Origin of the sequence: Nocardiopsis terrae, from assembly GCF_014651695.1 — a bacterium.
GTDB lineage: Bacteria > Actinomycetota > Actinomycetes > Streptosporangiales > Streptosporangiaceae > Nocardiopsis > Nocardiopsis terrae.
This window is the reverse complement of record NZ_BMXJ01000006.1, coordinates 475156-532224: the sequence shown is the minus strand read 5'-3', so window position 1 is coordinate 532224 and position 57069 is coordinate 475156. Positions and strand designations below refer to the sequence as shown.

Sequence of the window (57069 nt, the reverse complement as noted above, 5' to 3'; positions counted from 1 at the left end):
GTGACCGGCGCCAACGTGATGTACCTGGACACCCTCATCCGGTCGGGCCGGGGCACGGACCACTTCCCGGTGGCTCCGCCCTACGTGCCCGGAGGAGGCGTGTCGGGCAGGGTGGTCGAGGCCGGTCCGGAGACGGACCAGGCGTGGCTGGGCGCGGAGGTCGTCGGCGAGACGGGCCCGCCGGACGGGGACGGGGAGGCGTCAGTGCCGGTCAACGGCTACGCCGAGCGGGCGGTGCTGCGCCAGGAGTCACTCGTCAGGGTGCCCGAGGGCGTGGGCGCCCACGAGGCGCTCGCGCTGATGACCGACGGTGCCACCGCCCTGCTCCTGGAGCGGGCCGCACGGTTCACCCCGGACTCCTGGGTACTGGTGCTGGCCGCCACCGGCGGAGCGGGCAGCCTGACCGTCCAGCTGGCACGCCTCGCGGGGGCGCGGGTGATCGGCGCCGCCAGGGGCCCGGAGAAACTGGCCCTGGCCCGCGAGCTCGGCGCCGAGGAGGTCGTGGACTACTCCGAACCCGACTGGTTGGAGCGGGTCGGGAAGATCACCGGAGGCGGGGCGGACGTGGTGGTCGACGGTGCGGGCGGCGCCCTGGGCACCGCCGCGTTCGCCGCCACCGCCGACGGCGGCCGCTTCGTGAGCTACGGAACGCCCAGCGGTGAGTTCGCCGAGGTCGACGACGCGGAGGCCGGGCGCCGCGGGATCACCGCCCTGGGCCTGTTCGACCTCGAACCGGCGGACGGAACAGGCAAGCGGGACCTGACCAGGCTGGTCCTGGAGGAGGCCCGGGCCGGTCGGATCCGACCGCACGTGGGGCTGACCCTGCCGTTGGAGCGCGCCGCCGAGGCACACGGCGCGTTGGAGGGCCGCAGGGTCCTGGGCAAGGCGCTCCTGGTGCCCTGACCACGGCACCGCCCCCTGCACGCCTGGCCGGGCGACCAGGGGGCGGTCAGGTGTTGTCGGCGCGGACGGCCAGCCGGGCCCTCAGCGCGCCGGCTGCCGCGCGGGGGTCCTCCGCCTCGGTGATCGCGCGCACCACGACCACCCGGGTGGCACCGGCGCCCAGCACCTGGTCGATGTTGCCGAGGTCGATACCGCCGATCGCGAACCACGGCCGGTCGGTGCCCAGCGCCGCGGCCCGCTCCACCAGTTCCAGACCGGCGGCCGCACGCCCCGGTTTGGTGGGCGTCGCCCAGGTCGGGCCCACGCAGAAGTAGTCGCTCCCGGGCTCCTCCGCCGAGAGCTCGGCGGCCTCGGCGTCGTTGTTGGAGCGGCCGATGACCGGGTCGGCGCCGATGATGTCGCGGGCCATGGGCACCGGCAGGTCGCGCTGGCCCAGGTGCAGGACGTCGGCGCGCACCGCCCGGGCGATGTCGGCCCGGTCGTTGACGGCGAGCAGTGCCCCGTGGCGCTCGCACGCCTCCCGCAGGACCTCGAGCGCCGCCATTTCCTGACGCGCCTCCAGATCCTTGTCCCGGAGCTGGATGATGTCCACGCCCCCCGCCAGGGCGGCGTCCGCGAACTCCGCGAGATCGCCGCGCCCGGTCCGGGCGTCGGTGCACAGGTACAGAAGGGATGCGTCCAGGCGCTTGCGCAGGCTGGTTCCGTGGCTGGTCCTCACACCGACCACACTAGGCCCTGACGTCCCGGCGGCCCAAGGGTCGCGGCCGGGACGGCGTGCCCGACGGACCGCGCCCGGGACTAGAAGGCCATCCCCTGGGCCCGGCGGCGGACCTCGGTGCCCCGGTTCTCCCGCATGGCCTGGATCGGGGTGCCCGGGAGGCTCTCGTCCGGGGTGAACAACCAGCGCAGGGCCTCCTCGGTGGAGAAACCCGCGTCGGTGAGCAGCACGATGGTGCCCGGCAGTCCCTTGACGAGGTCCTCGCCGTCCAGGAAGGCGGCGGGGATGGAGAGCTCGCCACCACGGACCACGCCCATCAGGCGGTTCTCGCGGATGAGCGTCTTGATCCGGTTGGGGCTCACACCCAGCGGCACGGCCGCCTCACGCAGGGTCAGCCAGTCGCCGACGAGTTCGTCGATTTCACGGTCGCTTTGTGTCACCCCACCAATCTGCCACACCCGACCAGCTCCCGGGGACCATCCGTCCGGGCGGGGCGCCCCCCGCTCGGAGATCCCCGCCACTGCCGGAGCTGGACGCCCTGCCCTAGGATGGAGTCGAACAGACACGTCCCGCGGGAGCCGGGTGGACCCGGCTGAGAGGGAGGCTCACCGCCTCCGACCGCACGAACCTGATCCGGGTCATGCCGGCGAAGGGAGTGGAACACGGCGCCGTGCGTACCTTCGACGCTCCCCCTCACGAGACGATTCGTCCTACCAATACCGCGGTCGTGGTCGGCGGCGGCGTCATCGGCCGGGTCACCGCATGGCGGGTCGCCCAGCGCGGCCTGTCCGTCACCCTCGTCGAACCCGACCCCGTCACCGAGCCCTCCTCCGCCCGCGCCGCCTCGACCGTCGCCGCGGGCATGCTCACCCCCGCCACGGAGGCGGTGTTCGGCGAGGAGGAGCTGATGGAGTTCGGTGTCCGCTCGGCGGGCCTGTACACCGACTTCGTCACCGAACTCCAGGCGGCGAGCGGCGTGGACGTCGGCCACCGGCGCACGGGAACGCTCCTGGTCGCCTTCGACCGCGACGACCTCGCCGTCCTCACCCGCCTGCACGAGCTGCACAGGCACCTGGGCGTGCCGACCGAACGGCTGACCAGCCGCGGGTGCCGCCGTCTCGAACCCGTGCTCGCCCCGGGCGTGCGCGGCGGGGTGCTGGCCCCGGAGGACCACTCCGTGGACCCCCGCAGGCTGCTCCTGGCCCTGGCCCTGGCCGGTGAGCGGGAAGGCGTGCGCGAGGTCCGCGGACACGCCGAGGAGATCACCTCCCCCGGCCCCGGCGGCGCCCGTCTGGGCGTGCGCCTGGCCGACGGCTCCGTCCTGCCGGCCGACCAGGCCGTCCTGGCGGCGGGGTGCTGGGGCGACCGCGTCCGGGTGCCCGAACCCGTGGTGCCCCCGCTGCGCCCCGTCAAGGGACAACTGCTGCGCGCCCGGGTCCCCGCCGGCGAACCCCCTCTGGTCAACCGCACCGTGCGCGGCCTGGTCAGGGGATTCCCGGTCTACCTCGTGCCCAGGGACGGGGGCGAGGTCGTCGTGGGCGCGACCCAGGAGGAACTGGGCCACGACACCGCCCTCACCGTCGGCGGGCTCTGGCAGGTCCTGCGGGACGCGCGCGAACTCGTCCCCGGGGTGAGCGAACTGGAGGTCACCGAGACCTGTGTCGGGCTGCGCCCCGGCTCCCCCGACAACGAACCCCTCCTCGGCCCCACCCGGGTCCCCGGCCTGCACCTGGCCGCCGGACACTTCCGGCACGGGGTGCTGCTGGCCCCCGCGACCGGCGACGCCATGGCCGAGGCCCTCACCCGGGGCGCGCTGCCCGCGTACGCGCGCCGGTTCGCCGCCGACCGGTTCACCGCCGGTCAGGGGCCGCCCGGACCCGGCGGTGCCGACGACACGTTCCGGGAGTGCGCGGAGGGAACCGCGCGGGAACAGCAGGGAGAAGAGCAGTGGAACTGATCATCAACGGCCGGAGTCGCGAGAGCGCGGCCGACACGGTGGCGGCGGTCGTGCGCGACCTCACCTCGTCCGGGGACGGCGAGGTCCCCGGCGGGATCGCGGTGGCGGTCAACGACGAGGTGGTGCGGCGCTCCGCGTGGGCGGACACCGAGCTGTCCGCGGGAGACCGCGTGGACGTACTCACCGCCGTACAGGGAGGCTGAACCATGTCCGCAACGACCACGCCCCGGACGAGCCCCTCCGGGGCCGCTCCGTCCGGGCGGACCCCGGACCGCGCCCTCGGCGACCCCCTCGTCATCGCGGGCACCTCCTTCGGGTCGCGCCTGATCACCGGCACCGGCGGAGCCCCCTCACTGGAAGTCCTGGAGGAGGCCCTCCTGGCCTCGGGAACCGAGCTGACCACCGTGGCCATGCGCCGGATCGCCCCCGGCACCCAGGGGTCGGTGTGGGACGTGCTGAAGCGCAACGGGATCCGTCCCCTGCCCAACACCGCCGGGTGCTTCACCGCCGCCGACGCCGTGCGCACCGCCCGGCTCGGCCGCGAGGCCCTGGACACCGACTGGGTGAAGCTGGAGGTGATCGCCGACGAACACACCCTGCTCCCCGACCCCGTGGAACTGCTGGACGCCGCCGAGACGCTCGTCGACGACGGTTTCACGGTCCTGCCCTACACCAACGACGACCCCGTGCTGGCGCGCCGCCTGGAACAGCTGGGCTGCGCGGCCGTCATGCCGCTGGCCGCGCCGATCGGTTCGGGCCTGGGCATCCGCAACCCGCACAACCTGGAACTGATCGTCGAGCAGGCCGACGTCCCGGTGATCGTGGACGCGGGGATCGGAACCGCCAGCGACGCCGCCCTGGCGATGGAGCTGGGGTGCGACGCGGTGCTGTTGGCCACGGCCGTGACCCGCGCCCAGGACCCGGTACGCATGGCCACGGCGATGCGCGACGCCGTACGGGCGGGCCGCGGTGCCCGGCTGGCCGGGCGCATCCCGGTCCGCCGGCACGCCCGGGCGTCCAGCCCCGACGTGGTCTGAGCCCGAGCGGGGGCTCCCGCCGCGGCGGGAGCCGGGCGGTCCCGGCGCTCCCGGGCGGGTCGCGGGCCAGCGCGGCACCGCGGCGGGTTTGCCGACGTCCCTTACCGTGGGTGGGGTGTGCGGGCCGCTCGGCGGTACCCACACCGACAGACCACCCAGGCGCGAACGCCCCGCACCGACCCCGCGTCGGCCGCCACACCGGTGGGTACGGGGGCACCGCGACCGTGAACCGCGGGGCAAGACCTGGCGCCGGCTTCCGCTATCGTGTCGGTTCGACACCAGGTGTCGGGTACGCGCCACCGGCCGCGACCGCCCGCGCTCCCCGCAGCAAGGACACAACTCCGCCGTGGACATGAGGACTTCCGACCCGCTTGTAGGCGCGACGCTGGACCGTCGCTACTTCGTCGAGTCAAGGATCGCCGGTGGCGGTATGGCGACGGTCTACGTCGCTCACGACCTTCGCCTGGACCGACGGCTGGCCCTGAAGGTGATGCACCCCTCCCTGGCCCAGGACCCCTCCTTCGTCCAGCGCTTCATCAACGAGGCCCACTCGGTCGCCAAGCTCTCCCACCCCAACGTGGTGCAGGTCTTCGACCAGGGTGAGGACCAGGGACACGTGTTCCTGGCCATGGAGTACGTCCCCGGCCAGACCCTGCGCGACCTGCTCAAGGCGCGCGGCCGGCTGGCCCCCAGGGACGCCCTGAACGTGACGGCCTCGGCGCTGGCCGCGCTGGGGGCCGCCCACCAGGCGGGCATGGTGCACCGCGACGTCAAACCCGAGAACGTCCTGATCAGCCAGGACGGCCGGGTGAAGGTGGCCGACTTCGGTCTGGCCCGCGCCGTGGAGCAGTCCAACCAGGGGTTGACCCGCACCGGAACGCTGATGGGAACGGCCGCCTACCTGGCACCCGAGCAGATCGAGCGGGGCGTGGCCGACGCCCGCAGCGACGTCTACGCCGCGGGCATCATGCTCTACGAACTGCTCACCGGCGGCCAGCCGCACACCGGCGAGACCCCGATCGCGATCGCCTACCAGCACGTGAACGAGGACGTCCCCCGCCCCTCGCACTTCCTGCCCGGGCTGCCGCCCGAGGTGGACGCCCTGGTCACCAAGGCGACCGAGCGCGACCCCAGGTACCGGCCGAGCAACGCGGGCCAGTACCTGGCGAAGGTCCTGGAGGTCCTGGGGACCCTCCCCGAGGCCCCTGCGGAGTCCCCGGGGCGCATGGCCCCGGTGGCCGCCCCGGCGCCCGCGGCGGCCACCATGACCGCGCCCCAGCTGATCGCCGGGGGCGCCGGTCCGGGTACCGAGAACGCCACCATGGTCGTCGACATGGACGGCGTCGACCTGGGCGGCGATGACTACGACGACGATGACGACTACCCCGGCCGGGACCGTCCGCGGTCCTCGCGCAACCTCCTCATGGTGGTCGGCGCGGCCGCCCTGGCCCTGGTCGTGGGCGTGGCGGGTTGGTGGTTCCTGGTCGGCCAGTTCGAGCCCGTCCCCGACGTGGTGGGGATGAGCCCCGAGGCCGCCAGCGAACAGATCCGCGGGGCGGGCCTGGTCTTCGACCTGTCCGAGGAGAACGTCTACAGCGACGAGGTGGCGGCGGGAGAGGTCAGCGGCACCGACCCGGAGGTCGGCGAGCGGCTGTCCCCCGGCGACGAGGTGGCCGTGTTCCTGTCCAAGGGGCCCCAGTCGGTGACCATGCCCGAACTGGTGGGCGAGGACGTCGCCAACGCGCTCAAGGCGCTGGAGGACCTCGGCTTCGAGCCGGACAACATCGTCCAGGAGGAGCAGGACTCCCCGGACCACGAGCAGGGTGAGGTGATGGCGACCGTACCCGAGGCGGGGGCCGAGGCCGACCGGGAGGAGACGGTGACGGTCACCTTCTCCAGCGGCATCCCCGTTCCGGGCCTGGCCGGCGAGGAGCTGGAGGAGGCCGAGAGGATCCTGACCGAGCTGGGCCTGACGGTCGAGGTCGTCGAGGAGGCGAGCGAGAGCATCGACGAGGGCAAGGTGATCACGCAGGAGCCCGACACCGGCACCAGCGTCGGTCCCGGGGCCACCGTCACCCTGACCGTCTCCAGCGGACCGCCCGAGATCGAGATCCCGGACGTGACCGGCGAGTCCGTCAAGGACGCCCGCAAGGCACTGAAGGACGCCGGGTTCAAGGTGGAGGTCGAGCGCATCCTGGGCGGCCGGGAGGTCGCGCACCAGTCGCACACCGGTACCGCGCCCAAGGACACCACGATCACGATCACCGCCACCCCCGGCGGGATCGACCTGGGCGACTTCGACGAGGACGACGACGACGAGGACTGATCCGGCCCGCCCTGGTGCGGATTCGGGCGGCGGCGCTATCGTCTGCGGCATGAACGGCGACGATATCCGGGTACTGGTGGTGGACGACCACCCCATGTGGCGCGAGGCGGTGGCCCGCGACCTGACCGAGGCGGGCCTGCGGGTGGTGGGGACCGCGGGCGACGGGGCCAAGGCACTGCGTATCGCGCCCGCGGCCCGGCCCACCCTGGCCGTGGTGGACCTGCACCTGCCGGACACCGACGGGGTGGAGCTGACCGCGGCCCTGGTGGGGCTGCCCGAACCGCCCCGGGTGCTGGTCCTGTCCGCCAGCGGGGAGAGCGAGGACGTACTGTCCGCGGTCAAGGCCGGGGCCACCGGCTACCTGGTGAAGTCGGCCGGGCGCGAGGAGCTCCTCGACGCCGTCCGGCGGGTCCACACCGGCGAGGCCGTCTACACCCCGGGGCTGGCCGGCCTGGTGCTCGGTGAGTACCGGCGGCTTTCGGCCGGCGGCGACCGCTCCCCGGACGGGCCCGGGCGGGTGCCCGCCCTGACCCCGCGCGAGACCGAGGTGCTGAGGTTCGTCGCCAAGGGGCTGGCCTACAAGCAGATCGCCCGCCGCCTGGGCATCTCCCACCGCACGGTACAGAACCACGTACAGAACACCCTGACCAAGCTGCACCTGCACAACCGGGTGGAGCTGGTGCGCTACGCCATCGATCAGGGCCTGGACGAGTAACCTTCCCCGCAGCGCCCCAGGCACTTTCGGTCACGCTCCCAGCCCGCCCCCGGAGTTTCGGAGGGCGATTGCCGACCGGGGTTGGCCCGGGCTCCCCCCGCACACTATGGTCTAGACCATATGGCGCCACGCGCCGTGGACAACCACAACGTCGAGGAGAAGTCGCATGCGAGTCGGTGTGCTGACCGGTGGCGGAGACTGCCCGGGTCTGAACGCGGTCATCCGGGCCGTGGTCCGCAAGGGCATCAAGGACTACGGCTACGAGTTCATCGGCTTCCGGGACGGCTGGCGGGGGCCCCTGGAGGGCGACACCATGCCGCTGGACATCAGCGCCGTGCGCGGCATCCTTCCGCGCGGCGGAACGATCCTGGGTTCCTCCCGCACCAACCTGATGAAGATCGAGGGCGGTGTCGAGCGGGTCAAGGACAACATGGCCGGGCTCGGCGTGGACGCCCTGGTCGCCATCGGCGGTGAGGACACCCTGGGCGTGGCCCGCCAACTGCACGACCGCGGGGTCAACGTCGTGGGCGTGCCCAAGACCATCGACAACGACCTCAACGCGACGGACTACACGTTCGGGTTCGACACGGCCGTCAACATCTCCATGGAGGCGATCGACCGCCTGCACACCACCGCGGAGTCGCACCACCGCGCCCTCGTGGTGGAGGTCATGGGCCGCCACGCCGGCTGGATCGCCCTGCACTCGGGCATGGCCGCCGGGGCCAACGTCATCCTCATCCCCGAGCGCCCGTTCGACATGGACGAGGTCATCAAGCACGTCGAGAGCCGCTTCGAGACACAGTACGCCCCCATCCTCGTGGTCGCCGAGGGCGCCCACGCCAAGGAGGGGCAGCTGGAACTGGCCACCGGTGAGAAGGACGCCTTCGGCCACGTGCGCCTGGGCGGCATCGGTCAGACGCTGGCCGAGGAGATCGAGAAGCGCACCGGCAAGGAGGCCCGCTCGGTCGTGCTGGGCCACGTCCAGCGCGGCGGTACCCCCTCCGCCTTCGACCGGGTGCTCGCCACCCGCCTGGGCGTGAACGCCATCGAGGCCGTGCACGACAAGTCCTTCGGCAAGATGGTCGGGCTCCAGGGCACCGACATCGTGCGCGTGGACCTGGCCGAGGCCACCGACACCCTCAAGACCGTGCCCGCCGAGCGGTACGAGGAGGCCGAGGTCTTCTTCGGCTAGGGGTCGGCCCCCGCGCACCGGCACGCGGCCCCTCCCCGCCCGGGGAGGGGCCGCTCCGTGTCCGGGATCTCACCGGGCAGCGCACGGGGGCGGGAATGGACCGAGCGGTCCGGGGATTGTTCGATACTGGGAGGAGCCGGGTCCCCATCCGGCTCCGTCACCACGACTCCGCCCCGCCGGGGCGCGAAGCACCATCTTCCGGAGGTAGCACCATGTCCGCGTCGCTGGAGTCCGCGCCGCTCCCCGCAACCGAGGTCGGAGCCGACGCCGGGCTCGGCGAGCTCTGCGTGCTCATGAAGCTCGGCGAGATCGTTCTCAAGGGCTCCAACCGCAAGCTGTTCGAGCGCCGCCTGCACAACAACATCCGCTCCTCCGTCCGCGACCTGGGCGAGATCCGGCTCTCCCAGCGGGGCGCCGGCGTGATCATCGTGCGCAAGCCGGGCGCCTCCGACCTGGAGATCGCCGAGATCGCCGACCGGATGGCCAACGTCATGGGCGTGGTCTGGGTGCACCTGGTGCGCCGCGTGGCCAAGGACCTGGAGACCATCACCGACATCGCCGTGCGCTCGATGGCCGATCGGGAGGGCACCTTCGCGGTGCGCGCCCGCCGTCGCGACAAGCGCTTCGAGATGAACTCCGGTGAGCTCGCCGGGTTCCTCGGGTCCAGGATCATCGAGGCCCACGGCTACGGGGTGAACCTCAAGCGCCCCGACAACACCCTGTACGTCGAGATCGACAAGGACGAGGCCTTCGTCTTCACCGACGGCATCCCCGGCCAGGGCGGCCTGCCCGCCGGGATGAGCGGGCGCGGCCTGGTCCTGATGTCAGGCGGCATCGACTCCCCCGTCGCCGCCCACCGGATGATCCGGCGCGGTCTGAAGGTCGACTTCCTGCACTTCTCCGGGATGCCCTTCACCGGCCCCGAGTCCATCTACAAGGCCTACAGCCTGGTCCGCCAGCTGGACCGCTACCAGGTGGGCTCGCGCCTGTTCGTGGTGCCCTTCGGCAAGGCGCAGCAGCAGCTCAAGAGCTCCGGTATCGAGCGGCTCCAGATCGTCGCCCAGCGGCGCCTGATGCTCAAGACCGCAGAGGCCCTGGCCGACGACCTGAACGCGGAGTGCCTGATCACCGGCGACGCCCTGGGCCAGGTCTCCAGCCAGACGATGACCAACATCACCGCCCTGGACGACGCGGTCGACCTGCCGATCCTGCGGCCGCTCATCGGCATGGACAAGACCGAGATCATGGACCAGGCCCGCCGGATCGGCACCCTGGCCATCTCGGAGCTGCCCGACGAGGACTGCTGCACGATGCTGACCCCGCGCCAGGTGGAGACGGCCGCCAAGATCGGCGACCTGCGCCAGATCGAGAAGCGTCTGGACGCCGAGGAGCTGGCCGAGCAGCTGGTCACCACCGCCCAGATGCACAAGCCCAGCTTCCTGGGCGAGGCGGCGCCCGAGCGGGTCACGCCCGCCACCGCCACCGCCGCCGGGTAGCGGGGCCGGCACGGACACGAAGGTGCCCCGGACGCTCCTGCCGCGAGCGTCCGGGGCACCTCTGCCTCACAGCGCGGCGAACTCGCGCCCGGGCGCCGGGGTGAGGGTACGGCCGCTCAGGGTGGCCAGGGTGCCCGCCAGGTCGCGGAGCTCGTCCAGGTCCTCCTCGAGCAGCGCCTGGGGGCCGTCGCACAGCGCGGTCTCCGGGCTCGGGTGCACGTCCACGATCACGCCGTCGGCGCCGATCGCGATGGCCGCCCGCGAGAGCGGCAGGACCAGTTCGCGCTTGCCGCCGGAGTGCGAGGGGTCCACGATCACCGGCAGGTGGGTGAGGTTCTGCGCCACCGGGACCGCGCTGATGTCCAGGGTGTTGCGGGTGGCCTTCTCGAAGGTGCGGATGCCCCGCTCGCACAGGACGATGTCGAGGTTGCCGCGCTGCGCGATGTACTCGGCGGCCATCAACCACTCCTCGATGGTGGCGCTCATGCCGCGCTTGAGCAGGACCGGCTTCCCGGCGTCGCCGACCGCCTGGAGCAGGGCGAAGTTCTGCATGTTGCGGGTGCCGACCTGGAGCATGTCCGCGTAGGAGGCGACCAGCTCGACGTCGGCGGCGTCCACGACCTCGGTGACGATGGGCATGCCGGTCTTCTCACGCACGTCGGCGAGGATCTTCAGGCCCTCCTCGCCCAGCCCCTGGAAGGCGTACGGGGAGGTGCGGGGCTTGTAGGCGCCACCGCGCAGGAGCGCGGCACCGGCGGCCCTGGCCATGCGGGCGGCTTCGAGGGTCTGCTCGGGGGTCTCGACCGCGCAGGGGCCGGCGATGACGGTCATGTTGTCGCCGCCGATCGGGACGCCGCGCACGCTGACCACGGTGCGGCTGTCGTGGTTCTCCCGGCTGACGAGCTTGTACGGGGCCGAGATGCGCAGTACGTCGCTGACCCCGGGTTTGGCGGCCAGGCCCAGGTCCTGGAACCGTTCGACGTTGCCGACCAGACCGATGATCGTGCGGCTCACACCGCGTGTCACGTAGGCCTCGCCCCCGGCGGAGGTGACCAGTTCGACGAGCGCGTCGATGTTGTCGGCGGTGGCGTCCGGCGCCATAACGATGACCATGTGGGTTGTCCCTGTTCGTCGGTTGTTGGCTGAGCCGCGCGGTGTAGCGCCTGACCGGGAGTCGAGACAGACCCGGTGGTGAAAGCAAAGGAGCCCCGGGCCTGTACCGGCCCGGGGCTCCTTGGAGGTCGTCTGTGTCAGCGCAGCGCTTTACAGGCGACCGGGGAGTGGGGCCGGTAGCCATAAAAGCGCCAAAAGTTTCGCTGCATGGCTGTGACTATAGCGCACGGTCAACGTTCCGTCGCACACCAGGGGGGAGTGATCTGGCTCTCTTCGCCGCCTGGCAGGATGACAGGAATCCGTCGTCTCCCCCGTGCGGGAGGGGACGTGCAGGGGCCGCAGGGCCGGAACGACAGGATCAGGGGGACGGGGTGTCCGAGGGTACGGAGGCCGGTGGCGAAGGCGGCAGAGAGCGGGGCCGGCTGCCTCCCGGCCAGGCGGTCCGGTACGAGCACAAGCCCCTGCACTACGGGCGGGTCCCCTCCTTCCGCCCCGGGCGGTGGGACTTCCGTGTGTTCGGCGCCACCGAGTCCCTGGGCACCTACCGGTGGACCTGGGAGGAGTTCGGCGGCCTTCCCCGTGCGGGCGTGGTGCGCGACTTCCACTGCGTGATGCGGTTCAGCGTCCCCGACGTCCCCTGGGGCGGAGTCCGCGCCGCGGACCTCGTCCGGTTGGCACCGCCCTCCCCCGAGGTCACCCACGTGATGGCCTGGGGCGAGTACGGCTACAGCGCCAACATGCGCCTCGACGACTTCCTCGACGAGGGCGTCCTGCTCGCCACCCACCGGGACGGCGCTCCGCTCGCCCCCGAGCACGGTTTCCCCGTGCGCCTGGTGGTGCCGCACCTGTACGGGTGGAAGAGCGTGAAGTGGCTCCGGTCGGTGGAGTACATGGTCGGTGACCGGCGCGGGTTCTGGGAGGAGCGCGGCTACCACAACCGGGCCGACCCCTGGAACGAGGAGCGCTTCTCCCACCAGGAGGACACCGGCGCGGGGCCGCCGCCGTGACCCTCAGCCCCGGGGGACGCTCATCTCGATCTCGGTGCCCTCGCCCGGTTCGGAGTGGATCTCGGTGGTACCCCCCAGGTCGCGGACCCGGCCGAGGACGGACTGGGCCACTCCGAGGCGGCCGTCGGCCCTGGCCCGGGCCAGGCGTCCGGGCGGCACACCCGGCCCGTCGTCTCGCACGGTCACGGTGACGGCGTGCTCCTCGTCCTCGACCAGGACCCACACCCGGGTTCCCGGCGGGCAGTGCCGCTCCGCGTTGTCCAGCGCCGCGGCCACCGCCGCGGTGAGTTCGGCGACCGCGTGCCCGGGCAGGAGCACCGGGGTGGCGGGGGCGGAAACCGAGACCCGGGCGTTCTGCAGGCGGCGCAGCGGGTCCCTCAGGTCCGTCGGGGCCGCCTCGGCGGCCGGGGAGGAGGGCGCCGCCGTCTCCAGGCCGTCGGCGACCAGGGAGCGCAGCCGCACCTCCTGTTCACCGGCCATCCGGCCCAGCTCCGCGGCCTCTCCCCCGATCTCGTCCCCGCGTCGGCGCACCAGGGCGAGCACCTGGAGCACGGAGTCGTGGATGGACCGGGCGAGCTGTTCCCGTTCGCGGATACGCGCTTCGAGGGTCACCGCGCGGGCGAAGCGTTCCTCGGCCTGCTCGGCCACCCGGGCCATGTAGCCCACGGCCAGGCAGGCCAGCAGGAGCAGCACCACCCCCCGAACGGTGGCGGCGGTGATGTCGGCGGCCATGAGCACGCGCAGGGTGATGTCGGCGAACCCGTAGGCGAGGGCGACCGTGGCGGCCCCGCGCCGGCCCCAGATGACGCTGGCCGACAGCGCGGCCCCGGCGAACCAGTAGGAGCTCAGCGGTGGCGCCTGGGTGAGGAAGTAGGGGCTGGCGGCCAGCCCGGTGGCGAACAGGCAGCCGAAGGCCACGGCGAGGTCGGCGGTGAGCAGCCGCCAGGTGCGCCAGGCCGGGCGCGCGTAGGCGTAGGCCGTCACCAGGGTCCACACGGACATGAGGACGAGCACCGCCCAGGCCGCCCAGGGCCGGACCAGGTGTTCGTGGTGCTGGACGACCGACACGAAGGCGTAGATCAGGGCGACGGCGCGGAAGAGGGAGAAGGCGCGCCAGAGGGGGACGTCGAAGCCCAGGGCTCAGACCACCGCCCCGTTGTCCGGTCCGCCGTCACCGGGCGGCCGGGAGTCGGTCATCCGCAGGATGAGCACGACGAAACTGGTCAGGAAGGCCGCGACTGCCAGGAACATGATCCAGTTGGGCAGCGAGATACCCAGGAAGGCGGCTCCGAACAGCAGCACCGGGCCGCCGAGGAGACCGAACCAGGCGGCGATGCCGACCCGGTCCCCCTGGAGCAGGGGCGGCGGGGGCGGGGGTTCGTAGTGGCCTTCGAGCTCCGCCTCGGCCCTGCGCCGCTCCTCCCCGCGGGTGCGGTCCTCGTCCTCGTCCCGGTCCCGGGGCAGGTTGGCGAGGATGTCGCCGATCCGCGTCCGGCCCTCGTCGGGGGCGTCGAGGTTCTCCGCGTCGGGCCAGGCGGCGCGGTCGCGCTGTTCGCCGGGGGTCTCGGCGTCGTCGTAGAAGCGGGCGACCAGGTCGTTCCAGACGTCGTCCTCGCCGTCGGCGCGAGCCGGAGCGGCCTCGGGGGCCGCGTCGGCCGGAGGACCGTCCAGCAGGTCACCGCCGACCGGGGGTTCGCTGCCCTCGTGTGCGGCCGGGGCCTGCGGACCGTGTTCCTCGCCCTCGGTCTCCGAACGGGCCTCGCCGCGCGGAGCGAGCAGGTCGGGTCCGGCCTCCTGGTCGCCCAGGTCCGGCAGTTCGGAGCCGAGCACCTGTTCGGCAGCCGTGCGCTCCTCGGCGTCGACGTAGAGGTGGTCGGTGGGCGGGTCGTCCGCCTGACCGCCGGTGGGTTCCAGGACGTCCTCCTCCAGGGGGACGGCGTAGGCCGCGATCCCGCTGGCCCGGAGCGCCTCCAGCATGCGGTCGGCATGTGAGGGCGCGAGCAGGATCAGGGGAACGTAGGCGTCGGCGAGCAGGCCGTTGCCCCGACGTTGTGTCATCGGGCGGCTCCTTTCCCGCTTCTACTGCGCTCGTGCACGAACGCGAGGCTTCCTTCGAAGATGGCGGCGGCGTCGCGGTCGAGGGTCGCCACGTGGTAGCTGTCGTGAAGCAGGTGGATCGTCAGCCGGGTGTTGACCGCTCTCCTGGCGAGGATACGCAGACTGTCCGGCCCCACGACGTGGTCCTGGGTGCTCCGGTAGGCCAGAACCGGCGCCCGCAAACCGGACATGCCGTCCTGAACTGCGCGCCACAGCTTCGGGAGTGTCGCGGCCGCCGCGGTGGGGACCCGGTCGTAGCCGCCTTCGGTTGCGGTGTCCAGGGAGATGTCGCTGGCCAGCCCGGGTGTGGAGGGCAGGATGCGCGCGGCGAGGCGGCGGATGGGGGCGATGACCGGAAGCCTGGGGTCCTCAACGGCCAGGGAGGGGTTGACCAGGACGACGCCCCTGACGGTCTCGGGGTGCTCCTGGGCCAGGCGCAGGGTGAGGGCCCCTCCCATGGACAGGCCCATGACGAACACCTCGTCGCACCGGCGCGCGAGGTCGAGCAGCGCCCCCTCCACCTCGGCGTACCAGTCGTCGCTGGTGGTGAGGGCCATGTCCTGCCAGGTGGTGCCGTGCCCGGGCAGGCGGGGCACCTCGACGCTGAGCCCGGACCGGGCCAGGTACTCGGCCCAGGGGTGCATCGAGTGGGGAGAGCCGGTGAAGCCGTGGCAGAGCAGGACTCCGACGCCGGACCCGATGTGGCTGAAAGGCTCCGCCCCCGGGGCGAGGGGGATGGCGTTGGTCGGTCTCACAGGTCTGCTCCCGGGATCGTGCGGCGGAGGGCTCCGGTGGCGGGCTGCCCCCAGGCGTGAGGCTAGCCGTTCGGACGGGCGTTTGCCATCGGGGGGCGCGTCAGCGCTCCCCATGCCCGAACCCCGGGCGGACCCGGCGTGTTCCCGCCCCCCGGGGGCGGGTCAGCCGCGATGCGCCCCGCCACCGGTGAGTATCCTCGACTGAGCCCCCGCGGTGCGGCTCCTGTGAGCCCCTCTTCACACGTGACGGACCATGCGGTCCGTTTCGGGCGCTTTGGCGGTTACCCGCACGTGGTGGGAAGATGACGCTTGTCAGCCTCCCCCGCACCCGCGGTGGGAGTGTTCCGAACGATATCGGCCGAGCGGGACAGTGAGACGTGGCAGACCCTGCCCAGTGCTCCCCGCGTGTGCAGGGGTGATCTGAAGCGATGTTCTACTGGGTGGTCAAGGCAATCCTGGGGCCGGTTCTGGCCGTTTTGTGGCAACCGCGCGCGGAGGGCGTGGAGAACGTGCCCAGGCGCGGTCCGGCCATCATGGTCAGCAACCACCTGTCGTTCTCGGACCACTTCTTCGGTCCGCTTCCGCTGCCGCGCAAGATCACGTTCCTCGCCAAGGCCGAGTACTTCACCGGCACCGGTGTGAAGGGGTTCGTCAGCCGGGCCTTCTTCACCGGGGTGGGGCAGATCCCGATCGACCGGTCCGGGGGCAGGGCCAGTGAGGCGGCGCTGCGCACCGGTCTGCGCGTGCTCAAGCGAGGCGACCTGCTGGGCATCTACCCGGAGGGGACCCGCTCCCCCGACGGCAAGCTGTACCGGGGGCGTACCGGTGTGGCCCGGCTGGCACTGGAGGCCAAGGCCCCGGTGGTGCCGATGGCGATGATCAACCTGGAGAAGATCATGCCACCCGGCCGCACCGTCCCCAAGCTGGGCGTGCGCCCCAAGGTGGTCTTCGGCAAGCCCCTCGACTTCTCCCGTTACTACGGCATGGAGAAGGACCAGCGGGTCCTGCGCGCCATCACCGACGAGATCATGTACGCCCTGATGGAGCTCTCCGGCCAGGAGTACGTGGACCGCTACGCGCAGGCGGTCAAGGCCGAGATCGAGGCCGAGGAGAAGGAGGCCCGGCGCGAGCAGCAGGCCAGTGCGAAGGACGAGCGCCGGACCCGGCGCGCCGAGCGCAGAACCGAACGCAAGGCCGAGCGCAGGGCCCGCAAGGAGGCCAGGCGCGCCGAGAAGAAGGCCGCGAAGGAGTCCGCCGAGAGCGACGACGCCAAGGGCTAGGCCGGCGCGGGGCGTCCGCGGCCGACGGCGAGGGGCGGCCACCGGTTCTTCCGGTGGCCGCCCCTCGTGCTGTGCCGGTCGGTGCGGGGCCGGTCAGTGCCGGGCGAGGTCCCCCGCGCCGACGATGCCCGCCTCGCCTCCGAGGCTGGCCACGCGGACCTGCGCCAGCCGGCGGCCCGGGCGCCCGGAGACGTGCCGGGCGAAGGAGGCCCGGACCGGGTCGAGGATGACGTCGCCCGCGTCGGAGACCCCGCCGCCCAGGACGAAGCACTCGGGGTCCAGGATCGCCGCCAGGTCGGCCAGGCCGAGCCCGGCCCACTCCCCCACGATCCGGAAGCACTCCAGAGCCGCGGCGTCGCCCTCCAGGGCCGCCTGGGTGATGCACTCCCCGCCGATCTGCTCGACCGCGCCGCCGGCGATCTTGAGCATCCTCTCGGCCCGCTCGGGGTCGGTTCGGGCCAGGTCCTGCCCCTCGGCCACCAGGGCGCGTCCGCTGGCGTACTGCTCCCAGCAGCCGTGGTTTCCGCAGGCGCAGCGGCGGCCGTGGGGCACCATGCGGTAGTGGCCGACCTCGGCGGCCACCCCGAAGCGTCCCCGGTGCAGTTCACCGCCGAGCACCAGGCCGCCGCCGATCCCGGTGCCCAGGGTGACGCAGACGATGTGGTCACTGCCGCGCCCGGCGCCGAAGCGGGCCTCGGCCCAGGCCGCGGCGTTGGCGTCGTTCTCGATCACCACGGGAAGCTCCACGCGCTGCTGCACGCGCTCCTTGAGGGGCTCCTCGCGCAGGCCCAGGTTGACCGCGACCTGGACGGTGGCCCGGTCCTCGTCGACGAACCCGGCCACGCCCACGCCCACCGCGCCGACCTCTTCCTCCGGCCTGCGTGAACGGAGCTCCTCCACCGCCTTGGCCACGACTTCGGCCAGTTGCCGGGGGTCGTTGGCGGGGGTGGGGTACTTGACCTTGTCCAGGATCTGCCCTTCGTGGTCGACGACGCCGGCGGCCACCTTGGTTCCGCCGATGTCTACGCCGATGGTCAGCATGGGGGCAGCTCCTTCTACTTACGCCCGAACTCTGACATAAGTCTCAAGGTTCATGTCAGAGATTTTTCAAATGGTGTAAACCACTCGATTAAACCAGGCATGGACAGCCGAGAACACCCCGAGGGCCGATACCTCTCACTTATCCCTACTCACCCGCCTTGACCTGCTTGTCCACATCATCCTGGGCACCGCCCCGGCCGCCCGCTCCGGCACCGGAAGGGGACTCGCGACCGGCCCGCGCGTCGCGCTCCCGGTCAGCGCGCTCACGCGCCTCCCGGTCCGCACGCGCCCGGGCGGCCTCCTCCCGGCCCTGTTCGAAGGAGCGCTCCACCACTCCCCAGGTCCGGCCCACCGCGTCCGCGAAGGACATCCCGGCCCGCCCGAGGTGTCCGGCGACCTCGGGGGCGCTCCTGCGCACGATCTCGACGAACTCCTCCAGCGGGGGGCGCTCCTGCGTGGTCTCCATGCGGATCGCCTCCTCCCACACGTCGTCCTTGGGCGGAGGGTTGGTGACCGCGCTGACACCGCGCTTGACCCCGGCCACCAGAAGCTTGCGCTGCAGGCTGTCGACCAGGCGCAGGGCGTCGTCGATGAGGTCGGGGCCGTCCGGGCGGCCGCTGCTCGGCCGCCCCGGTCCCGCGCCGTTGTTGTCGGTCATGTTCGAGCCTCCTGTGGTGCGTCCTGTGGCATCACGGTAACCGCCCGAACCGGGCACCGGCAGGTGTCTCAGGGCAGGTTCAGGGGCGAACCAGGGAAGGAGGGGGGACGAAGGCAGGGATGACTCGGGGGCCCGGCCGCGTTGGGAGGGGCGGGGACGGGACCCGCCGGGAGGGAGGGAACGCTCCGCTTGGGGCGGAAACGACACGGATCCGACCGGATGTGCACACGACCCCGGCAGGCGATAGTCTCGGCTCCGCGCGAGAAGTAACCGGAATCACCCGCCTGACCTGCATCTTCCCGGGCAGGTCGACGGAGGCCGACCAGCCCGTCGGCGGGCCCGGTCACGCGTACAACACCACACGGGGAGGACCCGGACCAGCCGCGCGCAGCAGCCGGTGCAAACGCGACCGAACAGCGCGTTCACCCTCACTCACGCGTCAAGCTCGGATCACCGTTGAATACCGAACGGCCACCTGTCCTACTCACGAGTAGGGTTGTGTTGTTACGGTCGTCACGTCCCCACCACCAAGAATCCGTACATGTCCAGGAGCACCACGTGCGCGAATACAGCTCTCCCGCGAAGGCCGAGATCTCCGATGACGCGCGACTGACCGACACGCTCTTTGCGCGCGCGGCCAGCGAGCCGAACGCCGTCGCCGCCCGCCGCCAGGAGGAAACCGGGTCCGGCCAGTGGCGCGACGTGACCGTCGAGCAGCTGCACGGCGACATCGTCGGATACGCCAAGGCCCTGATCAACGCGGGCATCGAGCAGGGCGACCGGGTCGCCATCATGTCGCGCACCCGCTACGAGTGGACCGTCGCCGACTACGCGATCTGGGCGGTCGGCGCCGTCACCGTACCGATCTACGAGACCTCCTCCGCCGAGCAGATCGAGTGGATCCTCTCCAACTCCGGAGCGAAGGCCGCCTTCGTCGAGACCGACGACCACGCCGAGCGCGTCGGTGCCATCCGGGACAACACCCCCGAACTGGCCGACCTCTGGAAGTTCGACGGCGGCGACCTGGAGGCCCTGCGCGCCACCGGTGCCGACGTCTCCGACGAGGACCTCGAAAGGCGCCGCACCGCGGTCGGGGCCGACGACCTGGCCACCCTCATCTACACCTCCGGCACCACCGGCCGCCCGAAGGGCTGCCAACTCACCCACCGCAACTTCCTCTTCATCGCCCACTCGGCGCTGGAGGGGCCGGCCAAGCCGATCATCCTGGAGCACGAGGGCACCCCCTCCACCCTGCTCTTCCTGCCCCTGGCGCACGTCTTCGCCCGTTTCGTCCAGGTCATGGTCGTCGAGGGCAAAGCCGTCCTGGGCCACTTCCCCAGCACCGGCCCGGACCTGATCGACCAGTTCTCGGTCTTCAAGCCCACCTTCCTCCTCGCGGTCCCCCGCGTGTTCGAGAAGGTCTTCACCAAGGCCCAGCAGAAGGCCGAGGGCGAGGGCAAGGGCAAGATCTTCAACGCCGCCGCCGAGACCGCCATCGAGTACAGCAAGGCCCTGAGCCGGGGGAACGTACCGTTCACCCTCAAGCTCAAGCACGGCCTGTTCAAGAAACTGGTCTACGGGAAGATCATGGCCCGTCTCGGCGGCGAAGCCAGGTACGCGGTCTCCGGCGGCTCCGCCCTGGGCAGCCGCCTCGGCCACTTCTTCCGCGGCGCCGGCCTGACCATCGTCGAGGGTTACGGCCTCACCGAGACCACCGCTCCCACATCGGTCAACAGCCCCGGGTTCAACAAGATCGGCACTGTCGGCCAGCCCATGCCGGGTACCACCGTGCGCATCGCGGACGACGGCGAGATCCTGCTCAGGGGCGACCACATCATGAGCGGCTACTGGCAGAACGAGAAGGCCACCGAGGACGCCTTCGAGGACGGCTTCTACCGCACCGGCGACCTCGGCTCGCTGGACGAGGACGGCTTCCTCAGCATCACCGGCCGCAAGAAGGAGATCATCGTGACCGCGGGCGGCAAGAACGTCGCCCCGGCCGTCCTGGAGGACCGGATCCGCGCCCACGCCCTGGTCAGCCAGTGCATGGTCGTCGGTGACAACCGCAAGTTCATTGCGGCCCTGGTCACGATCGACCCCGATTCGTTCGAGCTCTGGAAGGAGTCGAACAACAAGACCGGTGAGATCGCCGACCTGACCGAGGACGCCGACCTGAACGCGGCCATCCAGGGCGCCGTCGACGACGCCAACAAGGCCGTGTCCAAGGCCGAGGGCATCAAGAAGTTCAAGATCCTGCCGCACGACTTCACCGAGGAGGGCGGCCAGATGACCGCCTCCCTGAAGGTCAAGCGCCATGTCGTCAGCAAGCAGTGGAGCAAGGAGATCGACGACATCTACACGGGCTGAGCCCGACGCTCCCACTGAGCCGAGGGGGCCGGTCGCCGACGGGCGGCCGGCCCCCTTCCGCGTGCCCGGAGGGCTCCCGTGCGTCCTCGGAGGGTTCCGGCCCTTCCGTGTCCGGGCGGGGAGCCCCGCGACGACCACCGGGGCTCCCCGCCCCTGAGCCGTACGCTGCGGGCCCGTACCAGCCCCGGTCACCCACGGGTCGGACCCGAGGGGCCCGGGGCCGGCTCCGACGACGGGGCCGCCCTGCAGACGAGGCCCCCGGACGAGACCCGGAACGGCACCGGACGCACCGGGCCGATCGGGAGGCGGCGACAACGGCGCCGCCCCGGAGGAACACGACGGACCCGGCCGCACTGTGCGGCCGGGTCCGTCGTCACTCCGGAGCCCTGGTGGGTCGTCGAACCCTAGTGGGCCCCCTCGTCTCCGTCTGCGGAGTGGTGCAGGTGGTGGCCGCTGTGGGCCGCCACGCCCTCGAAGGACACGTTGTCCTTCGTGTACCAGTGAGCCAGAGCCCTGCGGAGCTTGCCCTTCGGCTTACGCGCCTCGGGATTCTCCACGCCCCTGTCGTCGGTCTCGTCCTCTTCCAGAGCGGTCGAGGTGATGGCCGGCTTGTTCTCCAGCACGTGGGTGGTCTCGTCCGAGCTCTCCTTGTGGACCTCGATGAACTCACCGCTGGGCAGCTGCTGGATGATGCCGCTCTCGTAACCGTGCTCCAGGGTCTCCCGGTCACGGCGCTGCAGACCCAGGCAGATCCGCTTGGTCACGATGAAGCCCGCGATCGGACCGGCGATGACCAGTACACGGAATATGTACGTGGTCAGGTACAGGTCGATCGAGAACGTCTCGGACAGGATGTCGTTCGATCCGGCGAGCCAGAGCACGCCGTAGCAGATGATCCCGGCGACGCCCAGCCCGGTTCGGACCGGAGCGTTGCGCGGACGGTCGGCGACGTTGTGAGCGCGCTTGTCACCGGTGATCCACTGCTCGATGAACGGCCACGCGCCCAAAGCGACGAACAGCAAGCCCATGGACCCCAGGCCCGGCACGAGGACCGCGACGAGGATCGGGTAGGGGCCGATCGAGAAGTCCAGCGTGTTCGGGAAGATACGGAGCGCACCCTCCATGAAGCCCATGTACCAGTCCGGCTGGAGACCGGAGGTGATGGACGTCGGGGTGAAGGGGCCGAACAGGTGGATCGGGTTGATCTGGACGAACGCGCTCAGGCCGGCGATGACGGCGAAGGTGAAGAAGAAGAACCCCCCCGCCTTGACGGCGAACGCCGGGAACATGGGTGTCCCGACGACGGTCTTGTCCGTCCGCCCCTGCCCCGGATACTGCGTGTGCTTCTGGTGCCACAGGATCATGAAGTGCGCCACGATGAGCCCCAGCAGAAGCGCCGGGATCAACAGCACGTGCAGCATGTACAGGCGGGTGATGATGTCCTCGCCGGGGAACTCCCCGCCGAACAGGAACATCGAGATGTAGGAACCCACCAACGGGATCGCCAGCATCACGCCCTGGAGGATCCGCACGCCCATGCCCGAGGGCAGGTCGTCCGGCAGCGAGTAGCCGAAGAGGCCCTCGATCATGGCCAGGGAGAAGATGGCGACGCCGATGAGCCAGTTGATCTCACGCGGCTTGCGGAACGCACCGGTGAAGAACACCCGGAGCATGTGCACCACCAGCGAGGCGACGAAGATCAGCGCCGCCCAGTGGTGGATCTGACGCATGAGGAACCCGCCCCGGACATCGAAGTCGATGTGCAGGGTCGAGGCGAACGCCTCACTCATGGGAACGCCCTGGAGGCGCTCGTAGGAGCCGTCATAGACGATCTCCACCATGCTCGGCTTGAACCACAGCGTGAGGAACACGCCGGTGACGAGCAGGATGATGAACGAGTACAGCGCGATTTCGCCCAGCATGAACGACCAGTGGTTCGGGAAGACCTTGCGAAGGTTCTTCTCACCGGTCTTGGCCAGGTGGAAGCGGTCGTCGATGAAGTTTCCGACGCCGCGTAGCGCCTTGGGTGCTTGTGTGGTCTTACTCATCGACTAGTCCTCCGCGTATTCCCAGAACGTCGGCCCGGTCGGCTCGTTGAAGTCACCCCGGGCGACGAGGTAGCCCTCGTCGTCGACGCCGATCGGGAGCTGCGGCAGCGGCCGGTGGGCCGGGCCGAAGACGACCTCTGCGGCGTTGGCCGCGTCGAACGTGGACTGGTGGCACGGGCACAGGATGCGGTGCGTGGTGCGCTCGTAGAGCGCGGCCGGGCAGCCGACGTGCGTGCAGATCTTCGAGTACGCCACGATGCCCTGGTGGGTCCAGTTCAGGTGGGTGTCCTCGCTGTCCTCGCTGACCTTCTCATTCATCCCGGACTCCCAGTCCTCCTCCGGGATCTTGATCAGCAGGATGACGGACTTGGCCTGGTCGGTGAGGCTCATCCCGTGCGGGTAGCCCTCGTCGTCCAGCGCGGGGAGGGCGGAGATCATCCCGTACGGGTCGTTCTCCACGTCCTCGGCCCGGAGGTACCGGTGGGTGCCCTCGACATACATGCGCATGCCGTCGGTCCACCGGGTCTCCTTCATCCTGTCCCCCGGCACCGGGCCGGTGTCGCGGAGCAGGACGATCGGGGCGATGCCCAGCGGCAGCATGGCCGCGATGAGGGTGCGGCGCATCAGAGGGCGCTTGGTGAAGCCGCTCTCGTCCGCGCTCTTCATGAAGAACTCGCTGAAGGAGCCCTTCTCCTCGTCCTTGGAGGGCAGTTCGTCGTAGGGCGAGGCCACCTCGTAGTGCGGCATGATGTTGCGCGCCCAGACCGTCATACCGGCGCCGATACCGAACATGGCGAGGGTGAGCGTGCCACCGAGCAGCATGTTCGAGTACTGGCTGATCTGCGGGTCCCCGATCGCGGGCTCCCCCGCCGCGTTCGGCGGGAAGAGGAAGTACGAGACCAGGAACCCGATACCGCTCAGGAAGGCGATGACGAACCACAGCGAGGCGATCTTCTCGCCCCGCCGCTGCTGCTCTTCCGGGTGCTTGTGCGTCTCGGAGGCCAGGTAGGGCCCGTTGTGGTCGTCCCGCGGCTCGGGGGTGGCCTCGGACACCACGTCCGCGGTGTCCGTCGGAGTGCCGACCACGCGCTCGTTGGCGTCGTCCGCGGTGTTGTTGTCGTTGTTGTTCTCAGTCATGGGCACGCTGCTTCGCGGTGATCCAGATCGCGCAGGCGATGATCAGGGAGAGACCGACGGTCCACCCGATGAAACCCTCCGCCACCTGGCCGACTCGCTCCAGGTCGAAGATCCCGCCGGCGTTCGGTTCGGCCTGGAGGGTCTTCACGTAGGAGATGAGCTCCTGCTTCTCCTCCGGCGCGATGACGCCGTCGCTGAACATCGGCATGGCGCCGGGGCCGCTGACCATGGCCTCGTAGATCTGACGCGGGCTCGCGTCGTGGATCTCGGGGGCCCAGCGGCCGTCGGTCAGGGCTCCGCCGCCACCGGACCAGCTGTGGCAGTGCGCACAGTTGGTCAGGTAGAGCTTCATGCCCATGTCGGTGTTGTCCGCGCCCTCGATGTAGGCGTCGTACTCGGCCTCGTACTCGGCGAGGGCCTCCTCGTAGGACTCCTCGTCCTCGAAGTTCGCACGCTCCGGAGCGCTTCCGGGCACCTCGTAGGGAATGTCGGCGCCGGCACCGTCAGTCCTGATCTGATCGTTGTAGTAGGCGATCAGGTCGTCGAGTTCCTCCTCGGACATGGCCATCGGCTTGCGCGGCATCTGGGTGTCCGGGTCCATCGACGGCATACGGCCGGTGCTGACCTGGAAGTCGATCGCGGCCGGTCCGACCTCGCGCAGGTCGGGGCCGTTGGTGACGTTCCCGTCCTCGTCGTAGGTGCCACTTCCGTCGTAGTTGTGGCAGCTCGCACAGGTCTGGTCGAAGATGGCCTTGCCCTCGGCGATGTCCACCTCGTCGGCGGACGGGGCCTCAGCGGCAAGGGTCTGCGCCTGCGCCTGGTCGGAGGTGGGAGCCAGTGCGGCGTACCCCACCCCGAACAGGGCTAGCGCGAGGATGACGACGACGTACCCCGCCAGGGGATGCCGTCGCCGCGCGGTAATCCATTTCACGGTTTCCCCGTTTCGGGTTACTGGATGAAGTAGATGGTTACGAACAAAGCGACCCAGACGACGTCGACGAAGTGCCAGTAGTAGGACACGACGATCGCACTTGTCGCCTGTTGGTGGGTGAAGCGCTTCGCGGCGTACGTGCGTCCCAGCATGATGAGGAACGCGATCAAACCACCGATGACGTGGAGTCCGTGGAAGCCCGTGGTCAGGTAGAACATCGACCCGTAGGCGCTCGACTGCAGAGTCAGGCCCTCGTGGAAGATGAGCTCGTAGTACTCATACGCCTGTCCAAGGATGAAGAACAGGCCCATGAAGAACGTGATGAAGAACCACATGCGCAGCTTCTTGACGTCGCCGCGCTCCGCGGCCCAGACGCCGAACTGCGCGGTGAAGCTGGAAGCCACCAGGACAACGGTGATCGTGGACGCCCACGGCACGTTGAGGTGGACGTCCGCCCACTCGCCGAGCTCGGGGTTCCCGTTGGTCACCGATCGGATGGTGAAGTACATCGCGAACAGCGCAGCGAAGAACATGAGCTCGTTGGCAAGCCACACGATGGTGCCAACGCTCACCAGGTCAGGACGCTTTGCCGCACCATGCGCTGATGCGGTTGCTGTTTTTGGGTTCGCGGTTGCTGTCGCCACGGGAGCATTATTACGGCTTCTCGCGAAGGCCCGTACTCGACCCCCCGTAAGGAGGCGGATCGGCCCCGGCATCGACCGCCGCCAGGGCCTGGAGCAGCTCTGTCGCTGTGACTCAGGCGTTACTGTAACCGCCCGTGCGCCGTCCGTCCGCGTCTGACGCGCTCACATGGGCGGAAAAGCTCGATCCTGGGCGGCTGAGGCGATCCGTACCCGCCGACGAGAGGCCTGAACCCCGCCCGTCCAACGCTGAGGTATCGAAACGATCACTGTTGGGCAACGCCGCCCCCGGGGCTGGTGAGCGAAGCTCCCCGGGGGCCTGGCATCCTGTGGTGTCGAAGGTCTCAACCCCTTCACCGGTTCCCCGGCCCTTCTGGGCCGGGTGACCCCGAGGCAATACAGTCATAGGCATACAGCCAACGAACGCCACGGCCGCACCCCCCACGGCGGCGGCCGCGGACAGACGCGATGGGACGGTTGCGCGATGGTGGTCAGCGGTACGGACACGGGTGCCAGGATGCGCGTGCTGGTCTACAGCGACAAGGCGGACACCCGTGAGCAGGTGCGGTTGGCGATCGGTCGCCGCCCCGCCGCCGATGTTCCCAAGGTCGAGTTCGTCGAGTGCGCGACCGCGCCCGGTGTCCTGCGCAAGCTGGAGTCCAAGGACCCGGCCGAGCGCATCGACGTGGCCGTCTTCGACGGTGAGGCCGCGCCCACCGGCGGGATGGGCCTGTGCCGTCAGATCAAGGACGAGATCTTCCGCTGCCCGCCGGTGCTCCTGCTGGTGGGCCGGCGTGACGACGGCTGGCTGGCGACCTGGTCGCAGGCCGACCAGGTGGTGAGCCACCCGATCGACCCCGTCGCGCTCGCGGAGTCGCTGGCCGAGCTCATGCGCCAGCGCACCGCGGCGCTCAGCGGGTGAACCGGTGGGGCGTGACGAACCCGGTCAGGCGATGACCGAGCGAGAGAACGGCGACAGGGACATGGATTCTCAGCCACGCAGCAGACGGTGCCCCGGATCATGGGGCCGAGGGCGATGGCGCGGCCGCGCCCTGTCCCTCTCCCTTCCCCGGAGCCGTTGAGGACGGGCGGTCCGCTTCCGCCCGCCCTCCCTACGGCTGTCCCGCCAGTTCGCCCCTCCGTCACCCGTGGAGTCAACGCCATGAACGTCCCCGAAGCCTCAGCCCCCGCACAGAACCGGCCCGAACAGGAGCGGCCCGACTCCGCCGTCGAGGAGCGGACCTGGGCCAACCTGATCACCGCCCTGCTGGGCGGGGTCTCCCTCAGCACCGCCGACACCGAGTGGGCGATGAACGAGATCATGTCGGAGTCGGCGACCGACGCCCAGATCGCCGGCTTCGCGATCGCCCTGCGCGCCAAGGGCGAGAGCGTGTCCGAGGTGAGCGGTCTGGCCCAGGGCATGCTCGACAACGCGGTCCGGATCAGCGTGGACGGCCCGACCCTGGACATCGTCGGAACCGGCGGCGACCGGGCCCACACGGTGAACGTGTCCACGATGGCCGCCGTCGTCGCCTCGGCCGCGGGCGCCCGTGTGGTCAAGCACGGCAACCGTGCGGCGTCCTCCTCATGCGGTACCGCCGACGTGCTGGAGCGCCTCGGCGTGGTCCTGGACCTGCCTCCGGAGCTGACCGTACGGGTGGCCCAGGAGGCGGGCATCACCTTCTGCTTCGCTCCGCTGTTCCACCCCTCGCTGCGGTTCGCCGCCAAGCCGCGCCGTGAGCTGGCGGTGCCGACCGTGTTCAACTTCCTCGGTCCGCTGACCAACCCCGCCCAGCCCACCGCCTCGGCGATCGGCGTGTTCGACGAGCGCATGTGCGAGGTGATCGCCGGGGTGTTCGCCCGGCGCGGTTCCCGCGCCCTGGTCTTCCGGGGCGACGACGGCCTGGACGAACTGACCACGGCCACCTCGTCCACCGTCTGGGTGGTCTCCGACGGCCGGGCCCGGCGCGAACGGCTCGACCCGGCCGACCTGGGCATCGAACGGTCCGCCCCGGACGCCCTGCGCGGCGGTGACGTGGAGTTCAACGCACAGGCCGTGCGCGACCTGGTCGGGGGGCGCCGGGGTCCGGTGCGCGACGCCGTGCTGCTCAACGCCGGCGCGGCCCTGGCCGCCGTGGACGGGGTCGAGGGCTCGCTGACCGAGGCGGTGCGCTCGGGTTACGAGCGGGCCGCCGCGGCGGTGGACAGCGGCGCCGCGGAACGCCTCCTCGCCTCCTGGGTGGAGACCAGTCAGGGCCTGGCCAAGGGCCTCTAGCGGCAGGGCCGCGGACGCGGCCGGGAGCGCGGAGGACGCACGACGGGGGCGCGGTGAACGGAAGCCGTTCACCGCGCCCCCGGCCGTGTCGGTGGGCGCTGCCGTCCCTGGTCCCTGCGCCCGGGTGCGGCTACCAGCCCAGGGCGAAGGCCGACTCCAGGTCGTGCTTGGAGTAGGTCTGGAAGGAGATGTGGGTGTCCGAGGAGGTCACGCCGGGGACCTTGTTGACCCGGCCCGGAATCACGTCGGCGAGGTCCTCGTGGCGGCGCACCCGCACCACGGCGATGAGGTCGACCCCGCCGGTGACGGAGTAGACCTCGCTGACCCCGTCGATCTCGGCGATCGCCTCGGCGACCTCGGGGATGCGGTGGACGTCGGCCTTGATCATGACGATCGCGGTGATCACTGTGCCTCCTGGGCGGTTCGGTGCGGGACGGGCGCCGGCCCGGCGGGGCACTAGTAGACGTCGGAGAGCCGCGTCCCGGAGCGCCATCGCAGCCGGTACACCACGAGTCCCGCGATCACCCCTGCGACGAACCCGTAGACGTGCGCCGCGTAGGCCACGTTGGATCCGGCGCCCGGAGCGGTCGAGGATGTGACGTAGAGAAGATACTGAAGCGCGAAGTAGCTGCCCACCACGGCCCACCCGGGCAGACGCATCGGGATGAGCCCGAACACCAGCGTGGTGACCCGGCTGCGGAACTGCACCACCAGGTACGCGCCGAGCACCCCGGAGATCGCCCCCGAGGCGCCGATCATGGGCACGGTTCCGTCCGCGTCGGCCAGCGCGAAGCCGTAGGCGGCGACGATCCCGGTGACCAGGTACAGGACCAGGAAGCGGAACTTGCCGATCCGGTCCTCGACGACGGGCCCGAACACGAACAGGTAGACCATGTTCCCCAGCAGGTGCGCGGGCCCCGCGTGCAGGAACATCGAGCTGAGCACCGAGAACCAGACGGACTTGCCCCCGATGCCGCCGCACTCGGGGGTCAGCGGGGCGGCCAGGTCGGTCCGGCCCAGCATCTCGTCGGGGATCGCGCCCCAGCGCATGAAGTAGTCGTCGATCGCGCAGAAGCGCCCCACCATGTCCACCGGGTACCAGACGGCGGTGGTCGCCTGCGGTGACAGCAGGTAGACGAGGACGTTGACCGCGATCAGCCCGAAGGCGACGACGGGTGCGCGACGGACGGGGTAGTCGTCATTGAGCGGAAGCGCGGCCATGGGCCCAGTGTGTCATCTCGGCGTGCGCTTCGGCGCTCCGCAGCGGGCATGTCCACTCTCCCTCGACCTCGACCAGGCGGGTGCCCGGGCCGGTGAGCCAGTCCAGGACCAGTTCGGTCTCCCCCGCCGTGGCGTTGGGGACCGGACCGTACCCGGCGGGCACCCGCTCGGCGGTGGCGGTGAGGGAGCCCAGGAACGCGGCGGGGTCGGTGCCGGGCTCGAGGACGGCGCTGGCCGCCAGGCGGCCGTGGCGGACCACGACGGTCTCCCACCCGGTGGCCCCGGGCCGGGAGGCGACCAGGTGCGGTACCGCGGCGATCGCGGTGAGCCGCTGGGCCCGCCGGGCGCCGCGCAGGAAGGCGGTGAGCCGGTCGCGCAGACTCGCCGCCTCCTCGTAGCGCAGTTCGGCGGCGAGTTCGCGGATGCGGCCGGTGAGGGCGTCCACGACGACGGCGGGGTCCCCGGTCATGGCGGTGCGCGCGGCGTCGGCGTGCACGGTGTAGGCGGCAGGTGTCTCCGAGCCGTCGCAGGGGGCGCCGCAGCGTCCCAGTTGGGCGAGTACGCACCGGGCCACCGGCCTGTCCGGGCTGAAGGTGTGCGTGCACTGGCGCAGCGGAAGGGCGTGCAGGATCGCCTCCCGGGCGGCCTCGGCCTCCCTCGGTGAGTTGTAGGGCCCCAGGTAGGGCGCTCCGTCGTCCTTGATCACCCGCACGACGGACAGGCGCGGGTAGGCGTCCGTGGTGAGCTTGACCCAGGCGGCGCGTTCGGGGTTGCGCGAGCGGCGGTTGAACGGCGGTTTGCGTTCGGCGATGATGCGGAGCTCGCGGACCGAGGCCTCCAGGTCGGTGGTGCACACGATGGGGGTGACCCCCGCGACCAGTCCGGCCATCTCCCTGATCCGTCTGCGGGACTCGGCCGCGGTGAAGTACGAGGCGACCCGGCGGCGCAGGTTGTTGCTCTTGCCGACGTACAGGCTCTGGCCCCTGGCGTCTGTGAACACGTACACGCCGGGGCGTTCGGGCAGGTCATTAGCCAGGTGCCGCTTCTCGCGCTGGGCGCGGGTGGGGGGCTTGCTGACGGCCCGCAGCTCCTCCAGGCCGGTCACCCCCAGGGGCGCGAGCCGGGCGAGCAGCCCGTTGAGCACGTCGACGGTGGCGCGGGCGTCGTCCAGGGCCCGGTGGTTGGGGGTGGTGGGCGCGCCGAAGTAGGCGGCCAGGGTGCCCAGGCGGTGGTTGCGGACCTCGGGCCGGGGCAGCACGGCCCGGGCCAGGCGCAGGGTGTCCACGACCGGGGGCGCGGGCCACTCGACGGCCTCGCGTTCACAGGCCGCCCGGAGGAAACCGGTGTCGAAGGGGGCGTTGTGCGCGACCAGCACGGTGTTCGGGTCCGCGGTCAGGAAGGCGAGCAGGTCCGGCAGGACCTCCCCGATCGGCGGGGCGGTGGCCACCATCGACTGGGTGATCCCGGTCAGCAGGGTGACGTCGGCGGGGATGAGGGTGCCGGGATCGACCAGGGTGGTGAACTCGTCCACGACCCGTCCGCCGCGCACGCGGACCGCGCCGACCTCGGTGATCCGGGACTTCGAGGCGCTGGTGCCGGTGGTCTCCAGGTCGACCACGACGAAGGAGACCCCGGCCAGCGGCGTGCCCAGGTCTTCGAGGCTGGTTTGGACGCCCGCGGGCGCCGCTGACTGTCGAAGCACCCGGTCAGGGTAGTCGGGACCCACGACCGAACACCGCCGGGCTACGGTCCGCCCCGTCCGACATGGAAAGATGTGAAGGACGGGGCGGCACGGACCGCCGTCCCGCGAGGAGCACGACGCAAGGAGGAACCGTGGGGATCGCGATGCCGGGTGACAGTGAGCGTTGGCGATGCACCGGGTGCGGTAATCTCACGCGGTTCGACGTGACCCGGACCGTGCGCTCCCAGGACTTCGTGCACCAGGAGTTGTCCGGTGCCGGCCAGGTCGAGGAGCGCACCGTGCTCTCCGAAACGGTCGAACGGGTCAGGTGCCGGTGGTGCGGCGCCACCGACAGCGTGGAGATCGTCCCCCGTCCCGACGCCGACAGCCCGGTCTCCGGCTCCTCGTCGGAGAGCCCGACGGGTCGGTCATGAGCGCCCGCCCGGACGCGGGCGGCGAGGCCGACGGCACCGACCCGGACGACGGAAACGGCACGGCCGGGACCGCGGAGGGTGAGGACGGCGGGGAGCTGCTCCGGCGTCCCCTGCCCGAGGCGGTGCGGGCCCGGGTGGTCGAGTACGGCTCGGACGTGCTCGGCGGAATGCGTCCGGCCGACCTTCCCCCACTGCTGCGCAGGGTCGCCAGGTTCGAACCGCGCCGCCGGGCCAGACTGGCCGGTCCGCAGATCGCCGCCCAGTTGGAGAACGACGCCGGTTTCCGGGGGATGGTCGCCGCCCGGGTGGAGCAGGTGTGGCCCGAACTCGCCGAGGGTATGCGCGCCGGGGTGGTCCCGCCCGCTGCCGACCCGGTGGCGGTGGCCGCCAGCGCCTACCTGCTGCGGCCCCGGGGCTGGCCCGGGATCATCGAGGACGTCCACGCCGAGCTGGACCGGCAGACCAGCGCCAAGGAGGTGGACGAGGCCGCGGAGGCCCTCGAGGACGTCCGCAGACGCCTGGAGGAGACCCAGCGCGGGCACCAGGCGGAGCTGGAGCGGCTCCGCGGTCAGATCGGCGACCAGCGCGCGGAGATCGCCGAGTTGCGCCGCAAGGTGCACACCGAGCGGCAGCGCGCGAGGAGGGCCACCGCCGAGGCGGACCGGGCCCTGGCCGAGACCGCCGACCGGCGCCACGAGAACGAGAGCCAGGTCAGCGCGCTGGAGGTGGAGAACCGCCGACTGCGGTCCCGGCTCGCTGACGCCGAGGCCCAGGTGGAGAACGCCCGCCGGGCGGTGCGCACCGGCCGCAACGCCGACGAGGCGCGCCTGCGCGTGCTGTTGGACGTCCTGGTGGACGCCTCGCACGGTCTGCGGCGCGAACTGGCGCTGCCCACCGCACTGGACAGCCCGGCCGACCTGCTCGCCGAGGCGCAGGAGGAGCAGCGCCGGGTGTCGCTGGGCGGTCTGCCCGACGACGACCCGGGGCTGCTGGAGCACCTGCTGACGGTCCCCCGGGTGCACCTGCTGGTCGACGGCTACAACGTCACCAAGACCGGGTACGGGACCCTGCCGCTGGCCGACCAGCGCAACCGGCTGCTCACCTCGTTGGAGGGGCTCGCCAGCCGCACCAAGGCGGAGATCACGTGCGTGTTCGACGGGGCGGACGTGGAGGCCCCTCCGGTGGCGCCCAGCCGCCGGGTCCGCCTGCTGTTCAGCGCCCCCGGTGAGACCGCGGACGAGCTGATCGTCCGCCTCGTACGGGCCGAACCCCCCGGTCGGCCGATCGCCGTGGTGACCTCCGACAAGGAGATCGTGACGGCGGTACGGCGGGTGGGTGCGCGCGCGGTGCCCTCCCCGATCTTCCTGCGCCGCCTGGACTCGCACGGTTGACCCGGGTTCCCGCCGCCGGGGCGCCCGTAACCGGACCGGGCCCGGGAGCGGGCGCCCCCGACTGAGAGCGAACCCACCTGCGGGCGCCCACCGGCCCCGGCACACCCCCGTTCCACTGCCGAAACGCCCGGTCCGGGGCGGCTGGGGCCGCCGTTACGGGCGAAGTCCGTTCCGCGTCGTGGTTGAGAGGCGCAGGCCGGTCCGCTAGGTTCTTCCCGGAGCGTGAGTGCTTCGTCGGATAGAAGGCCGCCCCTGTGCCCTCTCCTCACCGACGGCAGGCCCGCACACTCACACGAGGCCCGTGCCCGCATACGGGACCCCCGACCCTCCGTCTCCCGAATACCCCATGCGGACTTCCCAATTCCAAGGAGCGTGGACCGCCATGAAGAACCCCGGTGGTCGGCGTACGGCTCGCCGAATCGCTACGACCGGTCTCGGCGTGGTCGCCGCCGGTACCTTCATCGCCCCTGGTGTCGCACACGCGGAGCCGACCCAGGACGAGGTCGAGGACCGCATCGAGGAGCTGAACCAGGAGGCCTCCACCGCGGTCGAGGAGTACAACCAGGCCGAGGAGGACTACGACGCCGCCAAGGCCGCCTTCGACGAACTCGACGAGCAGGTCGGCGACGAGCAGGAGCGCTACGACGAGCTGCGGGAGCAGGTCCAGCAGTTCGCCAACGCCACCTACCAGGGCGGCGACCTCAGCTCCACCGCCAACGTGCTGACCTCCGACGGCCCCGAGACGCTGCTCGAGCAGAACGCCGACCTGAACTACCTGTCGGAGAACCAGCAGAGCCAGCTCGACGACTTCGGCGAGTCCTCCGAGCGCCTGTTCGCGCTCAAGGACGAGGCGGAGAAGGCCCTGGAGGACGCGGAGGAGTCCAGGGACGAGGCCGAGGACGCCAAGGACGAGGTCGAGGAGGCCATCGAGGAGCAGCAGGAGCTGCTGGCCCAGTTCCCCGACTCCGACCCCTCGGCGGAGGGCGCCGACGACAGCGCCGGCCAGACCCACACCGGTAGCGGCAACGCCTCGGCCGCCCTGGACTTCGCCTACTCCAAGGTGGGCCTGCCCTACGTGTGGGGCGGCACCGGCCCCAACGGCTACGACTGCTCCGGCCTGGTCCAGGCCTCCTGGCGCGCCGCCGGCGTCGACCTGCCGCGCACCACCTACGCGCAGGCCGACGTGGGCACGCGGATCAACGACTACGGCTCGCTCCAGCCGGGCGACATCATGTTCTTCTCGGGCATGGGCCACAACGGCCTCTACGCCGGCAACGGCCAGATGGTGCACGCCCCGAGCAGCGGCCGCAACCTCGAGGTCGTCGACCTGGCCGCCTACTGGGCCGGCCAGTTCGAGTTCGCGGTGCGCGTTTAGGCCGTAGGGCCACCCGTCCGTGAGGCCGCCGTCCCGCTCCGGGGCGGCGGCCTCACGCGTGCGGGGCCGGGGCCCGGAGCGCGTGCCGGTCCGAGGAATCGGATTTCGGACAGTCCGCGTCTTACGCTGGAACGTCACGAAACAGTTGAGAGCGTCCCAAGAGATGCACTAGTGTTCATCGCCGAGCGTGGTTGCTCCTCTTCACCACCCCCCGGTGGTGACAGCCGCGACCGGGTCGGGCACACCCCCACACCGTTTCGGCCATCCACTCCGGCCCCAGGACCCCACCCGGTGCAGTCCCTTGTTCCCGTAGGTCTGGGACAAGGGGAGAAAGGTGTTTCCCTGTGTCTGCATCCCGTGGCGACCGCCGGCGCCAGACCGCGGTCATCGCCTCCTTCGCCCTCGGAGCCCTCCTCCTCCCCGCCGCCGTGGCCCACGCCGAGCCGACGGCCGACGAGGTCCGCGAGGAGATCGAGAGCCTCGAGGAGGAGTTCATCGAACTCAACGCGACCTACAACGAGGCCAAGGAGACCTACGAAGCCGCCGAGGAGAAGCTGGAGGGCATCCTCGGGGACATCGAGACCGCCGAGGAACGGGTCGAGGAACTCAGCGGTGGTGTGCGCACCCTGGCCAACACCGCCTACACCGGTGTGGACCTGACCTCCCCCACGCAGTTGATCGGCGCCACCGGCCCCGAGGAGGCCCTGGAGCACCAGGCCGACCTGGCCTACCTCTCGGAACAGCACCAGGAGAGCCTCTCCCAGTACGTGGAGGAGCTGGAGCACCTGGAGAGCCTGCGCACCGAGGCGGAGGAGACCGAGTCATCGGCCGCGGAGGCCCTGGAGGAGGCGGAGACCGCCACCGAGGAATCCGAGGATGCCATCTCCGAGCAGGAGGCGATCCTCGCCGACCTGACCGCCGAGGAACAGGCGGCGGCCACCGAGAACGTCAGTACCGACAGCGGCGGTGGCGGCGGTGGCGGAGGAGCCACCTACACCGGCCCGGCCTCGGGCAACGCCCAGACCGTGCTGAACTTCGCCTACGCCCAGGTCGGCAAGCCCTACGTCTGGGGCGGCACCGGCCCCGGCGGCTACGACTGCTCCGGCCTCACCCAGGCCGCCTGGGCCCAGGTCGGCGTGAACCTGCCGCGCACCACCTACGACCAGGTCAACGCGGGCCAGCGGGTGTCCTGGGAGAACAAGCAGCCCGGTGACCTGCTCTTCTTCTACGGTTCCAGCCCGAGCCACGTGGGCCTGTACGCGGGCGACGGCGTGATGGTCCACGCCTCCACGTCCTCACGCCCGATCGGCACGGTCCAGCTGAGCGACTACTACCGCTCCAACTTCGTCGCCGCCGTGCGCCCCTAGGCCCGCGCCCCCTCTCCCGGTGATCTTGCTACCAGGGGCGATTTCGGCGCCGAACTTGCCCCTGGTAGCAAGATCGCCGGGCACCTGTCCCGGCCCGCCCGCGCCGCTCCCGGACGTCCGCGCCCCAGGGCCCTAGAATCCTGGGGTGTCACGAACCCTCATCATCACCAACGACTTCCCTCCGCGCGCGGGCGGCATCGAGTCCTTCGTGCACGAGCTGGCCCGGCGCCGCCCCGAGGGGTCGGTCCTGGTCTACTGCTCCTCCCCCGACGACGCGGACCGGACCGCCGACCCGCACTTCGACCTGCGCCAGCCGTTCCCCGTCGTACGGGACGCGGCCAGGGTGCTGCTGCCCACGCCCAGGGTGGCCCGCAGGGCCCGGGCCATCGCCGAAATGGAGGGGTGCGACTCGGTGCTCTACGGGGCCGCCGCCCCCCTGGGCCTGCTCGCCGCCGGCCTGCGTCCGCTGGTACGGCGCCAGGTGGCGCTCACCCACGGACACGAGACCGGTTGGACGGTGGTTCCCGGGGGGAGTTCGGTGCTCAGACGCATCGGGCAGACCGTCGACACCGTCACCTACCTGGGCGAGTACACCCGGCGGCGGCTGACCCGCTCGCTCTCCCCCGCGGCCGCGTCCAGGATGCGGCGCCTGGCCCCCGGTGTGGACACCGAACGCTTCCGTCCCGGGGTCGGCGGGGACGAGGTCCGCCAGCGCCTCGGCCTGGGCAGGCGGCCCGTGGTCGTGTGCGTGTCCCGCATGGTGCCCCGCAAGGGCCAGGACACCCTGATCCGGGCCTGGCCCCGGGTCCTGGCCGAGGTCCCGGACGCCGTCCTGTTGTTCGTCGGCGACGGTCCCTACGCCCCCCGGCTCCGCTCGGCGGCACGGGGCACGGACTCCGTACGGTTCACCGGCCCGGTCCCCGCCGACGAGCTGCCCGCGCACTACGACGCGGGCGACGTCTTCGCGATGCCCTGCCGGACCAGGTGGGACGGCCTGGACGTCGAGGGCCTGGGCATGGTCTACCTGGAGGCCTCCGCCACCGGGCTCCCGGTGGTCGCCGGGGCCTCGGGGGGCGCCCCGGACGCCGTGCTGGAGGACTGGACGGGGCACGTGGTCGACGGTTCGGTTCCCGGGCCGACCGCCCGCGCGCTCATCCGGCTCCTGAAGGACCCCGACCGCGCCGCCCAGATGGGCGTACACGGCCGGGAGTGGGTGTCCGGGGAATGGACCTGGGACCGCACCCTCGAACGCCTCGACGGCCTTCTGGAGGGCCCGGGGGCGGCACCCTAGAGTCCTTCCCCGTGCACGGAGCCGGGGGTGCCGGAACCGTCGGTGCTCTGGGGTCGGCCGGTCGCGCTGTGGGAGAGCCACTCCTCCCAGGAGCGCTGGTAGTAGCCCCAGCCGTTGTCCCACTCCAGCTGCCGGTCGGTCCCGGTGGTCTCCAGGACGTCCCCCATCAGCGACTGGTCGTGGAACCAGCGGGCGTCCTCCACTGCCATGTTGGTGCAGCCGTTGGAGGTGTTGGCGCTGCCGATCCTGCCGTTCCAGGGGGCGGCGTGGGTGAACTCGCCGCTGTTGGACGTGCGGACCGCCCAGTCCACGTCCAACCGGTAGTAGCCGGGCGAGCCCTCGGGGATGCCCACGGTCGCGGAGTCCATGACCAGTGTCCGGTACTTCTCCATGGTCAGGTGGATCCCGGAGGTGGTGGTGTTGAACCGCTCCCGGGCCGCACCGTTGCTGACCGGGATGGTGCGGACGTTCTCGCCGTCGATCGCCACGTTCATCTCGTGGTCGGGCACGTGCATGGTGGAGACCAGTTCACGGCCGACCTCGAACTCGATCCGGTGGTCCTCGACGCCGTAGACGCCGTCCGCGGCCTCGACTCCGGACAGGCGCAGGTCGACGACGACCTCCTGGTAGGGGTCCCAGTACTCCTTCGGCCGGAAGACGGCCGTCTCGTCGGTGATCCAGTTCCAGGCGCCCTCGGTCTCCTGTTCGGCCGTGACCTCGATGGAGTTCTCCACCTGTTCCCTGTGCGTGACGGGCAGGTCGAAGGTGACGATGACCGGCATGCCCACCCCGACGACGTCACCGCTGTTGGGAAAGTTGGCGGCCAGTTCGAGGCGCTGTCCGGGCGTGGCCTCCAGGGTGGTGAACTCCGAGACGACCTCGGTCTCCTCACCCGAAGCGTCCGCGGCGGTGGCGGTGACGGTGACCGCGGCCCCGGGGCGCAGGTTCCAGTCGCTCACCCAGGTGTCGCCGCCCTCGTTGAGGGTGCCGGTGACCTCGAAGGCGCTCCCGCCCTCCTCCGGGTCCTCGGAACCGCCCGAGGCGATCTCGTCCGGGGTGGCCTGTTCGATCCGGACGTCGGTGACGGTTCCGTCCGCGGCCGTCACCCGGACCGGGCTGTTGGGCGGAACCGCGGTGGCGCCGGGCGCGGGGGTGATCTCCACCTCCGGCCCCGTGGAGCCCTCCCCCGGGACCGCGGTGCCCTCGGGTTCGGGCCCGCCCGGGGAGGTACAGGCCGCCGTGAGGAACACGAGAGCGGCGGCGGCCGTCACGGCCGGTCGCGGATGGGAGATTCGTCGCTTCACACCAAGGACCTCCAGCGTCTGTCTCGACGGGCCCGGGCGTGTGCGGAGCGGGTGCGCGCCGGTGTGACGCCGTCAGGGCCTGAATGCACCGCGGCCCGTGGGAAGGGGCCGCGAGGGGTCACCGGAAAAGAGCACCCCGGTGCCCGGGGGTCGTCCTGGGACGACCGTCCGGCCACCGGGGCGGTGACTCTTGCATCCTACCCTGCGTAGCCAGCCCCTCTCAAAGGGTGATCGCCACGCGGGGTGCGCACGTCAGTGCTGGAACTCCTTGCGGTAGTACTCGAAGATCCAGCCGATCGCGGTGAGGATGATGGCGAAGAAGCCGGTGATGACCATCCACCAACCGATCGCGACGCCGACCGCCGTGAAGGCGACCGCCAGCGCGACGAACATCGGCCACCAGCTGTGCGGGCTGAAGAAACCGTACTCGCCGGAGTTCTCGGCGATCTCACCGTCGAGGCGCTCCTCGGGCGGGAGCCCGTGGAAGTGCTCGCTGCGGCGGGCCGCCTGCCAGAGCCAGAAACCGACCATCCAGCCGAAGCCGATGGCCACGACCAGGGCGGTGGTACCCGCCCACTCGATCTGGCCGGTGTCCTGGATGGACCAGTAGACGTACAGGGCAGCAGCAAGACCGAAGAAGGTCGAGATGCCCATGAACAGATAGGCCTGCATCTTCATGGCATGCTCACCCTGTTCCTCTCGGGATCGGTCGCACCTGGGGCCGCGGCGTGCGGGTGGTTGAGGTCGAAGGCCGGACGCTCGGACCGGATCCGCGGCAGCGACGTGAAGTTGTGCCGCGGCGGCGGGCAGGAGGTCGCCCACTCCAGGGAGCAGCCGTAGCCCCACGGGTCGTCCACGGTGACCAGCGGCGCCCTCTTCGCGGTGATGTACACGTTCCAGAAGAAGATGAGCGTGGAGGCCGCGAGCACGAACGAGGACACCGAGGAGATCTGGTTCAGCTCGGTGAACCCGTCACCGGGCAGGTAGTCCGCGTAACGGCGCGGGAAGCCCATGGCGCCCAGCCAGTGCTGCACCAGGAAGGTGCCGTGGAAGCCCAGGAACAGCAGCCAGAAGTGGAACTTGCCCAGCTTCTCGTTGAGCATCCTGCCGGTGAACTTGGGCCACCAGAAGTAGAAGCCCGCGAACATCGCGAAGACCACGGTGCCGAAGACCACGTAGTGGAAGTGCGCCACCACGAAGTAGGAGTCGGTGACGTGGAAGTCGATGGGCGGGGAGGCCAGCAGCACACCGGTCAGGCCACCGAAGAGGAAGGTGACCAGGAAGCCGACCGTGAAGAGCATCGGCGTCTCGAAGGTGAGCTGGCCGCGCCACATCGTCCCGATCCAGTTGAAGAACTTCACACCGGTCGGAACCGCGATGAGGAACGTCATGAACGAGAAGAACGGCAGCAGCACGGCGCCGGTCGGGAACATGTGGTGGGCCCACACGGTCACGGACAGGCCGGCGATGGCGATGGTGGCCGCCACCAGGCTCTTGTAGCCGAAGATCGGTTTACGGCTGAACACCGGGAGGATCTCGGTCGCGATACCGAAGAACGGCAGCGCGATGATGTAGACCTCCGGGTGCCCGAAGAACCAGAACAGGTGCTGCCAGAGGATGGCGCCGCCGTGTTCGGCGTTGAAGACCTGGGTACCGATCATCCGGTCCGCGCCCAGGGCGATCAGGGCCGCGGTCAGCACCGGGAACGCGATGAGCACCAGGACACTGGTGAGCAGGGTGTTCCAGGTGAAGATCGGCATCCGGAACATCGTCATGCCGGGCGCGCGCATGCACAGGCCGGTGGTGATGAAGTTGACCGCGCCCAGGATGGTGCCCAGACCGGAGACGGCCAGGCCCAGGATCCACAGGTCGCCGCCCAGGCCCGGAGAGCGGACCGCGTCGGACAGCGGCGTGTAGGCGAACCAGCCGAAGCTGGCCGCGCCGCCCGGGGTCAGGAACCCGCCGACGGCGATGAGGCTGCCGAACAGGTACAGGTAGTAGCCGAACAGGTTGATCCTGGGGAAGGCCACGTCCGGGGCGCCGATCTGCAGCGGCATGAGGATGTTCGAGAACCCGACGAACAGCGGGGTCGCGAACATCAGCAGCATGATCGTGCCGTGCATCGTGAACATCTGGTTGAACTGCTCGTTGGACATGACCTGCATGCCCGGCAGGAACAGCTCCAGACGCATCATGAGCGCCAGCACGCCGCCCAGGAGGAAGAAGGCGAAGGAGGTGATCAGGTACATGTACCCGATGACCTTGTGGTCGGTCGACGTCATCCAGTTGACGATGATCGACCCTTTGCGTGACGGTGTCTGCCCGTCATGGGGTTCGGTTGCCATTTACTCGTCATTCTCCTCGGACTCGGTCGCCTCGGCGCCCGTGCCCTCAGCGTCAGTGCCGTCGGCACCCGTGCCCTCGGCGAGGTCGGTCTCGGCGCCGGGGCCCTCGGCCTGCTCGGCCTCGGAGGCCTCGGCCTCCTGCTCGGCGGCCCAGGCGTCGTACTCGTCCTGCGGGAGAACCTCGACGTTGAAGAGCATGCGGGTGTGGTCCACACCGCACAGCTCGGCGCAGCGTCCGACGTAGTCACCCGCGGTGCCCTCGTTGATGTTCGCCTGGAAGGCGTTGTCACGGCCCGGGACGACGTCCATCTTGAAGCCGAACGCCGGAATCCAGAACGAGTGGATGACGTCGGGCGAGTGGAGGTCGAAGTGGACGACGGCGTCCTCGGGAAGCACCAGGGTGGTCTGGGTGTCGCGGTTGGCGGTGCCGTCCGGGTTGGGGACACCGGTCTCGGAGAAGAGCACCTCCCCGCCGTTCTCCTTGGTGTCGTCCATGTAGTTGAACTGCCAGGCCCATTGGAAGGCCACGACCTCTACATGGACGTCCGCGGGCTCTTCGGTGTCGAGCAGGTAGGCCTGGTCTCGCGCGGTGAAGAAGAAGAGCACCGAGATGATGACGATCGGCAGGACGGTGTACAGCGCTTCGATGGGCATGTTGTACCGCACCTGCGGCGGCAGCTGCTCAGAGCGCTTGCGGTGGAAGAGGATCGTCCAGATGAACAGTCCCCACACGAGAATGCCGACCGCGAAAGCCGCCAACCACGAGCCCTGCCAGAGCGAGAGAACACGCTCGGCCTGCTCGGTGATCGGCTCCGGCATGCCCAAACGAGTGAGCTCGTTCGACGCGCAGCCGGTCGCGGCCAGCCCCAGCACGGCGAGCGCGGCGCCGCGTGGTGCCCATCGGCGCAGAGTTGAGCGCCGATTTTCTTGGCGGGTCGGACTCACGGATTGCCTTCCCAGCGGTGAAGCCCGTGGATCCTCCACGGGCGGCCTAAGTATCCAAAGCTTGTCAGGGGGAAACATTATCGCGAACCACCCAGCGTGCTGTTCATGGGCTTGCCTGGTCAGCGTGTTGCCAGACACGCCCCCCAGAACGCCCGGTGGTCTCGCGGAGCCGGGCCAGGTCGCCCCCGAGGGACTTCCTCCCGGCTGGCTACGAGGCGCGGCCCGGCGTTCCCCCGAGCCCTCGACCGCGATCGTGTACATCGCCGCCCGCGGCGGTGGTGTACGCGTTCACGGCGCGAGACTAAGGCGAGCGTATCGCTGGGTTTACGACACCCTTAACCGGGTGCGCCTTTTCGCGCGGCCCGGATCAAGATTGGGCCACAGGACGACAACCGAAAGGGGTGGACGTGCACGAACGACCGCGGCCTCTGGTCACCGTGGAGGCGCTGGGCCGCAAGTGCCCGATCCCGATCATCATGCTCGCCGCCCGACTGCACGAAGTGCCCATCGGAGCGGTCATCGCGGTCACCGCGGACGATCCCGCAGCGAGCGCGGACATACCGGCCTGGTGCCGGATGAAGATGCACGAGTTCGTCGTCGAGCAGCCGTTGGCGCGGGGTAGCGCGTTTCACATCCGCCGGATGTACTGACCGCCCGGTGAGGGCCCGGTAACGGCACCGGGATCGGATCGCAGGTTCCGGTTCCGTTGCGATAACGATTCGCGCCAGCCCGTTTTCCGGAGGCGGCACGGCGCGTCCGCGCTCCCGTCCGGCGCGCGGGGAGGGCGCCGGGCAAGGCGAAGGCCGCGCGGACACGTGGTCCGCGCGGCCTTACCCGCGTGTGCGGGGCCGCCCTTGGAGGAGGACGGAACCGCGACTCCGGGGGCTGCTTAGCGAGCGTAGAACTCGACGACGAGCTGCTCGTCGAAGGGAACCGGGATCTGCTCACGCTTGGGGCGGTCGATGACCGCGATGCGCAGGTCCTTGTGGCTCACGGCGAGGAAGCCGGCGATCTTGTCGTCGGCGTGGATGCCCTCGGCGGCCTCCACGAACGGGACCATCGAGCGGGACTTCTCCCGAACGCTGATGATCTGGCCAGGCTTGACCTGGTACGACGGGATGTCGACCTTCTTGCCGTCCACGGTGATGTGGCCGTGGTTGATGAACTGGCGCGCGGCGTAGACCGACGCGGCCAGACCGGCGCGCAGGACGACCGTGGCCAGACGCAGCTCCAGCTCGGCGAGCATCTCCTCACCGGTACGGCCGGAACGCTTCTTGGAGTTCTCGTAGATCCTGAGAAGCTGCTTCTCGGTCAGGTCGTAGTACCAGCGCACCTTCTGCTTCTCCGCCTGACGGACGGCGAAGTCGGAGCTGTTGCGACGGACGCGGCGGCCGTGCTCGCCGGGCGGGTACGGGCGCTTCTCGAAGTAGCTGACCGCCTTACGGGTCAGCGGGGTGCCGGCGCGCCGGGACAACCGCACCTTCGGTCCGGTGTAGCGCATGCAAAGTCCTTTCAGGGTGAATCAGGGAATCCCAGGTAAGGCTGGCCTAGATCTGGGAGGCGCTCCTGGCGCCCGAGCCCCGGTTCCCGCGGTGCGGGTCGGAAGCGGGTTCCCCACCGCCGCGCGTGACCCGGCGCGAACGGCTTGGGCGAATGACCCGGCACGCGTTTCAACGCACCGGGGGAGCACGGGGGTCCCGTGCGGGTCACGACCATCCACTTTACGGGCTTGCGGGCACCACCCCGACCAGAACGCGCGTTTTCCGGCCGCAGGCGGCGCGGTTCACACGAAGGGGCGGACCTCCGCGGCGGCCCCGGCGCCGTAGGAGCGCTCCAGGCGCTCCAGCAGGGAGGCGCCGGTGAGCACGTACTCCTGCGGGCCGTCGGCCTCCAGGCAGTGGACGGCGGTGGCGTTGCCGACCTGGGCGGCGCGCTCCAGGGACAGGCCCCAGGAGTGGGCCGCCAGGAACCCGGCGCGGAAGGCGTCGCCCATACCGGTGGGGTCGACGAGCTGGTCGACGGCGGCGGAGGGCACGTGGATGCTCGGTTCGCCCTGCCGGTCGATACGGGCGCCCTTGGCGCCGAGCGTGGTGACGCGGGTGCCGACCTTGGCGAGGATCTCGGCGTCGGACCAGCCGGTCTTCTGCTCGGCCAGGGCCTTCTCGTACTCGTTGGTGAACAGGAACGCTGCGCCCTCGATGAGCGTGCGCACCTGCGGCCCCTCCATCCGGGCGAGCTGCTGCGAGGGGTCCGCGGCGAAGAGGATGGAGCGGGTACGGCACTCCTCGCTGTGGCGGACCATGGCCGCCGGGTCGTCGGCGCCGATGAGGACGAGGTCGAGTCCGCCGACGCGGTCGGCGATCGGCTGGAGCTCGATGTTGCGGGCCTCGGCCATGGCACCGGCGTAGAAGGAGGCGATCTGGTTCTGGTCCTTGTCCGTGGTGCAGACGAACCGGGCGGTGTGCCGCAGCTCGGAGATGTGCACCGCGGAGGTGTCGACCCCGTGGCGGTCGAGCCAGGAGCGGTACTCCTCGAAGTCGGCTCCGGCGGCTCCGACCAGAACCGGGTTGAGGCCGAACCCGCCCATGCCGAAACAGATGTTGGCCGCGACGCCGCCGCGGCGCACGTCCAGCTCGTCGATGAGGAAGGAGAGGGACAACTGCTGGATCTGCTCGGGGATGATCTGCTCGGCGAACCGACCCTCGAAGGTCATCAGGTGGTCGGTGGCGATGGATCCGGCAACCGCGATACGCACGGGACGTGGGCTCCTTGGTAGGGAAGGTTTCGCTCGGGGACGAGCTGAGCGAGCTGGTTCGGGCACGCCGGGAGCGGCCCGTTCGGACCTGCACAGGGTATCCAGACCAACACGCCTTCAGGCGGGTGGGCACGACAAGGGGGAGGGCGGACGCTCGAACGCGTCCGACCTCCCCCGGCACCGTCCCCAGCCCCGCTGGGTCCGGTCACGCCCCACGGATGCGCCGGGGCGCCCGGATGCTCCTAGTTGAAGGAGTCACCGCAGGCGCAGGAGCCGGTGGCGTTGGGGTTGTCGATGGTGAACCCCTGCTTCTCGATCGTGTCCACGAAGTCGATGGTCGCGCCGATGAGGTAGGCGGAGCTGCGGCGGTCGGTGACGACCTCGACGCCGTCGAAGTCGGCGATGACGTCACCGTCCAGGTCGCGCTCGTCGAAGTAGAGCTGGTAACGCAGCCCCGAGCAACCACCGGGCTGGACGCCCACACGCAGGCGCAGGTCGTCCCGGCCCTCCTGGTCAAGGAGCGCCCGAACCTTGTCGGCCGCGCCGTCGGTGAGGATGACTCCCTGCGTGGTGGCCTCGCTCTGAACCGTCATGTTGTAAAGCTCCTCTTGAAAGGGGTTGCGGCCGTCTGGCGACCCCGGTCGCTTACCGGATCGGCCCGCCTGGGCGGGTCCAGTCCTCTTCAACGGGTCCCAACGCCGGGAGCCCGTGTGGCATTCCGCCGTGTGGCCGCTGTGTTCGCCCTGCCGCCGCGGTCACACGGTGTTCGCGCGGTCGCGGCGGCGCACGGGTGTGCCCGTGGGTCCAAGGGTAATTTGTCCCGGCCCCGGATGCCATCTTCCGCGGGTCCGGAGGCGGATCGCACACCCGTGCGCGGTGCGGCCCGGACCAGCTCGCGGGCCCCGTCGGACGTCGTCCCGCCCCGGCTCAGAGACCGGGAGCCCCGTAGACCGGGAACCAGCGGGACCGGTCCTCCTCCATCGGCAGGTCGCCGGAGACCGCCGCCTCGACCTGGAGCTCCAGTGCGTTGTCGCGGCGCTGGCCGCCCAGGGGCGCGAACGGGTAGAAGGTGCCCCGCTTGTACAGGTAGACCAGAGCGGCCGAGCGGCCCCCGCCGTCGGTGAAACCCACGAGGGAGCACAGCAGGGAGGGGCCGTAACCGTTGGCCTCCAGGGTCGAGTTGACCGCGTGCAGGTCGGTGACCAGGCCGGTGATGTCGGTGCCCGTCAGCTCTGCGCCGGCGGGGTCCCCTCCCCCGGCGCGCAGGACCAGCCAGGTGTAGCCGTAGTCGTCGGTGGTCTGCTCGACCGGCGGTCCGTCACCGGTGTTGAGCAGCGCGGTCACGTCGCGCTCGACGTCCGCGAAGGCGGCGCCCTCGGAGGCGCGGAAGGCCACCGACCCCGTCCCGGTCGGGGTCAGGCCCGCCCCGGCCCGCAGGGTGAGGGCGGCCGAGGGCAGGCCGAAGAGCGCGTCGAGGTCGGGCTTGACCGGTTTGGAACGGCCGAGCAGGGCGCGCCAGAAACTCATGTGGTGGGTTCCCCTCGTGGGTGGTTCGGTGGCGGGGCCCGGACCGGCGGGCTCAGGCCCCGCGTCCGAGCTGGCGGGAGATGTCGGAGAGCTGGGCCAGGCGCTGCTCGACCGGCGGGTGGGTGGCGATCAGCTGGTTCATGCTGAAGCCCTTCTTCGCGAAGGCCGGAGCGAAGAAGAAGGCGTTGAACGGCTCGGCCTGGCGCAGGTCCCGGGTGGGGATGCGCGCCATGTCGCCGGTGATCTTGGACAGGGCGCTGCCCAGCACGGACGGGCGGCCGGTCAGGTAGGCGGCGGCCCGGTCCGCGGCGAGCTCGCGGTAGCGGGACAGGGCGCGGGTGAGCAGGAAGCTGAGGACCCAGGCGAGGGCGCTGACCACGACGACCAGGAGTGCGACGACCGCCGGGGCGGGTCCGCTGTTGTTGCTGCGCCCGCCGCCGGCGCCGGCGAACATGGCGAAGCGCAGCCCGGCCTGGGTGAGGAAGCCCGCGACGATGCCGAGGAACCCGGCGATGGTCATGACCATGACGTCGCGGTGGGCGACGTGGGAGAGCTCGTGCGCGACGACCGCCTCCAGCTCCGGTCCGTCCAGGCGGCGCATCAGCCCGGTGGTCACACAGATGACCGCGGACTTCTCGCTGTGGCCGGTGGCGAAGGCGTTGGGCACGTCGGTGTCGGCGATCCCCACGCGCGGTTTGGCCATGTCGGCCATGGCGCACAGGCGGTCGACCATGGCGTGCAGGTCGGGGGCCTGTTGGGGGGTGACCTCCTTGGCCCCCATGGCGAACATGGCGATCCGGTCGGAGGAGAAGTAGGAGAACAGCGCGAAGGCCGCCACCAGGACCAGTACCAGCCAGATGTTGAGTCCGGCGAGGACCAGCCCGAACACGAAGGCGACATAGACCAGGAACAGCAGGACCATGGTCATGACCATCCGGGCCGTCAGCCCCCGGTCCGGACGGAACTTCGAACCTGCCACGCCGTTTCCTTCCCTGTGGATGGTTCGGAGTGTAGTTCGCGCAGGTGAGAAACGGGTTAAAGCGGGCCGGCCGCGTGTTCCCCCGGTCGGCCCGCGGGACCCGCCCGCCGGACGCACCGCGGCCGCCGTGACGTGGTCACGGCGGCCGCGGTGGAAGCAAGGCCTGTGGGGGCACCGAGTGTCACCCGGGCCGGGGCGGAACGGCCGACGGGTTCACCTGTCCCGGGGACCCGCCCGGACGGTGGTGGCGGGTCCTCGGCGGACACGCCCCTAGCCCGGGATGAGTCCGTCGTCCTGCAGCATCTCGCGCACCTCGGCCATGGTGGCGTCGGCGGGCGGGAGGATGAACTGCGAGGGCTCCAGGGAGTCGGGCGGCAGCGGCTTGCTGTCCTGGCGCACCTTCTCCAGGAGGTCGTGCAGGGCCTTGCGGAACTCGGCTTCGTCATTCGACTCGATCGCCGCCTCCAGGGCGGAGTCGAAGTCGTTGAGCAGGTCGATGTCGGCGTCGGTCAGGTCCATCTGACCCTCGCCCATGATGCGGACGATCATGCGCCCTCCCTGTTCCCGGCCGAGCCGTTGCCACCCTCGATCTGCTGGGGGGCGCCACTGCTGCCGCCGCCCAGTTCGAGCTTCATCCGCTCGAGCTCGGCGTCGACACCGGACGTGCTCGCCATCTGGTCGAGCTCGTTCTGGATGTCGTCCCTGGGACCGGTGCCCGTGACGTCGTCCAGCGCGCCGGAGGCGAGGAGCTCGTCCACCGCTCCGGCCCGGGCCTGCATGTCGGCGGTCTTGTCCTCCGCGCGCTGCACGGCCATGCCCACGTCGCCCATCTCCTCGGAGATGCCGGAGAAGGCCTCGCTGATCTGCGTCTGGGCCTGGGCGGCGGTGTAGGTCGCCTTGATGGTCTCCTTGCGCGTGCGGAAGGCGTCCACCTTCGACTGCAGGCGCTGGGCGGCCATCGTGAGCTTCTGCTCCTCGCCCTGGAGGTTGGCGTGCTGCTCCCGCAGCCCCTCGATCTGGCTGGTCAGCCCGGACCGGCGGGTGAGGGCCTCACGGGCGAGGTCCTCACGGCCCTGGGTCAGGGCGGCCCGGCTCTGGTTCTCCAGCTTGCCGGACTGCTGTTCGAGCTGCTGGATCTGGAGCTCGACCCGCTTGCGGGAGGTCGCAACGTCGGCGACACCGCGACGGACCTTCTGCAGGAGTTCGAGCTGTTTCTGGTACGAGTAGTCGAGGGTTTCCCTGGGGTCCTCGACAGAGTCCAGGGCCTTGTTGGCCTTGGACTTGAAGATCATCGAAAGTCGCTGAAACACGCTCATTGGCGTGGCCGTCCCCTTCTCGGTGCGTACATCGGCTGTTCCCAGCGGGCGCTTTGCCCAACCCTACGCGGTCTGGCCCGCGGTCGCCATAAAGCTATGACCGGCTACCCTGAGGGTGTGTTCCGACGTCGCTCCGCTTCCGCAGCCCCGGATTCGAGCTCTGCCGAATCCGCCAGCCCTGAGGCCACTGAGTCCACCCAACCTAAGGGATACACCCCGAAGAAGGGTGTGCCCACCCCCAAGCGCAGGGAATCCGAAAGCACCCCGCGCCGACCGGTGAAGGCTCCCGAGACCCGTAAGGAGGCATACCGCGCCTACCGGGACCGTCTTGAACGTCAACGCGGCAGGGGCGCGCAGCGTTCCGGCGCCCCCAAGGGCGACGAGAAGTACTTCCGCCAGCAGGACATGGGCAGGGCCCGCGCCTTCGCCCGCGACTTCATCGACTCGCGCCGCAGCGCCAGTGAGTTCTTCCTGCCGTTCTCGATCCTGATCATCGCACTGCTGTTCATCAACAACCCCGCTTTCCAGGTGGGCGTGGCATACGTCCTGTGGCCGCTGATGATGGTCACGCTCATCGCTGAGGGCGTGTTGGTCGGCCGCACGGTGAAGCGGCGTGCCACCGAGTACTTCCCCGACGACTCCGGGCTCAAGGGCATCGGCTTGTACGCCGCGATGCGCCAGCTCCAGTTCCGGCGCCTGCGCCTGCCCAAGCCCCGCGTCAAGGTCGGCGAGGACCCCGCTCCGAGCAGCACGCGCTGAACGGCCCGTCCGTCCGTATCCCCGTCATCCCCGTCCCGTCCGACGTGAGTGAGCAGGGCCGGTGTCCGCACCGGCCCTTCACTTCCATCCCCGGTGGGAGCGTTCCCGGCAAGACCGCGGGCGCTCTCCGCCATCCTGCTCCCCCGGCTAGAGTGCTCCCCATGGACTTTCGGCATCTAGGCAACAGCGGTCTGGTCATCAGCGAGATCGCCTACGGGAACTGGATCACCCACGGCTCCCAGGTCGAGGAGGACACCGCCACCTCCTGTGTCCGCGCCGCGCTCGACGCGGGCGTCACCACCTTCGACACGGCGGACGTCTACGCCCAGGGCAGGGCCGAGGAGGTGCTCGGCCGCGCGCTGAAGGGCGAGCGCCGCGACGGCCTGGAGATCTTCTCCAAGGTCTTCTGGCCCATGGGCGAGGGCAGGAACGACAAGGGCCTGTCCCGCAAGCACATCATCCGCGGCGCGGAGGACTCCCTGCGTCGCCTGGGCACCGACTACCTGGACCTCTACCAGGCGCACCGGTTCGACTACACCACCCCGCTGGAAGAGACGATGCGGGCCTTCGAGGACCTGGTCCGCCAGGGCAAGGCCCTCTACATCGGTGTCTCCGAGTGGCGCGCCGAGGAGATCGAGCGGGCCCTCAAGATCGCCGACGAGATGGGCTTCGACCGGATCGTCTCCAGCCAGCCGCAGTACAACATGCTCTGGCGGGTCATCGAGTCCGAGGTCGTCCCGCTGTCCGAGCGCGAGGGGATCGGTCAGATCGTGTGGTCGCCGATCGCCGGCGGGATCCTGACCGGCAAGTACCGTCCCGGGCAGGAGTTGCCCGCGGGTTCGCGCGCCGCCGACCCCAAGAGCGAGAAGTTCCTCGCGGACAAGGTCTCCGACCAGGCTCTCCTGGAGCGGGTGCAGCGCCTGGAGCCCCTGGCTGCGGAGGCCGGGCTGACCCTGTCACAGCTCGCGGTGGCCTGGGTCCTGCAGAACCCCAACGTTTCGGCCGCGATCATCGGCGCCTCCCGTCCCGAGCAGGTCGAGAGCAACGTCAAGGCGGCCGGGGTCAAGCTCGACACCGGGCTGATGGCCCGGATCGACGAGGTCCTCGGTGACAGCATCGAGCGCGACCCCGCGCTCACCAGGAGCCCGGAGAACATCCGCGGGTAGGGCGTGTTCGGTCCCCGGCCGGGTCCGTTCGGCCCCGGCGCCCTGGCGGCGCCGGGGCCTTCGCGTGTCCCCGGGGCGGGGCTACTCGGCGGCCAGGGGCATCGTGTAGACCTCCCGGTCCTCCTCCAGGAGGGCGACGTTGCCCACCCCGCCCTCCGCGAGCTCCGCCCAGTTCTCGCCCAGCCAGCTCTCGGCGTCGCCACGCGACGTGAACGACTCGGCCGGCAGCTCCCCCGTCCTCATCTGGGCACCGTCCGCCTCGTGGTACCGCCACGTCCACGCCATGTTCGACCGCCCTTCGTCGCCGGTTCCACGGTGGGTACACCGCGATCCTGTGCCGAGCTTAACCAAGGCTTGGCACTTCATGCTGTTTACTCTGCTGGGTGCGTATCCGATTCCTGGGGACAGCGGGCCACTCGGGCTGGCCAGCCCCGCAGTGCACCTGCTCGTCCTGCAACAAGGCCCACGCGGAACGCCGTCTGCCGCTGAGGGTGACCGTCGACGACCGCTTCCGCATCCGCGAGGCCGGGGTCCTCGGCCCGGTCCCACCGGAGTACACGGTCACCCCCACCCCGGACGGCATCCGTGTCGAGGGCGCCGACGGCGGCCGCCTGCTGTACGCCCGCTCCACCCAGGGCCCGCTGCCCGGAGGGCCGCCCGCCGACGCCCGCCCCGCGGGTTCGTCCGTGTACTCCTCCGCGCCCGAGCAACAGGTGGACATGGTCATCGTGGACGCCGTGCGGCGCCCCGAGGTCATCGGGGAGCTGCGCCGCTCCGGGGTGATCGGGGTGACCACGGCGGTGGTCGCGGTCGGTGGCGACCACCGGGTCCGCTCACCGCAGGAGTTCGCCAGGCGCGCCCGTCTGTGGGGCGCCCTGGTCCCGGGCGACGGCACCGTCATCCCGTGCCCGCCCGCGGTGTGGCCGGAGTCCCGACCGCGCGGACCGCACCGGACCCTGGTCACCGGGGGTGCGCGTTCGGGCAAGTCCCGCGAGGCCGAGCTGCGCCTGCTGGCCGAACCGAAGGTGGTGTACGCGGCCACCGGCCCGGTTCCCGACGCGGAGGCGGATCCGGAGTGGGCCGAGCGCGTCTCCCGGCACGTACGGCGCCGCCCCTGGTGGTGGCGGACCGAACAGACCACCGACCTCGCGGTGCTGCTCCGGCGGACACGGGGCGCGGTCCTGGTCGACTGCCTGGGGACCTGGCTGACCTGGGTCATGGGCGAGTGCGGACTGTGGGAGGAGGACCCGCCCCGGGACGCCGAGGAGCGGGTGGAGGCCGCCGTCCACGACCTCCTGGAGGCCTGGCGCTCGACCCAGGCCTACGTCGTGGCGGTCACCAACGAGGCGGGGTCGGGTGTGGTTCCGCCGACCCGGTCGGGCCGGCTCTTCCGCGACCACCTGGGGCTGTTGAACCAGTGGGTGGGCGCGGAGTCCGAGGACGTGCTGCTGGCCGCTGCCGGGCGCGTGGTGGAGCTTCCGTGAGCCGCTCCGACACCGTGGACGGAGCCCGCATGGCCGTGGGCACCTTCACCGTCTGGCCGGTGCGGGTGGAACGGGTGGACCGTCCCGTGGCCGGGTGGGCGATGCGGTGGGCCCCGGTGCTGGGCGCCCTCCTGGGCGCGGTCACCGCCTCCCTCGCTACGGCCGGTGCGTGGTGGGGCTGGTCGGCTCCGCTGGCGGCGCTGCTCGCGACCGGCCTGGGCGCCGCGCTCACCCGGGGGTTGCACCTGGACGGGTTGGCCGACCTGGCCGACGGCCTGGGCAGCGGCCGCCCGGCCGAGGGCGCCTTGGAGGTGATGCGGCGCTCCGACATCGGCCCGTTCGGGGTGATCACCCTGCTGGTGACGGTCGGCGCGCAGGTCCTGGCACTGGGCCAGCTCGTCGGGGCCTCCCCCTGGGCCGCTCTGGCCGGCGCGGTGACGGCGGGCGCGACCGGTCGCCTGGCGGTCACCCTGGCGTGCACGCCCCGGGTCCCCTCCGCCCGCCCCGAGGGGCTGGGCGCCTTCGTGGCGGGGACGGTGCGCCCCCGGTCCGCGGCCGTGTGCGCGGCCGGGGTGCTGGCACTGTGCGCGCTCGGGCTGACGCACTCCCCCGGGTTCGCCGCGGCCTGCGCGGCGGGGGCGGTGTGCGGGTTGGCGGCGGCGGGCGCCCTGCTGCGCCGTGCGGTGCGCCGCCTGGGCGGCATCACCGGGGACGTGCTGGGCGCCCTGGTGGAGACGGCGGCGACGACCTCCCTGCTGGTGACGGCGGCTGCGCTCACCTGGGTCTGAGGGGTTTCCGGCGCTGGGCCCTCCGGTTCCACCGCGCGCCGCGGCGGGGGCGGGGCGGCTCCCACCAGGCGGTTCTTACCGGCCAGTAGCCCTGCCGCGCACCCCAATGTCGGCATGATCACATTTTTTCACACGGAGTTTCACCCGATCACCCCACGGGCAGGCACGGGCCCGCACCGGCGACCGCCTGCGAGACCCCCCGCGAGGGGCCAGAGCCCCCGCACGCCGCGGACGGGCGCGGACCCGCCCGGGGGGCGCTCCGCACCGCCGGGCGGCGCGGAGCGCCGCGTCAGAGCCCACAGGGCACGGGGCGCCGCGTCGCCGCGGGGGGCACGGGAGGACTAGCATCGGGGACGTGAGCACGACGTTGTCAGTAAACACGGAGTCCCCCAGTTCGCTCGACGCCGACGCGGTTGTCGTCGGTTACCACTCCGGAGGCGACGCCCCGGAGCCCGCATCGGGCGCTCATTCCGTCGACGCCGCCTTCGCGGGCGGCCTCGGCTCGACCCTGTCGCTCCTGGGAGCGAGCGGCGCACCCGAGGAGGTGCACACCATTGCCTCCCTCGGAGCCGTCAAGGCCCCGGTCGTCGTCGCGGTCGGTCTCGGCCCGGCACCCGCCGACGGCCCCGTCGACTCCGATGTCCTGTCCCGTGCGGCCGGTGCAGCCCTGCGGTCACTGAGCTCGCGCCCCGAGGGCGCAGGCCGTGTCGTTCTGGCACTGCCCGCGACCACCGCCGAGCAGGCGGGTGCCGTGGCCCTGGGCGCCGAACTCGGCAACTACAGCTTCGACCGGTACCGCACCGGCGAGAAGGCCGAGAAGAAGGCGGCCAGGGCCGCCGAGACCAAGCTGACCGTGGTCAGCGAGGCCGCGGGCGCCGGCGACGCGGTGGAGCGCGCCGCCGTCCTGGCCGAGGCCGTCTCCTTCACGCGCGACCTCGTCAACACCGCCCCGGCCGACCTGGTCCCCGAGGACCTGGCCGGCGCGGCACAGGAGATCGCCCGGCAGGCCGGCCTGGAGATCGAGGTCCTGGACGAGCGCGCCCTGTCCGAGGGCGGCTACGGCGGCCTGACCGGTGTCGGCCAGGGTTCGGCGAACCCGCCCCGCCTGGTGCGGCTGGCGCACAGCCACCCGGAGGCCACGAAGACGGTCGCCTTCGTCGGTAAGGGCATCACGTTCGACTCCGGCGGCCTGTCCCTCAAGCCCTCGGGCGGGATGGAGTGGATGAAGTCCGACATGAGCGGCGCCGCCTCCGTGCTCGCCGCCATGCGCGCCATCTCCACCCTGGGCCTGAAGGTCAACGTCGTCGGTTACCTGACCGTGGCCGAGAACATGCCCAGCGGCACCGCCCAGCGCCCCTCCGACGTCCTGAGCATCTACGGCGGCAAGACCGTCGAGGTCCTCAACACCGACGCCGAGGGCCGCCTGGTCATGGCCGACGGGCTGGTCCGCGCACACGAGGACGAGCCGGACCTGATCGTGGACATCGCCACGCTCACCGGCGCCCAGTTGGTCGCCCTGGGCACCCGCGTGTTCGCGGTCATGGCCAACGACGACGCCGTGCGCGAGGAGATCGTCACCGCCGCCGGCGCCGAGGGCGAGGCCTCCTGGCCGATGCCGCTCCCGGACGAGCTGCGCGCCGGCCTCAACTCCTCGGTCGCCGACATCGCCAACGTCGCGGGCGAGCGCTGGGGCGGGATGCTCTCCGCGGGCATCTTCCTCCGGGAGTTCATCGAGGAGGGCACCAAGTGGGCCCACCTCGACATCGCCGGGCCCTCCTTCAACCAGGGCGGCCCGCACGGTTACACCCCCAAGGGCGGTACGGGTGCGGGTACCCGCACCCTCGTCCGCATCGCCGAGGACTACGCCCGCAAGCAGTAGTCCTACAAGGTCGGAGCGGCAGTCCTGTGAGCCGGGCTGCCGCCCCCTCCCCGGCAGCCGCGGTCCGCCCCCGGCGGCGTACCGCGGTCTTCCACCACCCATCACCAGCCACCACAACTAGGAGTTCGTTCCCGTGAGTGAGAGCGGCGGCACCTTCGACCTCGTCGTCCTTGGCGGCGGCAGCGGCGGCTACGCGGCGGCACTGCGCGCCGCCGAGCTGGACATGAGCGTCGTCCTGATCGAGAAAGACAAGCTCGGCGGCACCTGCCTGCACCGCGGCTGCATCCCCACCAAGGCCCTCCTGCACTCGGCCGAGGTCGCCGACTCCGCCAAGGAGAGCGAGAACTTCGGCGTCAGGGCCACCTTCGAGGGCATCGACATCGAGGCCGTGCACAAGTACAAGGACAAGGTGGTCAGCGGCCTCTACAAGGGCCTGAGCGGGCTGGTCAAGTCCCGCAAGATCACCGTCGTCGAGGGTGAGGGCAAGCTCACCGGCAAGGACGAGGTCACGGTCGACGGCAAGGTCTACAAGGGGAGGAACATCCTCCTGGCGACCGGTTCCAAGCCCAAGACCCTGGGCCTGGAGATCGACGGCGAGAAGGTCATGACCAGTGACCAGGCCATGGAACTGAACCGTGTCCCCGAGTCCGTCATCGTCCTGGGCGGCGGCGTGATCGGCGTGGAGTTCGCCAGCGTGTGGCGTTCCTACGGCGCCGAGGTCACCGTCGTCGAGGCCCTCAAGCACCTGGTCCCCGTCGAGGAGGAGTCCAGCTCCAAGCTCCTGGAGCGCGCCTTCCGCAAGCGGAAGATCAAGGCCGAGCTCGGCACCCCGTTCGAGTCGGTCAAGACCACCGACTCCGGCGTGGTCGTCACCCTCCAGGGCGGCAAGACCCTCGAGGCCGAGGTCCTGCTGGTCGCCATCGGCCGCGGCCCGGTCTCCGAGGGCCTGGGCTACGAGGAGCAGGGCGTCACCCTGGACCGCGGCTTCGTCCAGGTCGACGAGAACCTGCACACCGGTGTCGGCAACGTCTACGCGGTCGGCGACCTCATCCCGACCCTCCAGCTCGCCCACGTCGGTTTCGCCGAGGGCATCTTCGTCGCCGAGCACATCGCCGGGCAGAACCCGCCCGCGATCGACTACGACGGTGTCCCCCGCGTCACGTACTGTGAGCCCGAGGTCGCGTCCGTGGGTCTGACCACCAAGGTGGCCAAGGAGCGCGGTCACGACGTCGTCGAGATGAACTACAACCTGGCGGGCAACGGCAAGAGCCAGATCCTCCAGACGCAGGGCGCGGTCAAGGTCATCGCCGAGAAGGACGGCCCCGTACTGGGCGTCCACATGGTCGGCAGCCGTGTCGGCGAGCTGATCGCCGAGGGCCAGCTGATCTACAACTGGGAGGCACTGCCCTCCGAGGTGGCCCAGCTGATCCACCCGCACCCGAGCCAGTCGGAGGCGCTGGGCGAGGCGCACCTCGCGCTGGCGGGCAAGCCGCTGCACGTCCACGACTGACCGCTTCACCCGGGGGCGGGCCCACGGGCCCGCCCCCGCACACATCCGCGCTGCCCATCAAGGCCTTGGGCAGGTACCGCGCCCAGATCCAACGAGGAACCCATGCCGACTTCCGTTTCCATGCCCGCCCTGGGTGAGAGCGTCACCGAGGGGACCGTCACCCAGTGGCTGAAGAACGTGGGCGACACCGTCGAGGTAGACGAGCCGCTCCTTGAGGTCTCCACCGACAAGGTGGACACCGAGATCCCGTCCCCGGTGGCCGGTGTACTCACCAAGATCCTCGTCGACGAGGACGAGACCGTGGAGATCGGCGCGGAGATCGCGGTCATCGGCGGCGACGGTGAGGACGCCGACGACGACGCGTCCTCCGGCTCCGCCGAACCCGAACAGGCCGCTGAACCCGAACAGGCCGACGAGCCCGAGCAGGCCCCCGAGCCGGAGCCCGCACCGGCCGCGGAGGAGCCCGCCGCCGAGTCCGAGCCCGCCGCCCCGGCCTCCGGTGACGACGCCTCCGGCGGTTCCGGCACCCCTGTGACCATCCCCGCCCTGGGTGAGAGCGTCACCGAGGGAACCATCACCCAGTGGCTGAAGAGCGTCGGCGACACCGTCGAGGAGGACGAGCCGCTCCTCGAGGTCTCCACCGACAAGGTGGACACCGAGATCCCGTCCCCGGTGGCCGGTGTACTCACCAAGATCCTCGTCGACGAGGACGAGACGGTCGAGATCGGCACCGAGATCGCGATCGTCGGCGGCTCCGGTTCGGCCCCCGCGGCCTCCGCCCCGGCCGAGTCCGAGGACGAGCCGAAGGCCGAGAAGGCCGAGCCCGAGCCGAAGCCCGAACCCAAGTCCGAGCCGAAGCCCGAGCCCGAGAGCGAGCCCGCCCCGGCAGCCCAGTCCGCGCCTGCTCCCGCCGCACGAGAGCAGGACGGTGGCAGCCCGTCGGTGGACGTGGAAACGCTCAGCGGCACCGGCCGGGCCTCCGGCACCGACGCCGTGACCGAGGCGTACGTGACGCCGCTGGTCCGCAAGCTGGCCAACGAGCACCGGGTCGACCTGAGCAGGGTCTCCGGTACCGGCGTGGGCGGTCGTATCCGCAAGCAGGACGTGCTCAAGGCCGCCGAGGCCCAGCGCGAAGCCGCCTCCGCGCCCGCCGCCCCGGCTGCTCAGCACAAGGTCGCCCCGGACCCGTCCCTGCGCGGCCGCACCGAGAAGCTGTCCCGTCTGCGCATGTCCATCGCGGACCGCATGGTCGAGTCGCTGCACGTTTCCGCCACGACGACGCAGGTCATCGAGGTCGACGTCAGCAAGATCGCGCGCCTGCGCGACCAGGCCCGCGACTCCTTCGCCCAGCGCGAGGGCGTGGAACTGGACTTCTTCCCGTTCTTCGCGCTGGCCGCCGTGGAGGCCCTCAAGACCCACCCGAAGGTCAACGCCGTGATCAACGGCACCGACCGGACGGTGACCTACCACGAGGTCGAGAACCTCGGTGTGTCGGTGGACACCGAGCGCGGTCTGCTCGCGCCCGTGGTCAAGGACGCCGGTTCGCTGAACCTGGGCGGCCTGGCCCGAAGCATCACGGACCTGACCGAGCGCGCCCACACCGGCAAGCTCGGCCCGGACGAGCTGGGCGGCGGCACGTTCACGGTCACCGACACCGGACACACCGGTGCGCTGTTCGGCACCCCGATCATCAACCAGCCGCAGGTGGCGATCCTGGGCGCCGGCGCGGTCGTCAAGCGTCCCGTCGTCGTCGAGGACGAGGCCATGGGCGGCGAGGTCATCGCGGTCCGCTGGATGGTCTACCTGTCGATGGCGCACGACCACCGCCTGATCGACAGCGCCGACGCGGGCCGTTTCC

53 protein-coding genes and 1 riboswitch (1 of these 54 only partly in view) are annotated in these 57069 nt (G+C 70.9%); of the genes, 26 read left to right on the top strand and 27 right to left on the bottom strand.

Features of this window, described 5'->3' with window-relative positions; all coding sequences use genetic code 11:
* Positions 1–903, top strand: partial view of a zinc-binding dehydrogenase gene (locus IE195_RS19550; protein ID WP_191273531.1) — the 3' portion only. 99 nt of this gene lie to the left of the window's left edge; 903 of the gene's 1002 nt are visible here — the last part of the coding sequence; its start codon lies off the left edge, out of view; its stop codon occupies positions 901–903.
* Between the two features lie 46 nt (positions 904–949).
* On the opposite strand, the gene thiE is transcribed toward IE195_RS19550, so the two are convergent.
* Both thiE and IE195_RS19540 read right to left on the bottom strand, forming a co-directional pair.
* Entirely contained in the window at positions 950–1621 is a 672-nt protein-coding gene (thiE, locus tag IE195_RS19545) for a thiamine phosphate synthase (protein ID WP_191273529.1), read from the bottom strand.
* 80 nt (positions 1622–1701) lie between these two features.
* Positions 1702–2061 carry an Rv2175c family DNA-binding protein gene (locus tag IE195_RS19540; protein ID WP_191273527.1) on the bottom strand — a complete coding sequence of 120 codons (360 nt, stop codon included), beginning with the start codon at positions 2059–2061 and terminating at the stop codon, positions 1702–1704.
* Between the two features lie 121 nt (positions 2062–2182).
* A riboswitch (TPP riboswitch) is annotated at positions 2183–2293 on the top strand.
* Between IE195_RS19540 and thiO the strand changes: the two genes are divergently transcribed.
* From thiO to thiI, 7 genes are all read left to right on the top strand, one after another.
* On the top strand, positions 2262–3578 hold the full coding sequence (gene thiO, locus IE195_RS19535) for a glycine oxidase ThiO (protein ID WP_225942378.1): 1317 nt from the start codon (positions 2262–2264) through the stop codon (positions 3576–3578). Its footprint overlaps the riboswitch before it by 32 nt.
* The gene (gene thiS / locus IE195_RS19530; protein WP_191273525.1) at positions 3569–3781 is read left to right on the top strand and encodes a sulfur carrier protein ThiS; all 213 of its coding nucleotides are present in this window, start codon (positions 3569–3571) and stop codon (positions 3779–3781) included. The genes thiO and thiS overlap by 10 nt, the downstream gene beginning before the upstream one ends.
* A 3-nt stretch (positions 3782–3784) precedes the next feature.
* Positions 3785–4615, top strand: coding sequence for a thiazole synthase (locus tag IE195_RS19525; protein WP_225942377.1), 831 nt, complete (start codon positions 3785–3787; stop codon positions 4613–4615).
* Positions 4616–4961: 346 nt separating this feature from the next.
* On the top strand, positions 4962–6941 hold the full coding sequence (gene pknB, locus IE195_RS19520) for a Stk1 family PASTA domain-containing Ser/Thr kinase (protein ID WP_191273523.1): 1980 nt from the start codon (positions 4962–4964) through the stop codon (positions 6939–6941).
* Positions 6942–6990: 49 nt separating this feature from the next.
* On the top strand, positions 6991–7656 hold the full coding sequence (locus IE195_RS19515) for a response regulator (protein ID WP_191273521.1): 666 nt from the start codon (positions 6991–6993) through the stop codon (positions 7654–7656).
* A 166-nt stretch (positions 7657–7822) separates the two neighbouring features.
* Positions 7823–8848: a 6-phosphofructokinase gene (locus IE195_RS19510; RefSeq protein WP_191273519.1), complete on the top strand. Its 1026-nt coding sequence runs from the start codon at positions 7823–7825 to the stop codon at positions 8846–8848.
* Positions 8849–9060: 212 nt separating this feature from the next.
* Entirely contained in the window at positions 9061–10344 is a 1284-nt protein-coding gene (gene thiI / locus IE195_RS19505) for a tRNA uracil 4-sulfurtransferase ThiI (protein ID WP_191273517.1), read from the top strand.
* A 66-nt stretch (positions 10345–10410) separates the two neighbouring features.
* On the opposite strand, the gene aroF is transcribed toward thiI, so the two are convergent.
* Entirely contained in the window at positions 10411–11457 is a 1047-nt protein-coding gene (gene aroF / locus IE195_RS19500; RefSeq protein WP_191273515.1) for a 3-deoxy-7-phosphoheptulonate synthase, read from the bottom strand.
* A 371-nt stretch (positions 11458–11828) separates the two neighbouring features.
* Between aroF and IE195_RS19495 the strand changes: the two genes are divergently transcribed.
* On the top strand, positions 11829–12464 hold the full coding sequence (locus IE195_RS19495; protein WP_191273513.1) for a molybdopterin-dependent oxidoreductase: 636 nt from the start codon (positions 11829–11831) through the stop codon (positions 12462–12464).
* 3 nt (positions 12465–12467) lie between these two features.
* On the opposite strand, the gene macS is transcribed toward IE195_RS19495, so the two are convergent.
* From macS to IE195_RS19480, 3 genes are read right to left on the bottom strand one after another with little or no spacing between them, the layout of a single operon-like run.
* The gene (gene macS, locus IE195_RS19490) at positions 12468–13601 is read right to left on the bottom strand and encodes a MacS family sensor histidine kinase (RefSeq protein WP_225942978.1); all 1134 of its coding nucleotides are present in this window, start codon (positions 13599–13601) and stop codon (positions 12468–12470) included.
* 3 nt (positions 13602–13604) lie between these two features.
* Complete coding sequence (locus IE195_RS19485) at positions 13605–14522, bottom strand: hypothetical protein (RefSeq protein WP_191273509.1); 918 nt, start codon at positions 14520–14522, stop codon at positions 13605–13607.
* Positions 14519–15316 carry an alpha/beta hydrolase gene (locus IE195_RS19480; protein WP_191273507.1) on the bottom strand — a complete coding sequence of 266 codons (798 nt, stop codon included), beginning with the start codon at positions 15314–15316 and terminating at the stop codon, positions 14519–14521. Before IE195_RS19480 ends, IE195_RS19485 begins: the two co-directional genes overlap by 4 nt.
* A 428-nt stretch (positions 15317–15744) precedes the next feature.
* Here IE195_RS19480 and IE195_RS19475 point away from each other — a divergent pair, with 428 nt between their 5' ends.
* Positions 15745–16596, top strand: a complete 852-nt coding sequence (locus tag IE195_RS19475) for a lysophospholipid acyltransferase family protein (RefSeq protein WP_191273505.1) — start codon at positions 15745–15747, stop codon at positions 16594–16596.
* Between the two features lie 93 nt (positions 16597–16689).
* Here the strand turns inward: IE195_RS19475 and IE195_RS19470 are convergent, their stop codons facing one another.
* Positions 16690–17637 carry an ROK family glucokinase gene (locus IE195_RS19470; RefSeq protein ID WP_191273503.1) on the bottom strand — a complete coding sequence of 316 codons (948 nt, stop codon included), beginning with the start codon at positions 17635–17637 and terminating at the stop codon, positions 16690–16692.
* Positions 17638–17782: 145 nt separating this feature from the next.
* On the bottom strand, positions 17783–18295 hold the full coding sequence (locus tag IE195_RS19465; protein ID WP_191273501.1) for a hypothetical protein: 513 nt from the start codon (positions 18293–18295) through the stop codon (positions 17783–17785).
* Between the two features lie 558 nt (positions 18296–18853).
* On the opposite strand from IE195_RS19465, the gene IE195_RS19460 reads away from it, so the two are divergent.
* On the top strand, positions 18854–20662 hold the full coding sequence (locus IE195_RS19460) for an AMP-dependent synthetase/ligase (protein WP_191273499.1): 1809 nt from the start codon (positions 18854–18856) through the stop codon (positions 20660–20662).
* A gap of 404 nt (positions 20663–21066) precedes the next feature.
* Here IE195_RS19460 and qcrB read toward each other — a convergent pair whose 3' ends face one another.
* The 4 genes from qcrB to ctaE are packed head-to-tail and all read right to left on the bottom strand — an operon-like array spanning position 21067 to position 25422.
* Positions 21067–22710 carry a cytochrome bc1 complex cytochrome b subunit gene (gene qcrB, locus IE195_RS19455; RefSeq protein ID WP_191273497.1) on the bottom strand — a complete coding sequence of 548 codons (1644 nt, stop codon included), beginning with the start codon at positions 22708–22710 and terminating at the stop codon, positions 21067–21069.
* 3 nt (positions 22711–22713) lie between these two features.
* Positions 22714–23847 (bottom strand): cytochrome bc1 complex Rieske iron-sulfur subunit, encoded by a 1134-nt coding sequence (gene qcrA, locus IE195_RS19450; RefSeq protein WP_191273494.1) that lies wholly within the window; start codon positions 23845–23847, stop codon positions 22714–22716.
* Complete coding sequence (qcrC, locus tag IE195_RS19445) at positions 23840–24778, bottom strand: cytochrome bc1 complex diheme cytochrome c subunit (protein ID WP_191273492.1); 939 nt, start codon at positions 24776–24778, stop codon at positions 23840–23842. The genes qcrA and qcrC overlap by 8 nt, the downstream gene beginning before the upstream one ends.
* Before the next feature lie 17 nt (positions 24779–24795).
* Entirely contained in the window at positions 24796–25422 is a 627-nt protein-coding gene (gene ctaE / locus IE195_RS19440) for an aa3-type cytochrome oxidase subunit III (RefSeq protein ID WP_191273490.1), read from the bottom strand.
* 481 nt (positions 25423–25903) lie between these two features.
* Between ctaE and IE195_RS19435 the strand changes: the two genes are divergently transcribed.
* Both IE195_RS19435 and trpD read left to right on the top strand, forming a co-directional pair.
* Positions 25904–26341, top strand: a complete 438-nt coding sequence (locus tag IE195_RS19435; RefSeq protein ID WP_191273488.1) for a hypothetical protein — start codon at positions 25904–25906, stop codon at positions 26339–26341.
* A 240-nt stretch (positions 26342–26581) separates the two neighbouring features.
* The gene (gene trpD, locus IE195_RS19430; RefSeq protein ID WP_191273486.1) at positions 26582–27694 is read left to right on the top strand and encodes an anthranilate phosphoribosyltransferase; all 1113 of its coding nucleotides are present in this window, start codon (positions 26582–26584) and stop codon (positions 27692–27694) included.
* 130 nt (positions 27695–27824) lie between these two features.
* Here the strand turns inward: trpD and IE195_RS19425 are convergent, their stop codons facing one another.
* Genes IE195_RS19425 through IE195_RS19415 form a run of 3 tightly spaced genes read right to left on the bottom strand, consistent with a single transcriptional unit; the run spans position 27825 to position 30617 of the window.
* Positions 27825–28100, bottom strand: coding sequence for an Lrp/AsnC family transcriptional regulator (locus IE195_RS19425; protein ID WP_191273484.1), 276 nt, complete (start codon positions 28098–28100; stop codon positions 27825–27827).
* 50 nt (positions 28101–28150) lie between these two features.
* The gene (locus tag IE195_RS19420) at positions 28151–28915 is read right to left on the bottom strand and encodes a rhomboid family intramembrane serine protease (RefSeq protein WP_191273482.1); all 765 of its coding nucleotides are present in this window, start codon (positions 28913–28915) and stop codon (positions 28151–28153) included.
* Positions 28893–30617 (bottom strand): DEDD exonuclease domain-containing protein, encoded by a 1725-nt coding sequence (locus IE195_RS19415; protein WP_229826311.1) that lies wholly within the window; start codon positions 30615–30617, stop codon positions 28893–28895. Before IE195_RS19415 ends, IE195_RS19420 begins: the two co-directional genes overlap by 23 nt.
* A 131-nt stretch (positions 30618–30748) precedes the next feature.
* On the opposite strand from IE195_RS19415, the gene IE195_RS19410 reads away from it, so the two are divergent.
* The 5 genes from IE195_RS19410 (at position 30749) to IE195_RS19390 (ending at position 36454) form a co-directional block, all read left to right on the top strand.
* Positions 30749–31030 (top strand): hypothetical protein, encoded by a 282-nt coding sequence (locus tag IE195_RS19410; protein WP_191273478.1) that lies wholly within the window; start codon positions 30749–30751, stop codon positions 31028–31030.
* A complete protein-coding gene (locus tag IE195_RS19405; protein ID WP_191273476.1) occupies positions 31027–32421 on the top strand; it encodes an NYN domain-containing protein in 1395 nt (464 codons plus the stop codon). The genes IE195_RS19410 and IE195_RS19405 overlap by 4 nt, the downstream gene beginning before the upstream one ends.
* 382 nt (positions 32422–32803) lie before the next feature.
* On the top strand, positions 32804–33796 hold the full coding sequence (locus IE195_RS19400) for a C40 family peptidase (protein WP_191273474.1): 993 nt from the start codon (positions 32804–32806) through the stop codon (positions 33794–33796).
* 344 nt (positions 33797–34140) lie between these two features.
* Positions 34141–35163, top strand: a complete 1023-nt coding sequence (locus IE195_RS19395) for a C40 family peptidase (protein WP_191273472.1) — start codon at positions 34141–34143, stop codon at positions 35161–35163.
* Positions 35164–35308: 145 nt separating this feature from the next.
* Positions 35309–36454, top strand: a complete 1146-nt coding sequence (locus tag IE195_RS19390) for a glycosyltransferase family 4 protein (RefSeq protein WP_191273470.1) — start codon at positions 35309–35311, stop codon at positions 36452–36454.
* Here the strand turns inward: IE195_RS19390 and IE195_RS19385 are convergent.
* The 4 genes from IE195_RS19385 to ctaC all read right to left on the bottom strand — a co-directional run bounded on the left by IE195_RS19385 (position 36451) and on the right by ctaC (position 41048).
* Entirely contained in the window at positions 36451–37758 is a 1308-nt protein-coding gene (locus IE195_RS19385; RefSeq protein WP_191273468.1) for a L,D-transpeptidase, read from the bottom strand. The two genes, IE195_RS19390 and IE195_RS19385, sit on opposite strands and share 4 nt — an antisense overlap.
* A gap of 252 nt (positions 37759–38010) precedes the next feature.
* Positions 38011–38436 carry a cytochrome c oxidase subunit 4 gene (locus IE195_RS19380; RefSeq protein WP_191273466.1) on the bottom strand — a complete coding sequence of 142 codons (426 nt, stop codon included), beginning with the start codon at positions 38434–38436 and terminating at the stop codon, positions 38011–38013.
* Positions 38433–40103, bottom strand: a complete 1671-nt coding sequence (ctaD, locus tag IE195_RS19375) for an aa3-type cytochrome oxidase subunit I (RefSeq protein ID WP_191273464.1) — start codon at positions 40101–40103, stop codon at positions 38433–38435. The genes IE195_RS19380 and ctaD overlap by 4 nt, the downstream gene beginning before the upstream one ends.
* The gene (gene ctaC, locus IE195_RS19370) at positions 40104–41048 is read right to left on the bottom strand and encodes an aa3-type cytochrome oxidase subunit II (protein WP_444544295.1); all 945 of its coding nucleotides are present in this window, start codon (positions 41046–41048) and stop codon (positions 40104–40106) included.
* A 401-nt stretch (positions 41049–41449) separates the two neighbouring features.
* Between ctaC and IE195_RS19365 the strand changes: the two genes are divergently transcribed.
* The gene (locus tag IE195_RS19365; RefSeq protein WP_191273460.1) at positions 41450–41698 is read left to right on the top strand and encodes a sulfurtransferase TusA family protein; all 249 of its coding nucleotides are present in this window, start codon (positions 41450–41452) and stop codon (positions 41696–41698) included.
* A 239-nt stretch (positions 41699–41937) separates the two neighbouring features.
* Here the strand turns inward: IE195_RS19365 and rpsD are convergent, their stop codons facing one another.
* The 7 genes from rpsD to IE195_RS19330 all read right to left on the bottom strand — a co-directional run bounded on the left by rpsD (position 41938) and on the right by IE195_RS19330 (position 47625).
* A complete protein-coding gene (gene rpsD, locus IE195_RS19360) occupies positions 41938–42549 on the bottom strand; it encodes a 30S ribosomal protein S4 (RefSeq protein ID WP_191273457.1) in 612 nt (203 codons plus the stop codon).
* A gap of 282 nt (positions 42550–42831) precedes the next feature.
* Positions 42832–43803, bottom strand: coding sequence for a carbohydrate kinase family protein (locus IE195_RS19355; protein ID WP_191273455.1), 972 nt, complete (start codon positions 43801–43803; stop codon positions 42832–42834).
* Positions 43804–44045: 242 nt separating this feature from the next.
* On the bottom strand, positions 44046–44396 hold the full coding sequence (locus IE195_RS19350; protein ID WP_191273453.1) for a HesB/IscA family protein: 351 nt from the start codon (positions 44394–44396) through the stop codon (positions 44046–44048).
* A 334-nt stretch (positions 44397–44730) separates the two neighbouring features.
* Positions 44731–45330, bottom strand: coding sequence for a PspA-associated protein PspAB (gene pspAB / locus IE195_RS19345; RefSeq protein WP_191273451.1), 600 nt, complete (start codon positions 45328–45330; stop codon positions 44731–44733).
* Between the two features lie 52 nt (positions 45331–45382).
* Positions 45383–46309, bottom strand: coding sequence for a zinc metalloprotease HtpX (htpX, locus tag IE195_RS19340; protein ID WP_191273449.1), 927 nt, complete (start codon positions 46307–46309; stop codon positions 45383–45385).
* 270 nt (positions 46310–46579) lie between these two features.
* The gene (gene pspAA / locus IE195_RS19335; protein ID WP_191273447.1) at positions 46580–46858 is read right to left on the bottom strand and encodes a PspA-associated protein PspAA; all 279 of its coding nucleotides are present in this window, start codon (positions 46856–46858) and stop codon (positions 46580–46582) included.
* Complete coding sequence (locus tag IE195_RS19330; protein ID WP_191273445.1) at positions 46855–47625, bottom strand: PspA/IM30 family protein; 771 nt, start codon at positions 47623–47625, stop codon at positions 46855–46857. The genes pspAA and IE195_RS19330 overlap by 4 nt, the downstream gene beginning before the upstream one ends.
* A 96-nt stretch (positions 47626–47721) precedes the next feature.
* Between IE195_RS19330 and IE195_RS19325 the strand changes: the two genes are divergently transcribed.
* Both IE195_RS19325 and IE195_RS19320 read left to right on the top strand, forming a co-directional pair.
* Positions 47722–48384, top strand: coding sequence for a DUF3043 domain-containing protein (locus IE195_RS19325; RefSeq protein WP_191273442.1), 663 nt, complete (start codon positions 47722–47724; stop codon positions 48382–48384).
* Between the two features lie 161 nt (positions 48385–48545).
* On the top strand, positions 48546–49550 hold the full coding sequence (locus IE195_RS19320; protein ID WP_191273440.1) for an aldo/keto reductase family protein: 1005 nt from the start codon (positions 48546–48548) through the stop codon (positions 49548–49550).
* 81 nt (positions 49551–49631) lie between these two features.
* Here IE195_RS19320 and IE195_RS19315 read toward each other — a convergent pair whose 3' ends face one another.
* A complete protein-coding gene (locus IE195_RS19315) occupies positions 49632–49835 on the bottom strand; it encodes a hypothetical protein (RefSeq protein ID WP_191273438.1) in 204 nt (67 codons plus the stop codon).
* Positions 49836–50041: 206 nt separating this feature from the next.
* Between IE195_RS19315 and IE195_RS19310 the strand changes: the two genes are divergently transcribed.
* From IE195_RS19310 to sucB, 5 genes are all read left to right on the top strand, one after another.
* Entirely contained in the window at positions 50042–51034 is a 993-nt protein-coding gene (locus tag IE195_RS19310; RefSeq protein WP_191273754.1) for a bifunctional adenosylcobinamide kinase/adenosylcobinamide-phosphate guanylyltransferase, read from the top strand.
* Positions 51031–51822: an adenosylcobinamide-GDP ribazoletransferase gene (locus IE195_RS19305; protein ID WP_191273436.1), complete on the top strand. Its 792-nt coding sequence runs from the start codon at positions 51031–51033 to the stop codon at positions 51820–51822. The genes IE195_RS19310 and IE195_RS19305 overlap by 4 nt, the downstream gene beginning before the upstream one ends.
* Before the next feature lie 355 nt (positions 51823–52177).
* On the top strand, positions 52178–53701 hold the full coding sequence (locus IE195_RS19300; RefSeq protein ID WP_191273434.1) for a leucyl aminopeptidase: 1524 nt from the start codon (positions 52178–52180) through the stop codon (positions 53699–53701).
* Positions 53702–53834: 133 nt separating this feature from the next.
* Positions 53835–55211, top strand: coding sequence for a dihydrolipoyl dehydrogenase (lpdA, locus tag IE195_RS19295; RefSeq protein ID WP_191273432.1), 1377 nt, complete (start codon positions 53835–53837; stop codon positions 55209–55211).
* Between the two features lie 120 nt (positions 55212–55331).
* Positions 55332–57069 (top strand): 2-oxoglutarate dehydrogenase, E2 component, dihydrolipoamide succinyltransferase (gene sucB, locus IE195_RS19290; RefSeq protein WP_229826323.1); only part of this gene is annotated, 1738 nt, incomplete at its 3' end.

Coding starts and splice junctions, on each gene's coding strand:
- thiO (WP_225942378.1), top strand. CDS start 2,262: ATGCCGGCGAAGGGAGTGGAACACGGCGCCGTGCGTACCTTCGACGCT.
- IE195_RS19525 (WP_225942377.1), top strand. CDS start 3,785: ATGTCCGCAACGACCACGCCCCGGACGAGCCCCTCCGGGGCCGCTCCG.
- IE195_RS19515 (WP_191273521.1), top strand. CDS start 6,991: ATGAACGGCGACGATATCCGGGTACTGGTGGTGGACGACCACCCCATG.
- IE195_RS19510 (WP_191273519.1), top strand. CDS start 7,823: ATGCGAGTCGGTGTGCTGACCGGTGGCGGAGACTGCCCGGGTCTGAAC.
- thiI (WP_191273517.1), top strand. CDS start 9,061: ATGTCCGCGTCGCTGGAGTCCGCGCCGCTCCCCGCAACCGAGGTCGGA.
- aroF (WP_191273515.1), bottom strand. CDS start 11,457: ATGGTCATCGTTATGGCGCCGGACGCCACCGCCGACAACATCGACGCG.
- IE195_RS19485 (WP_191273509.1), bottom strand. CDS start 14,522: ATGACACAACGTCGGGGCAACGGCCTGCTCGCCGACGCCTACGTTCCC.
- IE195_RS19475 (WP_191273505.1), top strand. CDS start 15,745: ATGTTCTACTGGGTGGTCAAGGCAATCCTGGGGCCGGTTCTGGCCGTT.
- IE195_RS19470 (WP_191273503.1), bottom strand. CDS start 17,637: ATGCTGACCATCGGCGTAGACATCGGCGGAACCAAGGTGGCCGCCGGC.
- IE195_RS19465 (WP_191273501.1), bottom strand. CDS start 18,295: ATGACCGACAACAACGGCGCGGGACCGGGGCGGCCGAGCAGCGGCCGC.
- qcrB (WP_191273497.1), bottom strand. CDS start 22,710: ATGAGTAAGACCACACAAGCACCCAAGGCGCTACGCGGCGTCGGAAAC.
- qcrA (WP_191273494.1), bottom strand. CDS start 23,847: ATGACTGAGAACAACAACGACAACAACACCGCGGACGACGCCAACGAG.
- IE195_RS19435 (WP_191273488.1), top strand. CDS start 25,904: ATGGTGGTCAGCGGTACGGACACGGGTGCCAGGATGCGCGTGCTGGTC.
- trpD (WP_191273486.1), top strand. CDS start 26,582: ATGAACGTCCCCGAAGCCTCAGCCCCCGCACAGAACCGGCCCGAACAG.
- IE195_RS19420 (WP_191273482.1), bottom strand. CDS start 28,915: ATGGCCGCGCTTCCGCTCAATGACGACTACCCCGTCCGTCGCGCACCC.
- IE195_RS19405 (WP_191273476.1), top strand. CDS start 31,027: ATGAGCGCCCGCCCGGACGCGGGCGGCGAGGCCGACGGCACCGACCCG.
- IE195_RS19400 (WP_191273474.1), top strand. CDS start 32,804: ATGAAGAACCCCGGTGGTCGGCGTACGGCTCGCCGAATCGCTACGACC.
- IE195_RS19380 (WP_191273466.1), bottom strand. CDS start 38,436: ATGAAGATGCAGGCCTATCTGTTCATGGGCATCTCGACCTTCTTCGGT.
- ctaD (WP_191273464.1), bottom strand. CDS start 40,103: ATGGCAACCGAACCCCATGACGGGCAGACACCGTCACGCAAAGGGTCG.
- rpsD (WP_191273457.1), bottom strand. CDS start 42,549: ATGCGCTACACCGGACCGAAGGTGCGGTTGTCCCGGCGCGCCGGCACC.
- IE195_RS19350 (WP_191273453.1), bottom strand. CDS start 44,396: ATGACGGTTCAGAGCGAGGCCACCACGCAGGGAGTCATCCTCACCGAC.
- pspAB (WP_191273451.1), bottom strand. CDS start 45,330: ATGAGTTTCTGGCGCGCCCTGCTCGGCCGTTCCAAACCGGTCAAGCCC.
- pspAA (WP_191273447.1), bottom strand. CDS start 46,858: ATGATCGTCCGCATCATGGGCGAGGGTCAGATGGACCTGACCGACGCC.
- IE195_RS19330 (WP_191273445.1), bottom strand. CDS start 47,625: ATGAGCGTGTTTCAGCGACTTTCGATGATCTTCAAGTCCAAGGCCAAC.
- IE195_RS19325 (WP_191273442.1), top strand. CDS start 47,722: ATGACCGGCTACCCTGAGGGTGTGTTCCGACGTCGCTCCGCTTCCGCA.
- IE195_RS19320 (WP_191273440.1), top strand. CDS start 48,546: ATGGACTTTCGGCATCTAGGCAACAGCGGTCTGGTCATCAGCGAGATC.
- IE195_RS19315 (WP_191273438.1), bottom strand. CDS start 49,835: ATGGCGTGGACGTGGCGGTACCACGAGGCGGACGGTGCCCAGATGAGG.